The following is a 56,315-nucleotide window of genomic DNA, read 5'->3' on the forward strand; positions in this document are numbered from 1 at the left end:
CCCGGTACGCTTCCAAACGGACACCATTGGTTCAGGGTTACGCGCTGGTTGGAGGTGTGCCGCCAGGCGCGCCGCCAACTTCCCTGGCGGTAGTACCAGCCCTTCAATGATAACGATGCTGTCATATCAGTTGATAAGTGGCGACTTGGGAGAGATGCCCCCGAAAGGGTATAGAGTGAACATGTCTCGTTACACTGATCCGACGGGCCGGCGCATATACTTCGGCAAGATCGCGTCCGACCTGCGGGCGCCTTTTGGAGCCTCGTGACCACCGCAGCCGCCGCTGGCCCGGCCCCGTCCTCGCCGAGCGAGCGGGTCGGCCTCGACAAGCCGATCTACACCATCAGCGTGGCGTCGGAGATCCTCGAGACGCATCCGCGGACGCTGATGATGTACGAGCACCTCGGCATGGTCGTCCCCAAGCGGACCTCGACCAACCGCCGGCGCTTCTCTCAGCGCGACGTCATGAAGCTGCAGACGATCCAGAAGCTCACCCGGCACCATTCTGTAAACCTGGCCGGTGTGCGCTACATCATGAAGCTGCTCAAGCTGCTGCAAGAGCATCAGCTTCCGGCGCCCGTCGAACTGCGCGATATCGACGTTTCGCAGCTGGACGTCTGAAGCCGGGTCGCGTCTGATTGCCCCGACCTGTCGTTGGCTACCCCGCTGAGCCGCCTGACGTTCGTGCGCCTCGAGATGCGACGCAGTGCCATGTTATCGACAGTCCGCCGAGGATATTTTCTGACTGTCGCGGTGTTGACAAGCCGCGTCGTCGTTTCTATAATCCGAAATAGTTCTCTTGCCCCCCTCTTCGGGCCCTCCCTTCGGAGGGCCTTAACTTTTCTGGGGCCGGTCAGCCCCGGCCGTATGCCTCGCGAGGAGTCCGACGTATTGCTTCCCGTAAAGGTCGCGATTCGATGCACCAACTTCGTCTATACTGCTTCGCGCCAAGGGGAGTGTTATGGAAAGTAAGACGCGCCGCAGCGCTGGCGCGAGCCCGGCCAGCCAGGCGACTCAGGTCGACGAGGACCTGGTCGACGTTCTCCTCGTGGAAGACGATCCGTCCGTCCTCGAGATGTACCGGCTCAAGCTGGAACTCGACGGCTACCGCGTCAACACCGCCCTGGACGGCGAGGAGGGCCTCAAGAAAGCCGGCGATCTGAAGCCGGACATCATCTTTCTCGACATTCGCCTGCCGAAGATGGATGGGCTCGAGGTGTTGAGGAAATTGCGGGCGCAGGAGAAGACGCGCGAGATTCCGGTTATCATCCTCTCGAACTACGATGAAGAAGACCTGGTCGCCCGAGGGTTGCGGCTTGGGGCACACGAGTACCTCATCAAGGCGCGCACCACGCCGACCAGCCTCTCAGAGGGCATTGAGGATTGGCTAAAGGAGTAACGCGCCGCGCGCCGAGCGATACAAGCCTCTCTCTTGATAAACCCATCTATACGATCAGCGTCGCCTCGGAGATTCTGCAGACGCACCCCCGCACGCTGATGATGTACGAGCACCTCGGCCTGGTAGTTCCCAAGCGGACCTCCACCAACCGGCGGCGATTCTCGCAGCGGGATATCCGCAAGCTGCAAGCCATCCAGACGCTCACCCGCCAGCACGGTGTCAATCTGAACGGCGCCCGCTATGTGCTGCGGTTGCTTCGCATCCTGGTCGATAACGGGCTCTCTGCGCCGCCCGAGCTCCGCGACCTCGACGTCAAAGAACTGGACGTCTAACCGCGCCGTGGCGCCGTCCAGCCGCTCGGCGCACTCGCGCTTAAGAACGTGCGCTCGTGTGCTCGCACAAGCGGCATGCGGCGCCGGCGCTGATACGCGCGAAAGCGCGGGGCCCCGAGGGGCCCTATCCGTTACGGTAGAGCAACATCTTTGCGGCGAATCGATGGCCGAAATGTTGTCTTCGATCGGCGCCGATACGGTATGAGCACGCATGAGCTTCCGGCCAGACAGCCCGCTGAATCGACTCGTCCTTCTCTGGCCCGGCGTCCCGATTGCGGCCTGTGCCCTGGGCTTTGTCCTGGCCGTTGTCGAGATCTCGGAAACCCATAGTGGCTCGTTCGCGGCCCTCGCCATCGCGATGGGCTGCGGGTTCGCCTTCAGCCTCGGCCTGCTGTTCCACAGCTTCTTCATCGAGTGGACCGAGGTGATCGTGACTCGCGAGGGGATCGCACTTCGTCCGGTCGGCCACGCCTGGCTCAATCGCCGACCTCGCCTGGTCCCGTGGGATCGCGTGCAGGGGATGAACCAGGTCATCACCCGCAAGGGCGCTCACCTGGAGATCGCCGCCGACAGCCAGGTGCTCAAGCTGGATCGGGCGCTGTTCCGCGAAGACACGTTCCAGAACATGGTCGCCGCCCTCTCGCAGCGGACTCGGCAGTGGGGTCCGGCCGGTTACGACGACGAACTGGCCGCCGCCGCCTGATTCAGCGCCTCGTCAGCTGCGGTAGTAGATCTGCGCCGAGTGGACCGCCTGTCGGTACGCGCCGTAGCGCGCCTGCAGCGTGGTGCGGTCGCCGAACCACGGGTCATTGATGTAGAGGGTGTGGCCGCTGTGACCGGTGATCACGACGAAGTGCATGCCACCGTTCAGTCGCACCTCCGCCACGACCAGCCGGCCCGTGTCGAGCTGGGCTTCAACCAGTGACTGCGGCGGAAGGTCCTCGATGTCCTGGTCGTCGGTCCGCAACTGCGAAACCATCCCCGGGACATGGAGCCACTGCCACCGCACCGAGCCCTGGGTGGCGGCGCCGGCCTGCCGCCAGAGCAGCAGGTCATTCTCGATGTAGCCGCCGTGGGCGGTGAGCCAGCGGTTCAGCTGCTGCGGGTTTGTCGAGTAGCCATAGGCCGCGGTCACCATCGTCACCGCGGTCAGAGCGCAACCCGATGAGCCGATCGTGTCCACTGGGTCGCTGCCGAGCGCGTCGCGCGACCACTGGTGTGAGCGTTGGCTGAAGGTGGGGACGGACGGCGCGGCCGCGGCCGAGAGCCCGGCGGCCGACCATGTCGCAAATGCCAGCAAGCTTGCCCCCAGCGCGCGGCGCCACCCCCGCTTCACGGGGCCAATCTTAAGGTCGAGGCTGGGTCAAGTCCAGTGGTTGCGGTGTCGGCTTTGCCTTACCAGCGCGGATTGTTACCGCCTGGTGACAGCGCCGTCAGCGAAGCAGGCTGGCGAGGTCGCCCTCGTAGCGGGCGAGCGCCAGCCGGGCGTCGAGCACGTCATCCGTGGTGATCGGCGCTCCGAGCTCATCGACCGGCTCGTCGCGAACCTCGATCACCGGCGCGGCCGCCGTCTCGGCCGCGATCGCCACCGCGATCACCCGGACGTCCTGGCAGTGCGCGCAGGTGACCTTCACCAGGGACTGGTCGTCCTGATGCGTCACCATCTCGAGCTGGCAGTCGGCCAGGCTCTCCCCGCACTTGGGGCACTGAAACCGGCCCGCTTGCCGGCGAAGGATATCGAGCATGTCCACGGCATTTTCCTACCCGCGATTCCCGGGAAACAAACGAGCAAAGCTGATACCGCCAGGACAGTCTAAAGCACTAATGGCTGAGCCTCAGTTGCTGCCATGACGATCGTTTGCGGGGGGCGCTGACGCGGGACGATACTCGCCACCGGCATGCGCCTTCCCGTCTACCTGGGCGCGGGCGCCATCACCACCGGGATGCTGCTTCTCGGGGGCCTGGTCGCCACCGAACTGAACCCGGTGCCGGTCGTCAACGTGGATGCCATGGAGCTCGATGGGGCGTCCATCCTGTCGATGCCGCTGCCCGAGGTATCGCCGCGGCCTCGCCTCGTCGTCAGGGTGAGCCACCCGCTTCGGCCGGGTGACTGGCAGCTCTTCATGGACGGCCGGCCGGTCCTATTCGCCGCCGCGCCGACGGCGACCGAGCTGCGCGTCGCGCTTCCCGGTCCGCTTGCCCTGGGCAGCCGGCACACGGTCCAGCTGACGGCAGGGGCGATGCATGTGCGAGCGGGGTTCCAGGTCGTCCCACCATTGGCTGCCCAGTTGTCGATGCACCTCTATCACCTGAAGGCCGGCGCGCTCGCCAGTATCGCGGCGACCGTCCGATTCTCGCGGGCGGTGGCCGACCGCACCCAGGCGCAGAGCCACGTGCGGATGACGGGACATCCCACGATCACCTGGCGCGATGCGCAGACCGTCGACCTCGTCTCCCCTGGCTTCGGGTTGGGTGACCACGCCGTCCTTTCGGTTGACGCTGGTATCCAGGCGGCTGACGGGACCTGGAGCCGCAAGGACGAGAGCAGCGAACTCTCCGTCCCATCGACCTTGACGCGCGTGCTGCCCGGCCGGATGGTCCAGATGTACTACGTGAACACCGATGACGGCCGCGCTGCCTTCTTCGCCCACGTGCATCAGATCGACGTGCTGAGCCCCGGCTGGTACGACGCGAATGCCGACGGGAGCATCACGGGTTACGCGCGACGCGACATTATTGATGCTGCGCACGCCGCCGGCGTCGCGATCATTCCGCTGGTGGTCAACAAGGATGTTGATCCCGACGTCGGCCATGCGATCCTGGCGGATCCGACCCGGCGCGCCGCATTGGCCCGCAATCTGGTCAACGAGGCGAAGACCTACGGCTACGCCGGGTTCCAGCTGGACTTCGAGCAGATTCCCTGGACCGACCGCGGTCTCTTGACCGCGCTCGCGCAGGATTGCGCTGACGCCTTTCGTCCCGCCGGGCTCAACCTATCGGTCGCGGTCATTCCGCGGCTGCCGGGCGACGATGGCGCGGGCGGGGCGCTCCTCGATTATTTCCGCCAGTGGTCCGGCGCCTACGATTTCGCCGCGCTCGCAAAGGTCGCCGACTTCCTGTCCTTCATGACCTACGACGAGCACAACGGGGTGACGCCGCCGGGGGCGGTCTCCGGCACGCCCTGGATTCGTCAGGCGCTCGAGTTTTCCTTGCAGGGCGTCCCGCCCGAGAAGGCGACGCTCGGGCTACCGACTTACTACCACGATTGGACGGGCGTCGGGCGATTGACCTCGAGCTCCTACGCCGACGCGATGATCCTCGCCCAGGCGCACGGGGCGACGCCGGCATTCGATCCGACCGAGGAGGAGATGCATTTCGGCTACAGCGCCTGGGGTGTGCACCATGAGCTGTGGATCCAGAGCCCGGACACGTTGCGGCTCAAGCTGGCGCTGATGTACGAGTACGGGTTGAAAGGGATCAGTGTTTGGCGGCTGGGCTTCGAAGATCCTTCGTTCTGGAACCTGATCCCGCCGCGGCAATAGGCCCTAATTTCCCTCCCCGTCTGGGGGAGGGCGGGGTGGGGGCATGGTCGAGTGGAGGAAACAGCAGATCGTAGAGACGTTGCTGGCGGCGTCGCGCGCTCTCGTAGCGCGCATGCACGCTGGCGCGCGGCCGGAAGCTGCGGCCGCGTCCCGGCCGGGTCGACCACAATTTCGGTAGTTTGCCCAGGGCGTGGAGGACGAGCAGGGCGGCCCCGCGGCTCGAGGCTTCCGGCTCTGGCGAGGTCGTTACCAGGAGATTCAACGTGTCGGCGAGCATTTGGCTCCACGCCGGCGAATGGATCAACTGCCCGCCGGTGGCAATCACCGATTCCGGACGAGGCACGACCCTTCGCATCGCCGCGGCGACCGCGACCAATTGGTAGGTGATCGCCTCCATCGCCGCGCGCAACATCTGCGTTGGCTGGGTGCCGAGCGAGAGCCCGGCGATCACCGCTCGCGCATCGCCGCGCCAGTTCGGGCTCCGTTCACCAGCCCAGAAGGGAAGGACGGTCAGCCCATGGCTGTCGGGCGCGAGCGCGCCGGCCGCGCGCTCGAATTTTTTCTTGGGCTTGAGGCCGAGGGTCTCGGTGAACCAGCGGACCACGTTGCCACCCTCGCTCAGCGCGCCGCCGAGCACGTAGCGGTGGCGGTCGACCCGGTAGACGAAAACGCCCCAGGGGACGCTGACGCGCCTGCGATCGAGCAGCACGCGCAGGGCGCTCGAGGTCCCAATCGTGGCGCACGCCCAGCGAGGACTGACGCAGCCCGCGCCGATGTTCGCCAGCCCACCGTCGCCAAGCGGTAGATACCAGGGCACGTCACGCAGCTCGGGCCAGCGTTTGGTCAAGCTCGTTCGCAACGAGCAAGCCGGCTGATCCCAGTCGCTCAGCGGGGAGAGATGGTCCTTCGTGATCCCGGCCAGTCGCAGCGCGTTCTCGTCCCACTGGCAGCGGTTTACGTCGAGTAGTCCGGTGCCCGACGCGATCGAGTGGCTGACGCGGACGTCGCCGTGGAATTCCTGGTAGAGGTATTCGCCCAGCGACATCCAGCGTGCGGTGCGACCGACCGCGGCGCGGCGGGTGGCGCGTAGCCAGCGGAGCTTGGCGGGCCAGTAGCTGGCGTGAAAGAAGCACCCGGTCCGTGCGTGGTAGGCGCGCTCATCGAAGTGGGTGCGCATGCCCCGGGTTTCTTGCGCGCTGCGCGTATCGGCCCAGGTGAGGAGCTCGGTGGTCGGTCGACCTGCGCGATCGACACCCATCAAGCTGTGCCAGTAACAGGAGACACCAACGGCGAGGATGGCGACCTTGTCTTTGCACGCCGCCTTCAGCGCGCCGTCGATGCTCTGGGCGATGAGCTTGACCAGCGTGACCGGGTCAGAAGAAACCTCGCCCGCGTCGGTCGTCCGGACCTTGTACGGCAGGTCCGACATCGTCGCGTCGACCATCGAACCGCGGGCGTCGTAGACGACCGCACGGACGGAGGACGTGCCGAGGTCGAGTGCCAGAACGCCGTCGCCGGAATGGGTCTTGGGCATAGCTGAATTCTGAACGACCCTCTGCTAGACTGTCCCAGCCTAAGCCGACCGCTGGGGCGTGGCCAAGTGGTAAGGCGCCTGACTCTGGATCAGGTAAACCTAGGTTCGAATCCTAGCGCCCCAGCCATTTTCGCTATTTGCCGCTGTGACGAGGGCATCGAAGGGCTTTCGCAATTCAAATTCCAGCGTTCTGCCCTTGAGGACGCGGTTCGATGTCAGCAGACCCACGAGCTCTCGCCGTTGCTCCGGATCGGCCCGCTCGAATATTTGGGGAGCCTGCGCGATCAGTTCGATGAGCTTGCTGCCGACCTCCATGTAGGCGCCTTCAGCGTGCTGATGGCGGGCCAGGTCGCGGGTTAGCTCGCAGCGCTTCTCCTCAAGCACGTCGAACCGCTGACGGAAGAAGTCCTCTGAGATCAGCCGATGAAGGCGATCGTCGTAGAGGCGATCCATCAGAAGCTCTTGCTCTTTGATTTCGGTCCGGATTTCTTCGACGACCGTCTGGTGGTAGGCGCGCTGCTCCTCGCGGCTCTTGGCGATGCCCCGCAGCAGCCACGCCTTGACGTCCTCCGGGATGGCGATGCTGGCCAGCAGGGCACGGACTTGCTCGTCGAGCTGCTCCTCGCGGATGTAGGTCTTGCGGCAGGCTTCCTCGCCGGCACAGTGGTAGTAGACATAGCGCTTCTTCTTCAGCTCCGCGGTGAGGTGATGGCCGCAGGAGCCGCACGTCAGCAGGCCCTTGTATGCGAAGTCATGTTTCTGGTAGACGGGCTTCTCGTGGGCGCTGAAGGCCGCCTGGACCGCGTCCCATAGCTCGCGCAAGACCAACGGCGGATGGCTCCCGGCCCAGGTTCGTCCTTTCCAACGAAAGTCGCCGTAGTAGAAGGGATTCTTGAGCAGCCATTGCAGCTGGCTGAGGCTGATGAGCTTTGCTTGTTTGGTGGTGGCGAGGCCCTCATCCCGCAGCTTCTTCCGTAGCGTCTTGAGCGAGTAGGCGCGGGTCGCATATAGCTCATAGGCGCGACGGACCATCGGCCCTTTGACCGGATCCGGGACGATCACTTGGCGATCGCCTTCGCGGACGTTGCGGTAGCCGAGGGGCGCCTGGTGCGGAAAGCCGCCTTCCTGGACCTTTTCGGCCATGCCCTTCTTGACTTCGTCCGAGAGGTTGTCGATGTAATGCTTGGCCAGTAGCACCATCATTCCGAAGGAGAGCTTGCCTGCCGCATTGTCCGGAAAGTCCTGTTGCCAGAACAGGGTCTTCGCCGGTAGCTCGTCGATGGTCAAATAATCCCGAAGGTTGCGGCAGAGGCGATCGACCTTCTCGCAGATGATGGCGCCTATGGTCGCGTCGTGGCGCGCGGCTTCGACCATCCGCGAGAACTCCCGGCGTCCGGGCTCCTTGGCGGTCTCGACGTCAACGTACTCGGCGACGATGGTAAAGCCGTGGCGCTCCGCGTACTCGCGAACTCGCTTCAACTGGACCGGGATCGAGTAGCCTTCGCGCTCTTGCTCTTTGGACGAGACTCGCGCGTAGGCAAAGGCCGGAATGATTACGCCCTTGGTGCGCGTCGTTTCGATGTCTCGCTCGATCTGCTTCGCCTTCACGCGGCTTCGTCTCCGTCGGTCGTGGACAACTCGCGGGCCCCGAGTATAGAGCCACTGATGCTCGCGAGCAAGTCGATAAAGCGAAACAGATTGCCTTCAACCTCCGTCAGGTCCTCGTCGGAGAGCGGATGGCCATAGACCGCCTCCCAAACAACACGCGTCGTCGGTGCATCGCCCCACCCTTCGGCCGATTGCTCGACGTCGTGCTGAGGGGGGCTTGACTCTGGCCCTTTCCCCGCGCGTTTTTGGGTCAGGCCACCTCCCCGCCTCCAGGCCTGCGCTCCCACCAGCTGCCTCGACCGATGCAGTCGGCCATCGTCCGCTGTGAGGTCTCTCGTGCCGCCAGGTCTGTGAGGCGTCTGCGACGAAGGCATTTAAGGTCGACCGGCTTCGGCTCATCAAGTTCCTCGTCGTCATCCTTGCCCGAGTCGGATTCTCCGACCGCTGCCCAGAGCGGGCCCAACGGGCCGACATGGTCGATGCGCTCGACCGTGGTGGTCCAGAACCGGCAGCAATCAGGCCCGGCGGCAACGAGCTCGCGAGCCACGTGGTGGAGCAGCTCCTCGCGGCTGCTGCGATGCAGAACAAATAGCACATGCTCGCGGTCGGCCCCTTTTGTGTCGTTGTAGAAGCCAACGTAGGTCCGAAGCTTCGACCGTAGGCGGCTCACGGACTCTGTTCCACGATCCCATTCCAGGTCGAAAGCCACGACACGACCACGCGCGACGTAAAAGCCTTCGCCGTCGGGCGTGGCGATCGGTCGTCGATGTTGCTTCGCCCAGACGCGCCGGCTGATGCGGCAGCTCTCCTCGCCGATCCACAGCCACAATCCCTGGTCCACGTGCAATCGGCTGGCCAGGGCAAGATCCACGAAGAACCCATTGGCCTCGAGATCGTGGGTGACGTGCCAGCAGTGGTCCCGGGCATCCTCGGCGCGGCGGATGTAGGACCAGGGCGAGTGGCCCCGAAATTCGGCCAATAAGCGCCCCCCGCGGGGTGTCAGAAGCAGCAGTGAAGGCCGGCGGGTAAGGCCGGGGGGATCGATCATGTGCCATCGATAAATGAGGCCGTGATGGGAGAGGAACTGCAACCGCATTTGCGCGGAGCGGATGCCGTGAAAGAAGAGCTGCTGGATCTGCAGGGTGCTGAGGTAGCGGTAGTCGTGGAGAGCCTGGAGGATAGACAGGTCACGTTGGGTGAGCGAGCGTAAAAGCCGGGAGGTGGTTTCCTGGGTGAGGAGTGAACTGGCGTGTTTGCGGAGATCGCGAAGAATAGAGGGACGACCATGTATGGGTGTCCGTCCCGGGGTGGGAGCGAGCGTTTCCCGAATTCGCAGAGGCTTCGCGATGGGGTTCGTTCCCTGAACCGCAGGTGGAAGCGAAGGGGCAGGAGCGAAAGCGGTAGCGAGGTCCTCGCGTACGGCGCTCAGGTACGGGCCGGGGTCCCAATGGTCGTTGGCGAGGTCGCCTTCGCCCGGGTGACGCGCAGGCATCAAGCCGTCTGCGTCTTGGTCGTCGATCGTCATTCGCTCAACTCGAGAATCGTTGCGTTCGTTGTCCTCTTACTCTCTGAAGAGTGAGTCCGGCGTCGTTTTTTGGAAGCTCATCTTTTAAAGGACCTGGATTGGCGCTGGTTTTCGGACATCCATTCCCTGAACAGCCGGCGCGTCGCCTCTTTTCGGCGTCCTATCTCTAAAGAGCCGCTTTTTCATCTCGTTTTCATGCATCCGGTTTCACTCACTAAGGAGTGAGTCCGTTTTTCATCGCTCTCTAATCCTTAAAGGCCTGTCTTTCGGACCGTTCGGTTACATCGGGGTTCTCCGATCTCGACAGAGTGGGTACAGTTGCGGGATCTACGTGCCCACTGGTCTGCCCACTCACCGGAGCCATGCGCTAGGCAGCTGCTTTGATCTATCTTCGGAGCTGGGCTTCGAGAGGACTGAGAGGAGGTACGGCCGATGGAGCAGGGCGAATTCGACGAATTTGTCCGCCTAATGCGTCGCTACGGGAGCGAGGAACTAGATCAGTTCGATCTCTGGCGCTTCTCAACCCGCTACGGACCCGTTTATGTCGAAATCAAGCGCGAACTGATGCCCGGTGTTTCACCAGATGCGTATGTCGATCTCGACAAGGGCCGGCCTTCACGTTAAAGCTGATGTCGACCATCGCCTTCACGGCCGGCCTGTCAGCCTCCTCGGTGAGTGGAAACAGGCAAGCATCTCTTCTTGGTGTCGGGGCGCGATCACCTCAGTTCAGGACTCTGTTTTGGCGAGGTAGGATCGAAGCGCCTTAAATGGGGTCTGGATGATCCTCCTCTTCGTCGGTGAGCATTTCGGCGATATACGTGGCACTGGTGCGTTCGTCATGGCCATCTTCGAACACCACACGGTCATCGTCACCGATGGCGGTGAATTGGCTGACCGCCGCAATACGTCCATCGATGAGCCGTACAACGGTTCCGACGTTCGGCATAAAGTTCATACAGGGATTGTAGGTACGTTAGTGATGCTGCCCGCTAAAGAGGAGGCCTGCTTCGGCTCAGGGATAAGGAGCCGAGGCAGCCAGGAAGCAAATCGCCGCCCAGCTGGTCGAGCAGAGTTGCCAAACCTGACCAATTGACCCAGCCATCGCCTTCATGCGGCAGCGACGCGAGATTGACCAATTCGGTCGCCGCATCGTACTGTCGCTGCAGGTGGTGGACGAGTTCGCCGATTTACTGACAAACCATCGCCGCAGCGTCCAGGAGCGCGTGGCGGCCTTTGATGGTCTCGGCCCCGATCTTCACCCTGCCGTCTGGAAAGTCATTAGAGACGAAACCGACGATCTGACCGTCCGAGCGGCCGCGGTTCGTGCCGTAGGACGTTCACCCGGGGCCATCAATCAACTGACCCGTCGGTTCCACCCGCCTGCTCTCCGCAAGGTCGCTATCGCCGAGCTCGAACGGCTGGCGCAGCTCGGGCTTCCCCCGTACTTCGAGGAACGGCTGCGGGCGGATCTTCAGGAGTTGGAGCGAGATCCGGGAGGCTCTCCGCTCATCAACCTCGGCAACACGTTTGGCCGAGACCGGCGCGTCATCGAGGCCGCACGTCAAGCTACAAAAGACTCTCGACCAGACGTTCGCTCGGCTGCATTCACGGTCTTGGGACAGCTTGGTGAATTCGATGAGGTTCTAGACAGTGTCAGCGACTCCAGCTCACACGTTCGAGCGCACGCCGCACATCTCATCGGCCTCTTGTCACTGGCGCGCCACGAGGATATCGCCGCACTGGAGGGCCTCGCTGTCGACCCTGACCAAGAGGTCCGAACCGAAGCCCGAGTGGCACTGCGGCGCTTGGAGGCGTTGCCAATGCCGGTAAGCAAGCCGCGGCAGGCCCATTCCGGTGACCCCGAGTGGGTGGAACTTCTCAGCAAACTGGCCGCTAGGGTTATAGGCGATCGGGAAATGGCCGTGGAACTGCCGGATGAGGCTCTGGAAACAGGCTGGCTAGGTGCCCGAGGCGCAAGCCCGGCAGAGTTAGCGGACGTGGAGGCGCGGCTTGGCGTTACCCTGCCCCCTTCATATCGCGCTTTCCTGCAGACCTCCAATGGTTGGGGACGGCTGTCACATGCCGTTGAGCGCCTGCTTGCTGCCGGTGAAATCGTCAAATTTGTAGAGGCCGAGCCGGAATGGGTCGCGGCATACGAGCGAACCGAGGAATCATCCGGGCTCTCGACCGCCCTTCAGATCAGCACCGCCTATGACGGCGGCGTGTGCTTGCTGATTCCCTCACAAGCCGCGGAATGGGAGACCTGGTTCTTTGCCAACTGGCTCGCGGGGGCTTGGCGTCATGAAAGCTTCCTTGCATTCATGCGCTCGGAGATGGAGCGTCCCTGAGGGCGCGGACAGAGACAAGCTACGGTTCAGTCTCGCCGCGAACGCGTTCTCGACCTTCGCCAGCAGAGTTGCTAACCCTGACCAATCGACCCAGCCATCTGCCAGACCGACCGCTGCGTCGCGTTGTACCGCGGTGAGCGCCCTCGCCGACCTCGCACGCTTACGCAGTGACGGCAACGGGCTCTACGGGAGCGGCGACCGGCTGTTCAGCAACGCAATCTTCGGCCGCGACTCGGTGACGGCCGGCGAGACGCTGCTCCACCTGCGCCCCCACGTGGCGCGCGACATCATCCTGACGCTGGCTCGGCTGCAGGGTACGGTGGACGCCCCCGTCGGTCCCCACAGCAACGAAGAGGAGCGCGGCAAAATCCACCACGAGCACCGGACTCTGTACGTCGACGGCCGGCGGATCTCGCCGGCCTCCGAGCGGCTGCTGAGGGAGCAGGCCGAGCGGTGGGGTGGCGATGAGACGACCCTGACCTACTACGGCAGCGTTGATGCGACGCCACTCTTTGTCCGCCTGGTGGCCCGCTACTGCGCGACCCACGGCGAGTCGATCCTGGCGGATCGTGTCACTCGCCGCGACGGCGGCCAGGTCACGGTCCGCGAGAGCGTCCTCGCGGCGGTGAACTGGATCACCGGGAAAATGGACGCCTCCCCGCTCGGGCTGGTCGAGTTCCAGCGCCGAAACCCCCACGGCATCCCTTTCCAGGTTTGGAAGGATTCGAACACCTCGTACGTCCACCGCGACGGAACCCTGGCAAACTCGGACGCCGCGATCGCCGCCGTCGAGGTTCAGGGCTACGCCTACGATGCGCTACTCGGCGCCGCGCGCCTTTTCGAAACTCGCGCGGCTGAGTGGCGTGACCGAGCGCAATGGCTCCGCGAGTGCGTCATCGGCAATCTCTGGATGCCGGCTGAAAGCTATTTCGCGATGGGCCTCGATCGAGACGGCGGTGGCGGGGCCAGATGGATTGAGAGCATCGCGTCCAACGGCGCCCTGCTGCTGGACACCGCACTATTCGATGGGCTTCCCGCTGCCGATCTGTATGTGGCCGGGCTGGTGCGCCGGATCTGCAGCCCTGACTTCATGACCGAGGTCGGCATCCGCTGCCGCAGCGCGAGCGAAGGCGGCCTGGTGGACTTTCAGGACTACCACGGCGAGTGGACCGTCTGGATGAAGGAGACCTTCGACATTGCCAGGGGCCTTGCGCGGCAGGGACTGCCAGGGCTGGCCCGCCAGCTGGGCATCCGGCTCCTCAACGCGGTCAACGTCGCCGGCGCTCACGTCGAGTTCCTCTACGTCAGCCCCGACCAGCGAGTCATGTACGACTTCCGGGCTCGCGACCTTCGCACCGCCGAACCGGAGGTGATCGCCGGCACTAACCAGCCCGAGGCGCCCATCACTTGGACGGTGACAGCGGCACTCGCCCTTAAGTCGTGGCTGGGCGGGAACCGGAAGTTCCTCGGCACAACGGGTGCGCCGGACACGCATCCCTGGCGCCGGGCCCTGGAGGCCGAGGCGCTGGAGCAGGTTCCGGAACTGGCTGTTCATCGCAATTCGGAGGAACTTCGCAATGCTTATGCCCGCCGCGGGGACTTCGTCCTCGACCTGGAGGGCGGCGTGCAGCGGGACCGGCGCGCCCGAACGTGTGGGCGGGGTAGCGACAGGCTGGGTAAGATCGCCGCATAGATGTATTAGCCGCTTGGTAGTTGCGGCCGGGTTTAGCCTCAACCTGTTGACTGCTAACTAGAATCACCCTCGGCACGGGCCGAAGGATCGGGGAGCTAATAGGCGACCCAGCGCATCAGGGATTGCTTGGCTCAGGTCGACAAAGAGAGTTGCCAACCCTGACCAATTGACCCGGCCATCGCCTTCAAACCCGCGCTTCTCGTGCGTCTCGTTCACCGGGTGGTAGCATCGTTACTCCGATGCGTTTTGCGGCGTTACCGGTTGTGATGGTCGCAGAAAGCGGAAGGGAAAGATAAACCGTGCTCCGGGTTGCCGCGTTGGCGACGGCATTCAGTATTGTGCTAGCCGCCTGCGGTGGATCGCCGGCAGGCTCCAAGGGCTCACCGCCGGTCGGCAAGGCGGAAGCTTCCACGAAGACTTCAGGGACTATCGTGTTCGTGAACGATCAAGACGGGAACCCAAACAACCCAGACTACGACCAATCGATTTATGTCATCAATGCGGACGGGACCGGCCTGCGTCAGCTCCTACGCGGGGCTTGGCCCGATACCGGGAGTTGGTCGTCGCGCTGATGGCTGAGGGTCCGTGGAAGGGTTCTGCTACACGCAGCTCACAGATATCGAGCAGGAGCGCAATGGTCTCCTCGCCTTCAACCGCCGGGCGAAAACTGACGCCGCCATCGTCCTCCCCATCACCAAAACCGCGAAACGGCGCTAATACTTCCTAATCCTTCGACGGGTCGAGCGGAACCCGATTGACAAAGCGCAAGGCCGGTCATAGACTCGCTCACAGGGTCATGGGCGACCCCACGGGATGGCGACCGCGCCGGGCCGGTGTCCCGGTCATTGGGAGGAAGGAATCAATGGGAAGGTTAACCCGACTTCTGGCCGCGATGGCCATTGTGGTTCTCGGCGTCACCGCATGCGGTAGCAGCACGACGTCATCCGGGCAGATCGGCGGAACGGTCCACGTCCTCGGAACCTGGAGCGGGGCCGAGAAGGACTCGTTCGACGCGGTCATGAAACCGTTCACCGACCAGACGGGCGTCAAGATCTCGTTCGAGGCAACCCGAGATCTCGGTCCCATCCTCCAGACCAAGATCGCGGCCGGAAACCCGCCCGACATCACCGCGGCGCCCGGCATCGGGACGCTCATCCAGCTGGCAAGGGCGGGTAAAGTCGTCGCGCTCGACGACAAGCTCGACATGAGCCAGCTCAACGCCAACTACGGGGCCGACTGGATCAATCTCGGGAAGGTCGACGGCAAGCTGGTCACGCTGTATGCGTGGGCGGCGCTCAAAGGCCTTGTCTGGTACGACCCCAAGGCCTTCCAGGCCAAGGGGTACCAGGTGCCCAAGACCTGGGACGATCTGATGGCGCTCCAGACCAGGATAAAGTCCGATGGCGGCAAGCCGTGGTGCGTCGCCATGGAGAACCAGGCCGCCTCCGGCTGGCCGGGAACCGACTGGGTGAAGGAAATCGTCTTGAGCCAGTCGGGACCAACCGTGTACGACAAGTGGTGGCAGGGCAAGCAGAAATGGACCTCAAGCGAAATCAAGCAGGCCTGGACGACATGGGGCAGCATCCTCGGCCCCGGTGACAGCAATGTCTACGGCGGCTCGCAGTACATGATCGCGACGACTTTTGGTGACGGCGGCCAGGGGCTCTTCAGCAGCCCGCCGAAGTGCTACATGTTCAACCAGGGCTCGTTCATCACCTCCTTCTTCGACGGCTACACGCCCAAGCCTGTGGCTGGCACCGACTACGCCGTCTTTCCACTGCCCGATGTGAACAGCAGCAACGCGGGGGCGCACGTCCTCGCCGGTGATGCCTTCGTCATGACCAAGGACACTCCCCAGGCCCGCGCGATGCTCAAATACCTGGCCACGGCGCAGGCGCAGGACATCTGGGTCAAGCGCGGCGGCGGCAAGATCGCGATCAACAAGCAGGTCAGCCTGAGCGACTACCCCGATCCGATCTCCAAGTCCCTGGCCCAGGTGGTGGTCGATACCAAGATCGGACGCTACGATGCCGGTGACCTGATGCCGAGCGACATGCAGTCGGCCTACTGGTCGGCGGCCCTCAAGTTCGCCCAGAACCAGTCGCAGCTCGATTCCATCCTGGCGGACCTCGACAAGAAGCAAGTGACCGCCTATGCGTCGCCCTAACACGACAACGACTCGACTGACGACGTAGCGGCAATGGACGTGAGCACGCCGTTGACCGGGCTCCCAACGCTGCAGGTGGACTGGCAAACGCTGCTGACCGTCAACCTGCCGGCGCTGATGCTGGTGGTCATCGGCGTGCCGCTCGTTCTGGCGGCCTACATCGTGGGCGCTGACATCCTGGTCCGGCGCCTACCCAAGCGGAGCCAGGTGTCGGTCCGGCCATGGGTCTGGGTTGGGCCGGCGATCGTGATCGTCGGCGTGATCCTCGTCTACCCGATGTTCGGCACGATTTTTCGAAGTCTCTTCGACCGCCATGGGAGCACGTTTGTTGGTCTGGGAAACTTCACCAGGCTCCTGACCGACGGTGGCATCCTGATCGTCCTACGGAACAACCTTCTGTGGCTGCTTCTCTACCCGGGGCTTGTGCTCATCTTCGGCTTGCTCCTGGCGGTGCTGGCCGATCGAGTCCCGTACGAAAAGCCGGTCAAGTCCCTGATCTTCATGCCGCTGGCGATCTCGTTCGTGGCGATGGCGATCATTTGGCAGTTCATGTACTACTACCGCCCGCCTGACGTCGCCCAGACGGGCACCCTCAATGCCATCGTCGTCAATCTGTTCCACGGTCAGCCACAAACCTGGGTGCAGGACACGCGCTACAACAACTTCGCGCTGATCTTCATCGGCGTCTGGGGCGCGACTGGCTTCGCCATGGTGATCCTCTCGGCAGCGCTCAAGGGCATTCCCGGCGAGCTGCTGGAGGCGGCCCGGGTGGACGGGGCCAACGAGCTCACGGTTTTCCGGCGGATCATCCTGCCGCTGATGATGCCGACGATCGTCGTCGTTGGAACCACCATGGTGATCTTCGCGCTCAAAGCCTTTGATGTCGTCTACGTCATGACGGCGGGTAACTACAACACCGATATCCTGGCGAGGCGGATGTACGCGGAGCTCTACAGCGCCGGAAACAACGCCAACGCCAGCACGCTCGCCGTGATCCTATTGCTGGCCGTAGTCCCTGTATTGATCTTCAACCTCCGCCAGTTTCGAGCTGTGGAGTCCCGGCGATGAGCGTAGTGGTCACGACCCCGGTCCCGACTCCCACCACATCAGCCCCGGCGCGCCGACCAAAGGTGCGGACCGAGCGACTGTCGGCTCGTGCGTCGAACGCCGGCCTCCAGGTGGCGGTCATTGCCCTCACGCTGGCCTGGACTGTGCCCACGCTCGGGCTGTTGATAAACTCCTTCCGGTCCGGCGGCGCGTTCAACACCAGCGGCTGGTGGACGGCGCTGGCGCCGCCATTCAAATTCACCCTCGACAGCTATCGCCACGTGCTGGGCGCCTCCGACCTTGCTCCCAGTTTTTTCAACAGCTTCATGATCACGATCCCGGCCACCATCATTCCGACGGCCATCGCGGCCTTTGCCGCCTATGCGTTCTCCTGGATGAAATTCTGGGGGCGCGATTGGATTTTCCTCGCCTTGGTGGGACTACTCGCGGTGCCGCTGCAGCTGACCTTTATCCCGCTGCTCACCCTGGCGGTGCATTTCGGGTTGACCTCGGGCAACACGCTCCCGCTGGGCCTTAACGCCGGATTCCTGGCGATCTGGATCGCCCATACCGGCTACGGCCTGCCGTTCTCCATTTACCTGCTGGCAAACTTCTTCCGCGTGCTGCCCCAGGACCTCTTCGAATCGGCCGAGATCGACGGCGCCGGGCCGGTCACCGTCTTCTTCCGCCTGATCCTTCCGCTGTCGGTCCCCGCCATCGCGTCGCTGGTCATCTTCCAGTTTCTCTGGGTCTGGAACGACCTGCTGGTGGCGCTGATCTACATCGGCGGCACGCCCGAAGTGGCTCCCCTGACCGTCACCCTGACCAACCTGGTTGGATCCCTCGGGCAGAACATCCAGTATCTGACCGCAGCGGCCTTCGTCTCCATGATCGTGCCGCTCATCGTGTTCTTCGCGCTGCAGCGCTACTTCGTTCGCGGCATTTTGGCTGGTTCGGTCAAGGGCTGACCTTCAGCGCCGCGTAGCACCGTTAGCGAATGGCAGCATCTGAGCGCGTTGCCGTGGTGACCGGTGCCAGCTCGGGAATCGGCGAGGCGACGGCGCGGGGCCTCCACAAGGCCGGCTTCGCGGTCGTGCTCGGCGCCCGCCGCGAGGATCGGCTGATGGCGGTCGCCCGCGAGCTTGGCGGCCGGGGCCTGCCACTCGACGTGCGCGACCAGGCCAGCATCGCCGCGTTCGTCGACGCGATCGCGGCGGAATACGACCAGGTCGAGGTCCTGATCAACAACGCGGGGTTGGCGGCCGGCCTCCAGCCGCTCGCCGAGGGCAATGACGAAGACTGGGTGCAGATGATGGACACGAACGTGCTGGGCCTGCTGCGGGTGACCAAGGCGATGCTGCCCTTGCTCCGGCGGGCGCCCCGCGCGCATATCGTCAACCTGGGTTCGGTGGCGGGCTTCGAGATCTACGTCGGCGGTGTGGGGTATACGGCGAGCAAGCACGCGGTCCGCGCCATCACGAAAACGCTTCGGCTCGAGCTCATGGGAGAGCCCATCCGGGTGACCGAGATCGAGCCCGGCATGGTGGAGACCGAATTCAGCCTGGTGCGGTTCAAGGGGGACCAGGAACGGGCGTCGAACGTCTACAAGGGGATGCAGCCGCTCACCGGCGCGGACATCGCCGATTGCATCGTCTGGGTGGTGACCCGGCCGCCCCATGTGAACATCGACGAGATGGTCGTCAGGCCGATTGCCCAGGCCACCGTGCGCGACGTCGCCCGCCACAGCTGAGCTCGCTAACGGTCTGGCTTATTCACAGGCCTTCCACACAATTCACATCGGCAATTTCGCGTAGGGATGCCGCCTCAGGAGGCCTGATCGGGGCCTCCTCACCGAGCGGCCAGGACGCTTGCCCCTCGCAACAATTGACGGCGGCGTAGACAACTGTTATGATAGCCACGGTATCAATTAACTCATCAGGGTACCAGGGAGGTTAATTCATGGCAGTCGTTCACGAGCACGGCGACGGCGACGGCGGCTCCAACGCGGCGGTGGTGGCGATCTTCCTGATCGCCGTGATCGTCATCCTGGCCATTCTGTTCTACGGTTTTGCGGTCGGCCACTGGTTCGGCGTTGGCGGCGGCAGCACGACCATCATCAACAATCCGGCATCGAATGCACCCTCGATCGCAGCCTCGGTTTCTCCGTCCAAGTAATTCCAGGCCAGCCAAGAAAAGACCGGCCGGTGCCGGTCTTTTTTCATGCCCACGAGAGCGACCGACGCGCTAGTTGGTGAAGTCCTCCACCATGTAGACGCGCGACCCGCTGACGGCGACCCCGATGCCGATGTGACCGTAGTGCGTGTTGAGGATGTTGGCGCGGTGCTCTGGCGAGTTCATCCACCAGGTATTGAAGTGAGTGGCGACCGATGCCGCCGGCTGGCCGGACTCCCAGATGATGTTCTCGCCATACCAGGTGAAAGGCAGGCCGTTGGCCCGAAGCAGCTCGAGGACGGCCAGCGTGGTGTGCCCGGGCCGGTAGTGTCCGAAGTAGCCATTTACCACCATGTCCTGCGCCCGCGCGGTGGCGATGCGATCCAGCGCCCCGGACTCGACCAACGCTGGAAGGCCGGCGACCCTGCGGTCGGCGTTGACCAGGGCGATCTCCTGTGCGACGAGGCTGCCCGCCGGCGCGGTGGGGCCGGCCGTCACGGGCGTCGGCTTCGGCTGCGGCTGCGGCCTGTGAACAACCGGGATCTTTTTGGTGGTGCGCGTGGGCGTGTGTATGGCCACCCGCACGCAGTGGCGCACGTGGTGCCGAACGATGCAGCGCACGACCGTCTTGCCGGCGGCCTTTGGCGCGGCGGCCTCGACGGGTGTCGAGCTCAGGGTCAGCCCGGCCGTCACCAGTAAAGCGACGACGCCGGAACCCAGACGTGAGGCGATGAACGACATGCCGAATACCTCCCTCCGAAGATGCTGGACGTACAACCCGTCCCCTTCAGGCCGGGTTGCGCCGTCGAAAGGTTGCAGCCTGGATTGCGACATCGCCGTCGACCGGCCGCTCTGTGGCGGTAACGGCGAGACATCGCCGCATCGCGTATTCGACACGGTCCTGTAACAAATGACGAAAGGTCACTCCTTCACAATCCGGTTTATGCATTTCGGTGAACTCATTCGGCGTTTGACCGACAACGAGCAGGGCCAATCGATGATCGAGTACGCGCTCATCCTGGTCCTGATCGCGGTGGTCGTGGTCGTCGTGCTGATCATCCTGGGCAACCAGGTGCAGAACGTGTTCTGCAACATCAGCGGCGCTCTCGGGCAGTAGCCGTCGCGTAGGCTCTTGCCTATGGGCGGCGGCTGCAGTCTCGTGATCCTTGCCGGCGGCCTCAGCCGCCGCATGGGTCGCGACAAAGCGAGCCTGCCGGCGGGCCACGGGACGCTGATCGAGCACCTAGCTCGCCGGCTGGCACCGGTCGTCGATGAGACGATCGTCGCCGGCGGATCTGACCGGCCCACGCTTCCGGGCGTGCGGATGGTCGAGGACCGCTACCCTGGCCTCGGTCCGCTGGCCGGGATGCATGCCGGACTGGCGGCGGCCCGCTACCCGCACGTCTGGGTGGTCGGCTGTGATTTGCCGGACGCCGATCCGGCGCTGGCCCACCTGTTTTTAGGACTCGCAGCCGGCTACGACGCCGTCGTGCCGCGCCTCGACGCGGAGCCCCAGGGCGTCTGCGCCCTCTACGATCGGGCGCTGGTCTCCCGCATCGATGGCTTGCTGGCTTCCGGCGAGCGGAGCATCAAGAGCCTGCTGGCGGCCAGCAACGTCCGCTACCTGACGCCAGAGGAGCTGCGCGCCGTCGATCCGGAGTTGCGTTCATTCCGCAACATCAACACCCCCGCCGATTACGGGGCCTGGCTCGCGACGCAACCGGCTTCGCGGTGAACGCCTCAAGCTGACGCGCCAACTGCGCCGGGTCGGTCGTGGGCGCCTGGCAGACGAAGCCCTCGCAGAGATAGGCGGTCGCCTTGCCGTCGAGTGCGCGCCGGTCGGCCAGCAGCGGAATGGCCGACTCGCCCGGCGCGACGGCGACCAGTCGATTGGGAAGAAAGCGCTCGCGCATGACCTCCAGGAGTCGACGCGTCTGCGGGTCGGCGGGTTCGCCGATGACGGCCAGCTCCACGGTCCGGGCGAGGTGGAAATCGAGAGCCGCGAGGAGACGCCCGAACGCGAGCGGCGCCTTGGCGGCGGTCGGCGCCAGCCGCTCGAGTGTCGCCCGCGCGATGTCGACCCATGATGGCTCGCCCAGTAACATCCCGGCACGTAGCAGCACATCGACCGCGAGAGAGGTGCCCGACGGGATCGCGTTGTCGGTCACATCCTGGGGTCGCGCCACCAGTCGCTCCTGGTCCTGCGCGGTGTCAAAGAACGCCCCGCTCGCCGGATCCCAGAACGCGGTCACCATTTCGCTCACCAGGCCCCGCACTTCGTCGAGCCATCGGGGGTCGAAAGTCGCTTCGTAGAGGGCGAGCAGCCCGTCGGCGACGGCCGCCTGGTCCTCGAGGTAGCCGGCGAGCGGTGCGCGGCCGTCCTTGTAGCTCCGCCGCATCCGTCCGTCGTGGCGCATGTGCGAGAGCAGGAAGTCGGCGGTCGCCTGCGCGGCCGTCGTGAGGTCGGGCCGGTCGAGCACGCGCCCGGCGTCGGCAACCGCGCGCAGCATCAACCCGTTCCAGCCGGCGATCACCTTCTCGTCGCGATGCGGCCGCACGCGCTGCTCCCGAAATGCTATCAGCCGGTCGCTGGCCGCGTCCAGGATCTCGATCGCGCCGGGCGCCACCGGGTGCAGGATGTTGCGACCCTCGAAATTTCCCGTGCCCGTGACATCGAACGCCGCAGCGACAGAGCCGGCCTGATCGGCGCCGAGCGCCGCCTCCAGCTCCTGCGGTGTCCACAGATAGAAGCGCCCCTCTTCGCCCTGGCTGTCCGCGTCGAGGCTCGAGTAGAAGCCGCCCTCGGGCGAGGTCATCTCGCGCAGCACGAACGCCACGGTGTCTTCGGCGACACGTCGAAACGCGGGATCATGCGTCAGCTGCCAGGCATCGAGATAGGCGCGCAACAGCAGCGCGTTGTCGTAGAGCATCTTTTCGAAATGTGGCACGAGCCAGTGGTCGTCGATGCTGTAGCGGTGGAATCCACCGCCCAGCTGGTCATGGATGCCGCCGGCCGCCATCGCGCGTAACGTCTGCAGTGCCATCTCCAGCGCAGCGGCTTGCCCGGTTCGGACGTGGTGGCGCAGCAGCACCTCGACGAGCATGGGTTGCGGAAACTTGGGTGCGCCGCCGAAGCCGCCATGGACCGTGTCGAAATCGCGCGCAAGCCCCGCGGCTGCCTCGTCCAGCAATGCCAGTGTGAGCTCGCCCACCGCGAGCGGCACCGACGGGCGGTTAAGAAAATCACGGACCTGGGCAGCCGTCTCCTCGACGTCGGCCGGGCGTTTCGCAAAGGCGTCCGCGACCGCGGCCAGCACGCGTTGGAACGACGGCATCCCGAAACGATCGCTCGGCGGGAAGTAGGTGCCCGCAAAAAATGGCCTGCCGTCCGGCAGCACGAACACCGTCATCGGCCACCCGCCGGAACCGGTCATCGCCTGCACCGCACGCATGTAGACCTGGTCGAGGTCGGGCCGCTCTTCGCGGTCCACCTTGATGGCGACGAAGTCGCGGTTTATCGAGGCGGCGGTCTGCGGATCTTCGAACGACTCGCGGGCCATGACGTGGCACCAGTGGCAGGCACTGTAGCCGATGCTCAGCAGGATCGGCTTGTGTTCGGTCCGCGCGCGCGCCAGCGCCGCCTCGCCCCATGGATACCAGTCGACCGGGTTGTTGGCATGTTCGAGGAGGTAGGGACTGGTCTCCTGCGCGAGCCGATTTGCCATTGGATCATGCTAGCGGCCCTCCTCCGAATGGCTGCCGTAATGGGCCGAATGGACTACCGGGTCGAAACATCTGGTCCCTAGGATGCATGGCATGTCGGGAACGATTGGCGTCGCCGGCCATCGGGCGCTCTCGCTGGGCACCCTGGTGATTGCCGGCGCCGCGCTGGCGCTCTACCAGATGACATCGCTGGTGTTGGGTCCCGTCGGCAGTCGCCAGCTCCACCTCTCGCTCGCGGTTCCGGCCGTCGACACCCAGGAACGGACGGAATCGTGGACCTCCAGCGGGAAGCTCGCGCTCGGCACGCTCGTGGCTACGGCGCCCGCGACGCGGCTGTGGGCGCGGCCGGCCGTCGCGCATCGAGTCGCGAGCACACCCGCCGCATCCGTCGCGGCCGCGCCCGCGGCGCCGGTCGCATCGCCCGTACCGGTCGCATCACCACGGCCAGAGCCGCGCCCCTCTCAGCCGCCCGCGCCGATTGTTCGGGGCGGTCCCAGTCCGCAGCCTGGCGGCCACAAGCCCGACGACCGCGACTAACTATCATGACCCCGATGAGCGGGGCCCTGGACTGGCTCGCCGTGGGCGACGTGGCGGAAGAACGCGCGGCGGCGAGTGGCCCGGGAATCCTGGGCGGTGGGGCGGCCCGGCTCACAGCCCATGCCGCGGCGCTGCGCGCGCGGACCGCGCTCGTCGGCAAAGTGGGCGCCGACGAGGCGGGACGCCGGGTGCGCGATTCGCTCGAGCGGCTGCGGGTGGATCTTCGCTGGCTGCTCGAGGCGCCGGGGCTGCGGACGACCATCTGGCATCAGCCCGACGGTGAGCCCCAGCTGCGGCGGGTCGAGCGCGGCGCGGACGTTGCGCTGCGGCTCGACGAGCTGCCGCCGGCGTCGGTGACGGCCGCGCTCACGGTGATCTCCGGTTACAGCCTCTCGGTCGAGCCCGCCCGTTCGGCGGCGCTGGGCGCGATTAGCGGGGCTCGGGCGCGCGGCGGGCGGTCCGCGCTGCTCCTCGAAGCCGACCTGCTCTGGTGGACGAACGCGCGCATGACTCGCCGCGTGCTGGAGCCGGCGCTCGCCGCCGTGGACAGCGTGGCGCTGCAGGCGTCCGACGCGAGCGTGCTGTTCGGCGCGGCGGATGGCCGCGAGGCGCTGCGGCTGCTCGCCGGCATGGGACCTCGACTGGTTTACCTGGCGGAACAGGACGGCGGCGTCCTGCTGCGCGAGGGGGGCCGGGTCCACTGGTGTCCCGCCCAGGCGGGCGAGGATGCGCCTCGCGATCGATATGCCGGACCGGCCGCGTTCTGGGTCGCGCTGGCGCACCGCGTGGCGCCGCGCAAGGCCGCCGCCGACTCGGTCCGCTACGCGCAGTCGGTGCGCCGGGCGGGCGCGCCCCGCCAGCCGGCGCCCGCCTGAGATCGCGGCTCGACGCTACCGGCGGGCCATTCCCGCATATGTAACACCGGCATGGCGCGGCTGGAGCAGCCCGGCGACGGCGGGTTGGTGCCGCCTAGCCGGGCCGTTGCTCTTCCGTGGGGGCGTCATGGCGCCGCTGGCTGATCGCCGCCATCGCGTGCGCGGTGCTGCTGCCGTCCACGGCCGCGATTCCCGTAAGGCCGCATCCCGCGTTGAGCGTCTCCTTTTTCGTGGAGCCTGCCGCGGTCGACGCCCCGGCTACCCCTTCGCCAGCGCCGACAGGTGCGGCTGGATCCGCGACCACGCGATAGGGTGGCTCGGGATCCCCGCCTGGCTCAAGTAACGGTCGCGCAAGCCGCTTGCGTCCGGGTAGCCATGGACGTAGTAGATGGCGTGGATGCCGGCGCTGATCAGCAGTTTCGTGCACTCGATGCAGGGGAAGTTGGTGCAGAAGATGTCGGCGCCCGCCGTCGATGAGCCGCGGTAAGCGCTCTGCGCCAGCGCGTTGGCCTCGGCGTGCGCGCAGTACTTGAGCGAGAGGTCGGCGCCGCTGACGCCGCCGACGCAGGGACAGGGGCGGGGAAACTCCTCCGGGTGCCAGGTGCCCTTGGGGGTGCCGTTGTAGCCGGTCGCAATCACCTGGCCGTCGCGCACGATCACGCAACCAACTTTTCGGCTGAGGCAGGTGGAGCGCAGCGCGGCCGCGAAGGCGAGGATCATCGCGTAGGAGGCCTTGTCAGGTCGACCCTGCTCTTTGACGCTGTGCGATTCGACGGCGTCCGGGTTGGGAGCGGCCCGGCGGGCGCGCCGCGCCGCTGGCCGGGAGGGCCGGGAGGTCACTGGTCGATGTTACCGCGAGCCATTTCCCTTCCCTCAAGGGGAAGGGTCACGGAGCGGGCGCTTGCTAGCTCGCCTTGAGGATCCGCGTGATCGTGGTCCCGCAGTGGGCGCAGGTGCCGATCCGCGCCCAGTGTCCGGAGCGCAGCGCCGTCGTCGACGCGCCGAGGTCGACGGCACAGTGGCACTGGTAGCAGAAGGTCAGCTGGGCGGGGGTGCGGTACGCATGCGGAACCGCCGGTGAGCCGAAGCGGAGCGAGAGGATATTTCCTGACTCGTGCATCTCTCTAATCCTCGTAACGTCCAGTATTCATCGGCTTGTTCGCGGTTGGCGGCCACGATTCCGTAACGCTTTCTCACAAGAGATTCGACGGTTACGAAGAGCCTTTCGCTAATTGACGCCGAGCTGCGCATTGGCGCAGACCGGCACACGGCCGTAGGCCGCAGCCGGCCGCTAAGTCTCTGTGAACGGAGGGGTTAAGCGCGGGTCGGGGTTGCCGCTGCGCGCGGGACGCGCGTCTCTTGCGGACCGCCGGCCTTTTCCCAGATCTGGTCGACCTTGTCGATCAGGTCGAGGAACTTCTGGGCATCCGCCAGGTCGACCGAGCCCTTCACCTTCGAGCCCTGGGAGACAGCCGCCTTCAGGGCGTCCTTGAGCTCGGGGAACTTGGCATCGTGCTTCTCGGGCTTGTACCAATCACTCCAGAGGACGTCGATGTGGTGCTTGGCTAGCTCCGCGCGCTCCTCTTTGATGACGATCGCCCGCTGCCGGTAGACCTCGTCCTTCGAGTCGTTGTACTTCTTGATGATGTTGTAAACGGACTCTGCTTCGATGCGGGCCTGTTCGGGGTCGTAGATGCCGCACGGAAGATCGCAATGGGCCTCGACCGTCCTGCTCGGACGAATCCACTCCATCAAATTCATGGTGCCAACTCCTCCTATACGATGAACGACTGACTCTGAAGCCAGTCTACCCGCTGCGCGTAAATGGTGAGAGCATGGCACCGCGATTACCATCCGGGGCGCTGGTCGTTGCCCGCCCGATCGATGGCATGACGCCGCTCCGAGTCGGAGATGTGGTCGTAGCCCGGCGCCCGGACCGCCCGAGCGTCACGATGATCAAGCGGATCCAATCCCTGCAGGCGGACGGGGCAGCCTTCCTGGTGAGTGACAATCCCGCCACCCCTGGAGCCACGGACTCACGGATCTTTGGCGCCGTTCCCCGTGACCTGCTCTTGGCCCGCGTCCGCTGGCGCTACTGGCCGCTCCCACCGGCTCGGCTCTAGCGAGGCGCCGGCTAGGCGAGCGTACGTGCGGCGCGTTCCAGCCGGGCCACGACAGTGTCCTTGCTCAGGCGGCTGATCGACTCGATCAGCGGCGGTGTCACGGTGCGACCGGTGACCGCGACCCGCAACGCCATGAAGAAGTCGCGCGACGACCAACCCACGCGCTCCGCGAGTGCGCGCAGCGCGGCCTCGATCGATTCCGGGGTCCAATCGCTGAGCGCGCGCAAGGTGGTGGCCGCCTCGATGAGCGCGGTGGCCGCGGCGGCGCCGTCGCGCCCCTTGGGGACCAGCTGCTCCGGCCGGTAGGTGTCGGGTTCCTCGAAGAAAAAGCGCAGCATGTCGGGAGCCTCATTCAAGCTGCGCAGCCGCTCCTGCACCAATGGCATCAATGGCGTGAGCGCCGCCACCGGGACCGCGGGCATGAGCGGCGAAATCCGCGCGGCGAGCTGGTCGGGCGTCAAGCGGCGGATGAACTGGCCGTTGAGCCAGTCGAGCCGCTCGAGATTCGCGACCGCGGGGCTCGCCTGGATCTTGCTGAGGTCGAAGGCCTGGATCAGCTCGTCCATGGTGAAGATGTCCTGGTCGGTGCCCGGTGACCATCCGAGGAAGGCGATGAAGTTGTCGACCGCCTCGGGCAGGTAGCCGGCCTCGCGGTACTCGAGGACGTCCTTGGCGCCGTGGCGCTTGGCGAGCGGCTTCTTGTCCGATCCCAGCACGAGCGGAAGATGGGCGAATGCCGGCGGCAGCCAGTTGAACGCCTGGAAGAGCAAGAGGTGCTTGGGCGCTGACGGCAGCCAGCCGTCGCCACGGATGATGTGGCTGATCCGCATCGCGTGATCGTCGACGGCGAAGGCGAGGTGATAGGTGGGGAAGCCGTCCGACTTGAGGAGGACATGGTCGTCGAGCGTGTCATTGCGAAAGGTGACCGTGCCCATCACCAGGTCCTGCAGCGTAGTCGTTCCCTCGGCGGGCATCGCCTGGCGCACGACGAAGCGCTCGCCGGCGGCGGCTCGGCGCTCGGATTCATCTTTCGTGATCGAGCGGCAGCGGCGATCGTACCGCTCCGGCTCGTGGCGAGCGCGCTGCTCGGCCCGCATCTGCTCGAGGCGTTCCGGCGTGCAGAAGCAGCGATAGGCCGCGCCCGATTCGAGCAGGCCGGCAGCCGCCTCCTGGTAGATCGCCTTGCGCTCCGACTGGATGAGTGGCGTCTCATCCCATGTCATGCCGAGCCAGCGTAGCCCCTCTTCGATTTGCGCCTGGCTGCCGGGAACCAGGCGGGCCCGGTCGGTGTCCTCGATACGCAGCTGGAACTGCCCGCGTTTCTGCCGAGCGAACAGGTAGTTGAAGAGGGCCGTGCGGGCGCCGCCGAGGTGCAGCGCACCCGTCGGGCTGGGCGCGTAGCGGACACGGACCGGCTCGTTCACCTGGGCCATCCGACCATCGTACTCAGCGGAAAATCGCCGGCCATTCGTCACACCCTCGATGCCTCGGTACGCGCTCGGCTGCATCAAGGACCCCTACGACCATCGCGACTTCAACGTGGCGACCTTCCTGAAAGCGGCCCCGCTGGCCGAGCAGGTGGATCACTCGCCGGCGCTGCCGCCAGTTTTCGACCAGGGTCCGGCGGGCACGTGCGTCGCCTGCGCCACGGCCTACTACGACAAGTCCTTCCAGAAAGGACTCGAGCATCACTGGACGCTCGACGATCCGCAGCACCAATTCTCGCCCCTCTACATCTACAGCCAGCGGCGCAACCAGCCGGAGGATGACGGGATGACGATCCGTGAGGCGATGAAGATCATCCAGGAGCAGGGTGTCTGCAGTCTTGCCTGCATGCCCTATGCCGTGCAGCGCATCAACGTCCCGCCTACCGCGGAGCAGCGCCACGCGGCCGAGCCCTACCGGGCGAAAAGCTATGCGCGGCTCAACAGCATCGTCGAGATGGAGGCCTACCTGATGACGAACTGCTTCATCGCCGGGGTCATGGTGCACGAGCCCTTCATGGATGCGCCGGGCGGCATCGTCCCGATGCCGCAGCCCGGATCCGAATTCCTGGGTGGCCATGCGATCTGCATCGTCGGCTTCGACCGCAGAAACCGCATGTTCAAGTTCGCCAACAGCTGGGGAAGCCAGTGGGGCGACCACGGCTTCGGGCATATCGGTTACGCGACGCTGCAGGCCCTCATGATGGATGCCTGGGGCATGGTCAACGCGCCCGATGGCGGCTGACGCAGCGCGCGTTTAGGGGTCGTGATAGACGCCGACGATTCCGGCGCGGGTAACCATCACGTAGAGCATGTCGGTCGTTAGGTCGACCGCCAGGGTTGCAGCCTCAGGCCCAGTGCCCTTGAAACCGAGCGGCTTGAGGCTGATCGTATCGACGACCGCGCGAAATTGGGAGTACACAGCGGAGACCCTGGTCGCGCTCGCGTACGAACGCCTCAAAACGCCCTTTGGTGAGTAGGGCCTAGAGGTGGCTCAGGGTGTTCGCCACCCGCTCGCGGTCTGAATCTGAGACGCCGGGGTGGACCGGGATCGAAATCATGTCCATGGCAGCCTGTTCGGCGTTGGGGCATGGCGTGTCGCGGTAGGCGCGATAGGCGGGTTGACGATGTACCGGGACCGGGTAGTAGACGCCCGTCCCGATTCCGACCGCGGCCAGCGTCTCCCTCACGGCATCACGTGGGTGCTTGAGGGGGTCCGTCACCCGCAGGGTGTACTGGTGGTAGACATGTGTCCGGCCGCGGCCCGTCCGGGGCCTGAAAAATCCTTTTGGCGCGATTCGCTCGTCGTAGTACGAGGCGGTTTCGCGTCGACGCTGCGTGATGCCGGGTAGCCGCTGGATCTGGACCAGTCCGATGGCGGCCTGGATCTCGGTCATCCGAAAGTTGTAACCGACCGCATCATGCGTATAAGGCTCGTCCCCGTAGGCCTGGTGTCGGAGGCTGGCGCATGCCTTTGCGAGCCTCGCATCGTTCGTGGTGATCATGCCCCCCTCACCGGTCGTCAGGTTCTTCGTCGCGTAAAAGGAGTAGACGGCCGTCGCCAGCGTTCCAAGCGGTGTTGCTCCGATGGTTGCACCAACCGCCTGGCAGGCGTCCTGGATGAGGAGCAGGCCATGCTTGGCAGCCAAATCGAGCAAGGCAGGAACGTCGGCGGGATTGCCGTGGAGGTGCACCGGAATAATGGCCTTGGTCCGTGAGGTGATCGCTGCAGCAACTAACTCGGGATCGAGGTTGAGGGTGTCGTCGACATCAACGAAAATGGGGCGGGCGCCTGTCTGGGCGATTGCGTTGGCGGTCGCAATAAAGGTTAACGGACTCGTGATGACCTCGTCCCCCTGGCCGACTCCCGACGCTAGCAATGCGAGGTACAGGGCGGTGGTGCCGTTGGAGGTTGCGACTGCATAGTCGGCACCGGTCACGGCAGCGAAAGACTCCTCAAACGCCTTCACCCGCGGCCCCTGGGCGAAGGTTCCGGACCGCATCACCTCTAGGACTGCCGCCTCTTCCTCCGGGCCAAACTGTGGTCGCGCGATCGGGATCACGGTGTCACCCATTGGTCTTAGCCTCCGTAGCCGCCGCCGATCGATGCCCCGGCAGCGACGACAACGCCTTGCGCCCGCCAGTCCGCCCGCGTCTTGAGCGCACCGTCGGGCGTGATAGCCGGGGGGCGTTTGTCATTGAGGAGGCAGCTATGTGGGCCGGTGAACACCCCGTGGGCCACCGTCGCCTCTTCGAAGATGGAGGCGCGGTTTTCGAGCTTGACGCGATTGCCGATAGTCACCCCGATGTCGATGTACACGCCCCTTCGCCAGCACACAGTCAGCGCCGATCCGAGCGCCCTCGAACCTGGGCATCGTTCCAGATTCGCGTTCCGGCGACGACGCTGGCGCCCGCCGACACGTCCGCGCGCCGATGGATCTCCGGCGCGGGGTCGATGGCCGCTCTTTGAGCCAGCACCATGTACCCGGAGCCACCGGCGCGGAGGCCGGGTATGCCGCGATCGGCGAGGCGCTGTAGCTGCGCTTGCAGGGGATGGCCGATCGAGTCGGGCAGCTTGTGGCCCAGCAACGTGAAGGGTCCGAAGCCTTGCGTTCGCCACGAAAGCTTTGCAAGCCCGGCCTGGTAGAGCAGCGCGTCTAGCTCGCGGCGGCGGTGAAACTCTGCCCGAGCACCGTGGGGCGGCGTGCGGCGCAGCCCAGCGCGGCGAAGGACCGCCGAAATCGTCCGGCGGGCGGGTTCGAGCCAGGCGCCGCGCATTGGATCGATCAGGTAGACGAGTCCGCGGCGGTTGTCGCATGTGACAATCGCGTGGCCACCAGGTTTGAGCACCCGCGCCACCTCCGCGAGCGCTTGGCCCGGCGAATGCAGCCACGGCACGACCCCCAGAGCAAGTATCAGGTCGTAATGGTCGCGCTCCGCCTCGAGCGCATGAATATCGCCAGCGCGTACCTCGATGGCGTCGCCTTGTCCCGCCTCGTCCGCATTGCGACGAGCGAGCTCGACCATGGTGGCTACCGGGTCAATAGCATCCACGTGATAGCCACGACGGGCGAGGGCGATCGCCGCGTGGCCGGCGCCACATCCCGCATCGAGGATGCGAGCGTCACGCGGGAGGTTCAGGGCGTCGACCCAGGCGAGGGCTCGAGCCTGGCGCTCGCGAAAGAGCCAGGTCGCGACGTCGGCGCGGTCATAGAGTTCATCCCAAAATCGCGCAGCCGCCTCGAAGTGTCCCTCGATGACGCGGCGTTGCTCCGCTTGACGCTCCCCGACGGGATCTCGGTGCAGGCTGGCCGGACCCATGTGGGCCGTCATTTGACCGCCGCCGTCGACTCGATACGAGCCGCCGGTCGCTGAGCCGACGCCTGAGCCTGGCGCCGGCGTACCCGCTGCCAGCGACCTCGGACCGTTTCGCTCACCAAATGCCACATGCTGGCGATGAACGGAACGGGATCAACCAGCGAGAAGGTCGCTGTCTCCTGCACGCCGCGAAATGACCGCAGCCAGTCCCCCAGCCGAAGTTTGTCGGTGCGGCGGTACTGGACCAGGGATAAGAGCTCTGAATCTTCTCGCAGCCAGCGGCGGCCGTCCTGCGGAACGGTAACGGGCACGGGTTGATCGGTCAAGTCGAGGTAAAGCGCTCGCACGACGTCTAGGCCGTTCCGATCGACAAACAAACGGAATGCCCCACCCAGGCGTGGATTGACGTCCAGGATCTTGTACTGACCATCGCGGTGGTCGAACCGGTATCCTATGTCAACGATCCCACGATAGCCGACTGCCCCCAGAAACCGAAGCGTGGTCTTGATCACTGCGCGATTCTGTCGGCAGACCCCGAGTGAGCAATGGCCCATGTGCGCAGGCTGCTGACGGAGCTTCCTTCCGGTGAATGCCGCAAGGCAGCGCGAGTTCTCGTCGAAGTACCCGTTGAACATCCAGACGTCTTCGTCCCGTCCCGGAATGTATTCCTGCAGCATGACGTTGGGCGCCTCCGGAGCCTCCTCCATCCGCTCATAGGCGGCCAGGAGGCTGTCGGCGTTCCCTGCGACCGCCTTGAAGGTCACGTCGGGACGGCTGACGACCGGCTTCAGCATCACCGGGTAACGCAGCGTCGATGCCAGGGCCGCAGCCTCCTGCGCATTGGCCGGTTTTGCGATTCGCGGGGTGGGAACGTTGTGCTCGCCAGCGAGCTGGTAGAGGCCCTCCTTGGAGGCAAGCGAGGCCACCAGGTCAGCGCTCATGCGCGGGAAGCGAAACCGGGTTTGCAGCTGCTCCGCATGTTCGGCGACGAAGACGGCCCATTCATCCGTGCCGGCGAGGAGAATGGCGCCCGGTCCCAGTTGTTCGCCGGCAGCTAGCAAGCCGGCCACCAGCGTCGCCGGCTCGCCAGTCGGACGTCCTTCGTCGCCAATCGGAAACGTCCCAGCGCAGTACCGCGAGGCGTTGGGCACGAGCCGCCGCCTGTGGGCAAGGCCGTAAACTGGCACGCCGAGCTGTCCGAGGCTGCGCATGGTACCGAGGCCACCAATCCATGCAGGTGGAACCAGTACGAGCAGCGCTGGGCGGCGAGTCATGAGTTCCAGCCTCCTCGCGCCGCCGTATGAGCAGCGACCGTCGTCGCTTCCTGGCCCTCCATGACGACCACAAGGTCGAGGTCGTCAATATGGGACAGCACGTAACCGATGTCGTCCCCTTGGCCGGTGCTGCGCAGGTACTCTGCGCTTGGACCGTCGTTGATCAACGCAATATCCGCCGATGCCCACCGATCAATTTCCTGTCGTGTGGTGGGATTCTCCGGTTCAAAACCAAGCTGCGTCAGACGGAGGGCAAACCAAGCGCAGGCCAGCTGGTCTTCCGCCCTCGGCTCGCCCCGGGTCCCGGCTCCGATGACGGCAATGTGCTCGTGGCGCTGTGCAACGTAGTCCGCCGTGGCCGACAAGTTGCGGAAGCACGCGACGTAAACCGCGCGGGAACCCCGGGCGTTAGCTAGCAACTTGGTCCCTGCCGATGAGAGGAGCACCAGCGGGCGTCGGTCGGATCGGCTGGCCAGCCGATAGGGCGAGTTATTGATTTCGAAGGTCGCCGGTGTATCCCCGGCCACTTCGCCGGCCAGCAGGGGATTGGTTAGCCCGGCTGCCACCTCGGCAGCTTCCTCAACTGAGGCGACGGGAAAGACCCGACGTCCATGGGCCAGCGCGGTGACGATCGTCGTCGTCGCTCGAAAGGCGTCGACGGCGACCACGGCGTGCGTATTCAGGTAGCGGGCAGTACGCTCGGGGAGCGAATCGATAACCACCGTACCCTTCATCGGCGCCCCTCGGTTCCGGGGCGCGGCCTTGGCGCGAGTTCCCGATAAAAGGAGTCGGCGTGCAGGCCGCGACGGTAGATTTCGACGCGAAGAATCTCTTCCATGCGGACGTTGCTCAGGTTCACGTCGTTACCGAAATGCGTCAGCAGGTCGAACTGACTCCGCTTGGTCGGGGCTTCGAAGACAGTAGTCGCGATGCCCCAGGCCGAGACGAAGGTCTCGGCGAAATCGGTATTCAGCCGTCCGGTCTCGTCGAACAGCCCGATGCCCTGGGCGCTCTCCCGCCCTTCGACCACGATCTGTTTCGCGCCGGCCGTCAGCCAGCGATGGCCTCGTTCGACCAACCGCTCGGCGACCGTCCTGGTGAACGCCCCACCTTGCTTTTCGCCCAGCTCGACCTGCACCTCCAGGCCGAATTGCCGGGCGAGGCGGATGACATCTTCAGGCGCCATCGGCGCCGTAAAGCCTTCGCCCGCCTCGATCCGTTCGATGCCAAGGCTGGCGCAGAGCGCGAAGTACTCCTCGAGGCAGCCCCGTTCCTTGGCGATCTCGTAAGGTCCGCCTCCGGTGACCAGTGGCACATTCAGACGCTTGGCGGCCCCGATCTTGGCCCGCGTAGCAGACTCATCGGCGAGCAACCAGGTGGCCATCGACAGCTTTAACCGACTCAGCAGACGGCCGCTCTGTTCGAGATGACTAATGACGGTAGCCGGGTCATAGCCGGGGTCGAAGGCGCTCGTCCGCGCCGGCAGTTCCGGCACGCCAAGGGCGCCGAGGAACGCAGCGGTTTGCGCGCCGGCCGCCATCGGCTCAGGCTGCGCCATGTTCCACCCGTGTGCCAGATTGAGCGGTTTCCAGGACCACGCCGCCAACCTTGTAGTAGCGGTGAAGCACGCGCGCCATCAAGAGTTGCAGCTGGCGAACCCTCAGCAGATCCGCAGCCCACAGGCTGGCGATCAGCGTTCGACCGAGGGCGTCCATTGCCGTCGGCGCAGCTCGCCAGGCCGACGCCAACCGGCGGGTCACCCCCTGGTCGATCGGGCTGCCGATAAAGGTCTCGATTGGAAGGGAGTGTTTGCGTGCGAGGTGCACGATTGACTTGCCGCCGCTGAAGGCTTGCCGCCGCGCGGCACCATAGCTGACGTGATGCAGGTGATAGGAAAGGGCCCGCGGCTCGAAGACCACGGGGACACCGATGGCGGCGATGCGGATTCCGAAGTCTGTATCCTCGTTCCCGTACTGGCGAAAGCCCTCGTCGAATCCACGGACCCGCGCCCAGAGATCGCGGGTCAGCGAGATATTGGCGCTCCAGATCTCGGCAGACATGCGGTGCTGCCGGTCGAGCGGTGCGACAGAGCGCTCGAGCCAGTGCTGATAGATGAGGGATGCTCCGCGACGGTCGTAGCCTTTGGCGAGAGGATAAAAGCCTTGGACAAGGGCCGGTCCCTGTTGCTCCTGCACCTCGAGATGGACCGCGACCAGGTCAGGCGACGCGATCTGATCGTCGTCGAGGAAGATCAGTACCTCGTGGTGGGCCTCGCGGGCTGCGGAATTGGAGGCAGCGGCGCTGCCCGCGTTTCGCTGCGTGATCCATCGGAGTGGGTAAGTGGGCCTGAAGTGCTCGAGCGCTTCCACGGTGTCGTCGGTTGAGCCGTCGATGGCGACGATGACTTCAAAGGCACCGCTTTCGACGGACTGCGCCTGAAGGCTGTTGAGCGTCTGCATCAGGAAGGAGCGCCGGTTGTACGTGGGGATGAGCACCGATGCTCGTAGGTCATTCATTGCTTGCACCCTGTCCCATGAAGGCGTTGAGCCGCGTCATACGGCCGGCGCTGACTTGCCGGATGGTGTAGGCACCGATGACCACGAGCTGAACCCCTGCGCCTGCAGAAAAGGCCACGGCAGCTCCGAGCAGGCCGGCCCGCGGAACCAGCAACAAGCCGATGACGACGGTGGCGACGGTGCCCGCGCCGGTCGCTCCGGCATCGATGGCCGGCTTGCCAAGCCCTCGCCAACTTCCCGCTAGAACCAGGTAGACGCCGTAGCAGGCCATCCCGATCGCCAGCACCGCAAGCGGTGTGCTGACCTCGCTGTATCGGCTGCCGAAGATGAAGTCCGTGAGCGGCTTGCCGAAAATGACGAAGACCATCAGGAGCGGGGCGGTTACGATCGTCGCAAAAACCAGGACCCGCCCCAGGTAGCCACCGAGGGACAACTGTGGCATGCGTGCAATCCGACTCATCACCGCACCCGATACGGCCGAAGGCGCGAGATAGACGGCGTTCGCGAGGCTTTTCGCCGCCGCGTAGTTACCGGCCGCTTGCGAATCAAGCAGCCGCTGGACGAGGATCAGGTCGGCTCCGAACCAGATGGCAAAAAAGACCGTCTGGAGCACTAGCGGCTGGATATAGCGAGCGACCGCCATCATCCGCTGCCATTCCACCGCGTCGCGAATGAAACGGAGGGCCAGTGGCGCGACCGGCTGGACAATGGCTAGGGCGGCAACGCTCGACAACCCGTAGATCGCAAGGTAGAGGGCGGCATTTCTCCGGCCGAACGCAGCCAGTACCAGAATTGCGATGAGCTGAGCAACGTTAGCCAAGAAGTAGAAAATCGTCATCGCGGCGAATCGCTCCAGCCCGCGCTGCGCTTCTTTGTAGGTTTGCAGCACCGCGAGCCCGACCAGGTTTGCGATGACGGCGAGCAGCATCGGCGGACTCAGCCGGGCCACGGCGGCGATCGGGACCATCAACACGGTGCTGAGCGCCAGCAGCAGGGTGATGACCGCCAGCCAATTGCTGAAGTGCAGTTCTTGTTCGCGGGGATTTCCCTGGTAGCGAGCGACGAAGGTGGCCAAGCCTGCTGGTGCGCTGGAGATGAGAATCGAGGCGAAGCCAACGATGGCGAGGCCGTACGCCAGCAGGCCGTACTCGGCAGGCACGAGCAGGCGTGCCGCGGCGACCGAGAAGAGAAAGCCGATCGCGCGCGCCGCCGTACCGCCAAAGAAAAGGATGGCCGACGACCGAAGCAGTCCTCTCTTGGGTGCGACCCGCTGGACGAGCCTGCTGATCCGCGAGAACGAAGAAAGGGCGCCCGGGCCGCTCTGCGTAGCCCCCACCGGCGTCAGCCCGACGGGAGGTAAGGCCACGATCCCCGGTTCCAACGGTCCTTTCCTCCTGGCCGAATAGTTGCGCCCGCTGCGGACGCATGCAGCACTGTCAGAGAACGGGTGCGCTCCTGCTTCACAAATAGTACAGTCGATCCAGGGCCAGAGACAATGGGCCATTTGGCCCTGCCGCTGGCCTGGCCGCTAAAGCTGGAGAGGACTTCGCCCGCGGGTGTCAGCCGGTCGTGCGTGGCCAGAAAGAGGTTCTGGTCGGAGATGGAATGCATCAGCACAGCTAGCGCCCCGGACCCTATCGCTTGGTCGAGGAAATCGCGCACCGCGGTCGCTTCAATTCGCTGGTCATGGAGATGGTCGCCCTTTAACGAGGCACCCGCCTCACCCAGGATGAAGGGCTTATCCAGCCTACGCCTCAGCTCGCGCAGCGCCGGGTGGTCCTCATAGATATGCAGGTCGTAAAAGTCGAGGATGTCGTCGAAGCGGCTCAGGTCGGGGGCTGGCTGAACGTAGAGGTTGCCGTCGGAAACCGTGAGCCAGGAGTGCGGCGCAGCTGCCTTAGCGGCGGAGTAGAGGTCGTGCAGAAAGCCGTGCACGATGCTGTCCGGGAAGTTTGGACTGATGGGATCGCCTGCTGGGGGAGGAGGATGGCCGGCATCGGGTCCGAGGCTGCCATAAGCCTCGTTGAAGAGGTCCCAGGCGACGATCGCCGGCTCCGAGCCAAAGCGCGCCATGAACGCTTGTGTAGCCCTGAGGTAGCCGGCGCGCATTTCGGCGTGCTGACCGTCAAGGGCCTCGAAATGGAAGTTGCCCGGGCTCGATGTCTCCTCCTGGTCGTAGAGCACGGCAACCATTTGGAGGTCGCGCGCGGCAAATAGCGAGACCATCTGCTGGAAATTAGCGAGGCTTCCTTCGTGAAAGCCGATGAAGCCCGTTCCGTCGTTCCACTCCATGAGTTGATCAAGTCCGATAAACAGGCGGATAACCCGACCGAGATGGCGCTGTTGGACGAAGTCGAGGTCGGCGACGATTTGTGGGTAGGCGACGTTCCAGTTGTCTTTGACACCAGTCCCGGAGCGGAGCCAGGTTGTCCCAATCCACCGCCCGTCAAGGCCCAGGGGGATGCCATAGTTGAGCCCCTTGACTGACGCGAAGTGGGGCCCGGTCGAGCTCGGCGCGGGCTGACCCGATGGCGAACCGAAGGTGATGAGGCCAACCGCAACCAATGCCAGGCTAAGGGCGGAGATTGCGGCACGGAATCGATAGCCCACGAAGGTCCGGATCCGGGGCCGCCCGGACTAAAGCTCGGGGAAGGCGACTGCTGGATCGTCCGGGGCGGTCACGGACGAAACCGGGTGGACGGGTACGTCGCGGCTGTTAGCCAAAACGACCGGGTGTCCGTTGCCGTTCGACGGGATGGCGTGACCATTACCGTTCGATTGTACCGCGTGACCGTTGCCCGTCGGGGCGACGGGATGGTTCTCGGCCTGTTGCACGGGTTGCCTGCTGGCGACTCCGACTATCGTGGGAATGCGGACTGGCACCCGAAGCCCGCCATTCATGAGTGATTGGTTGGCTGCTTCCAGGACCGCCACCACCGCGAGACCCTGGTAACCGTCGCTCAGTGGGGTGGCACCCGTGCGGATAGACTCCACAAAATGCTCGCACTCCGTCCGCAGCGGCTCTTGCCACGCGACGTACGGAATGGTGATCTGCCCGTTTCGATAAGAGAGCTGAAATTCGCCGAAGCTGTCAGTGGGTGGCGGCTCCACGCCCTTGTCGTAAATGCGGATCTTTTCGGTCGTGGATACGTCGTTGTACACAGCCATCTTCCGGTCACCAACCACCGTAATCCGGCGAACTTTGGCGGGATCAAGCCAACTGACGTGGAGCTGCGCGCTGAGCCCGTTGTCGAATTGGATCTCGACGTACGCCACATCATGGACCGTTGAACGTACGCAGGAGCTTCCGCGCGCGCTCACGGCGACCGGGGTCGTCCCGAGCACGTACAGCAGGATTGAGACGTCGTGGGGGGCGAGGTCCCAGATGACGTTGACGTGGCGCTGGAAAAGGCCGAGGCTCAGCCGGGCGGCGTCGACGTAGAAGATGCGGCCAAGCTCACCCGACCTGACGAGGCGTCGAAGCTCGACCACCGCGGGGTTGTACAGAAACGTATGGCCTGACATCAGCGTCCTGTCCATGACCCGGGCCACCTCAATCAGGGAAGCCGCCTCGCCCACACTTAACGCTAGCGGCTTTTCTACCAGCGCATGCTTGCCGGCGCGGAGGGCTTCCCGGGTGATGCTGAAATGGGTTTCGATGGGCGTCGCGACCACGACCGCCTCGATGTCCGACGCGAGGAGCTCGCGGTAATCCGCGTAGACGGGTACCCCTGGATAGCGCTGCCGCACATATTGAAGTCGGTCCGGGCTGGTATCGGCGACCGCCGCCAGCTGCGCCTCGGGCATCTCGGAAAAATTTCGGATGAGCTGGGGGCCCCAATAGCCGCATCCGATCACGCCGACCCGCACTGGATCCTGGTGGGCGTGCTTGACCCCATTCCCTGGCTGGTGCCCGTTTTCCTTCACTAAAGGTGCTCCGCTTTTTTCCCTTCCGTGATTTCCCAGTCTAAAGCCTCTTTCGGTCGCTGGCAAGATCGTATACTCGTGTCCCCCACATAGGAAACGTTACAGTATGTGCGGCAAGAGTTCGGCAAAGTGATGCGGAGGATTGACAACTATTTACTCATTGATACAATGACTGTACCCTCTGTGCAGCCCCTCATTGGTCGCTGCGGCTAGGGCGAATTACATGGTCGGGGTCGTCCGCCGTCTGAGATCGTTCTGGCCCTGGGCGTATGCAACAACGGCTGAGACGACCCACCCTGCCGTCCTGCCAGTGCACCGCTGGAAACGAGCCATGGATCTCGGGATCGGCGTCCTGGTGCTGGTCGCGCTTGCTCCACTCATGGCTGCTATCGCCGCCCTCATCGTCCTGGACGGTGGCGGACCAGTCCTGTTTGGCCAGGAGCGCATCGGTCGCTACGGCAAACCATTCACGATGTGGAAGTTTCGCTCCATGTACCCTGGTTCCGACGACCGCGAGCACCGCAGCGCGGCCGAAGCCTGGTTCGCCGGAAGTCCCGCACCCCTTGGGTACAAGGCCTGGAAGGACCGCCGCGTCACTCGGGTCGGTCGGGTGCTTCGGCGCACGAGTCTTGACGAACTGCCACAGTTCGTTAATGTGGTGCGCGGCGAGATGAGCCTGGTTGGCCCGCGGCCGGCGATCCCGTATGAGCTTGCGCTCTACGAGAATTCCTACTTCGAGCGCCAGGCGGTGCGGCCGGGGATCACCGGGATGTGGCAGGTGCTCGGGCGCGATCGTCTGCCCGCAACCGCTATGATGGCCCTCGACCGGCGGTACGTTCGCGAATGCTCGCCCGCGCTCGACTTCAAAATCCTTGCTTATACGATTCCGTCGCTACTTGGACGCCGCCCGAGGAACCTTTAGGATGGAGCGGGGGAGTCAGTTGAAAACGGTTTCGGGCGCTCTCCGACACCGGCTGCCGATCGTCCTGGCGGTCGTTGGCCTCTGCCTGCTTGCCGGCGTCGCCGCCGTCATCTTGTTGCCTAGGACCTACAAAGCCGAGTCACTCCTTCTGGTCGACGCTCAGTGGGAGGGCGCGTCCGATCCTGCCTCCGCCCTGAGCGCGAGCGATACGCTTACCCGGCTGTACATCGCCGAGGCGACCAGTGGGCCGCTGCTGCAGCAGGTGGTTGATCAGGCTAAGCTCGGCGTGTCTCCCGATCGCCTGGCAAAGCAGATAAATGCCAGCACGGTCCGGGGGACCACGCTACTGGCGATCGATGCCACCGACAACTCGCCCGATCGGGCGGCGCGTATCGCCAATGCGGTCGCACAGAGCCTTGTGGATCGAAACCGCGCCGATGTGCTGGCTCGATTCGAGCCACGGCGGACCTACCTCGAGTCCGAACTTGCCAGGCTGGACGCCGCGATCCAGACCGTACAAAGCGAGAAGCCCGGCACCAATGCGGCTGCAATCGGCGATCACGCGGCCCGGCTGAGCCTGCTTCAGGGCCAGTACAGCGGCGTGTACACGCAGCTGCAGAACATCCTGTTAGCGCAATCGCACGGCATCTCCACCCTGACGGTCAATGCGCTCGCAGGACCTCCAACTGGACCGATTAGCCCGGACCCTCTCCGCTACGTCCTGGCTGCGCTGGCGATCGGGCTGGCCCTCGGAGTTTTGGCCGCCTTGCTGGTTGAACGGTTCGACGATCGCCTCTACAGCGCCGAAAGCCTGGCCGAAGCCACCGGTTCGCCGCTGGTCCTCGCCGGGTTTCGCGGCGTCGCCGCGAACGGGAGGGCGGATGCGGCGTCTCGCAACGCCTATGCCTTGGCGCTGGCAAGCGTACGCGCCAAGTACCCCGAGGCGAAGATGTTGATGGTGGTGGCCGCCGCCCCGCGTGATCGCGCCGATGGTGTGGCGACCGGGATTGGTAAGGCCGCCGCCTATGGCGGAGAGCGGGTCGTGTTGGTGCGCGCCGACCCGGTGAACGGCATCCCCCACCCGGTAAGCCCGAACGGTTCGGGTCTGACGATAGTCCCGCTGCCCTCCACGCACGATCCGCGGCAGGCGTTGAGCGCACTCGCGAACGGCAAAACGCCCTACGACTTCACCGTCCTGTCCCTGCCTTCGCCGCAGACAGATCCGGTCGCCATGTCGCTCGCGGGAACAGCCAGGCTCGCCATCCTGGTGGCAACTGCGAAGCAGACCCGCTTCGGGGAGGCGCGCGATGCCGCGGAGGCGCTTCGCCAGGCCGGGTTCGCCGTCGCTGGTAGCGTGTTGGTCGCTCGCGGGGTATCGGGATCACACGAGGGCTCGACCGCAAAGTCGTGACGCGCGGCCCATTGGTCGCATTCGCTTGGTCGCCATTTCAAGCGCGCACCGAGGGCCTCGCGAAGGAGCTGGGTGGCGAGGCGCGGTTCGTCGCCGGGCGCCGCCTACGCCGTGCCCGGTGGCAACTGCCGCTCCGATACGTGCGAGACGGCATTGACGCCTGGAGGCAGCTGCGCCGGCTCGATCCCCGGGTCGTCATCGTCATCACACCCCCGGTGTTTGCTCCACTGGTGGCGTGGCTCTGGTGTCGCGTCCACCGCCGCCCGCTGGTCATCGACTGCCACACGCTCGCGTTGCATTCTCGGAAGTGGGCCTGGGCGCTTCCGCTCCATCGTTTCCTCATGCGTCGATCGCGGGCCGTCCTCGTTCACACGCAGGAGGCCCTCGCGGAAGTGCGGGGTTGGGGCGTCCACGTCATGGTCCTCCCGGACGAGCTGCCCGATCCAGCCCTGGCTCGAGAGCCCAAGCACGGAGGCGCTCCGCGCGTGCTGATCGCCGGGAGCCTGGACTGGGACGAGCCGGTCGCCGCTGTAGTCGAGGCGGCTCGGCAAGTGCCGGCGATGGAGTTACGCCTTACCGGTGACCCAGCGCGAGTGTCAGCGGGCGTACGCGCCGCAGCGCCACCGAATGCCGTCTTTACCGGGTGGCTCGACTATCCCACCTTCCTCGGAGAGGTACGAGCGGCTGACGTGGTCGCGGCATTCACCGGGCTGCCGGGTGTTATGAACCGGGCCGCGTTCGAAGCGGTCGCACTGGGTAAGCCTCTCGTGCTCACCGACCTTCCCGAGATGCGCGAACGCTTCGGTCAAGCCGCCCTCTTCACGACCAACGATCCAACCGACATGGCCCGGACCGTTAGCCGCGCCTACGAGGAGCGCGAGGCGCTCGCCGCGCGTAGCCTGCGCCTCCAGACGGATCTGCGTGCGGCCCGACTCGAGGGACTGACACGACTTCGGACGCTGCTGACCGAGCCGCCTCGACGCGCCCGACGTATGTTGCTGGTCAGCCAACACGCGTACCCTGACGCGCCGCTGCTGCGACGAAATGTTGAGCACCTCGCAGCGCAGGGCATGCAGATCGACCTTATCTGCATGGAGCCAGCTAACCCGCTTCCACCAAGCTCATTCCTTCCCGGGATGCGCATATTCGCGCTACCCGTGCAGCATCGGCGGGAGCATCGGTTCAATTACGTGGTCGAGTTCGCTGCCTTTTTTCTCCTTTCCTTTCCGATCGTGACCGCGCTCGGACTACGGCGTCGCTACGATGCCATCCAGGTCGACAACCTCCCGGACTTCCTTCCCTTTGTGGCGATCGTTCCGAGGCTGCGGGGCGCGCGTGTCGTCTTCTACATGTACGACATGTTCCCCGAGCTCGCCATGACGCGCCTCGGCCTGGATTCCGGCCACCCGATTATCAAGCTTGCACGCCAGATCGAACGATGGGCGCTGCGCTGGGTGGATCATGCGGTCGTTGTGACCGATCTATTCCGGCGCACTCTCGTCAGCCGGGGCGTCGATGCCGCAAAGATCTCGGTCGTGTACAACACTCAGCCCCTGACGGTGGCCATGCGCAAGCCATCAAACGGTAGTCCTCGCCTCGTGACCCACGCCAGCCTGGTCGAGCGTTACGGTGTCCAGGTCGCAATTCGCGCTCTTCCGATTCTCCGCGACGCGTGGCCGGATCTCACCTACGATGTGCTGGGGCGCGGCGAATACCAGCCAGCCCTGGAGCGCCTGGCCACTGAGCTCCGCGTCCGCGATGCGGTCACCTTCGGCGGCTTCCTTCCGTGGCCGGAGGCGATGGAACGAATCAGCTCCGCCACCCTTGGCATTGTGCCGGTTATCGCTGACGGCTTTGGGGAGTTCATCCTTCCGATGAAGTTGCTCGAGTACGTCGGCATGGGCATCCCGGTAGTTTGCGCGCGGCTACCCGGGATCGAAGAACACTTCGACCCCGAGTCAGTCGCCTTTTTCACGCCAGGCGACTGCGAGGGTCTGGCGCGTCAGGTCGACCGCCTCCTCAATGACCCAGTGGCAGCCGAGCGGCAGGCAGCCCGTGCCAGCCAGGCGCTTGAGAGTCTTCGCTGGGAAACGGTGGCGCCTCGTTACCTGGCGGCGCTGCACCCGATGGCATGATCGCCACCTTCGCCCGTCCGAAGGGGGCCTACGAAGAACCGGGCCAGCTCTGGCTCGCCGCCGGTGTCTCCGTCGCCGCTGTTCTGGCAGTGGCGCTAGCCGCTCGGGGTGGCGCCGCCGGCGCGATCGTGCTCGTGGCGTTGGGCGGCGGCGCCCTGGTCGCCCTGACGATTTGGCGGCCGGCCATTGGCTGCGCCGTATTGGTTCTTTCGGTGCCGCTGACCGGCGGGCTCGGACGCGATACCGTCATCCCGCTCTTTCGGACCAGCGAGGTTATCGCAGCGTTGGTGGGGCTCGCCCTGCTGGTCCGCTACGTGCCAAAGAAGAGCAGGATCCCGTTCACCGGCCTCGACCTCGCGGTGGGGGGCTACTGCCTCAGCGGACTGATCATTCCGGCGCTCGTCCTGTTCGTCGGGCACGATGGAGGCGGTTTCACGGTGTGGCGGGTGGTCTTCGCGCCTGCCCAGTATCTGTTGATCTATCTCATCTTTTCGAGAACGGAACTTCGCGAACGGAGCCTGTACGCCATCTTGAACCTGGCCATGGCCGCCAGCGTCGTCATCGCGCTCATCGGTTTGGCGCAGCTGGCAGACGTGCCGGGTGTCCGAACGTTCATCAACAGCTACTTTCCGATGGACGGCAGCGGCGAGGCGATCTGCCAGTTTGGGGTATGCCGTCCAGACTCGCTTCTCGAACATTGGAGCGCTTTCGGCGGCTTTGCGCTCCTCAATTTCATCCTGGCTCTGGCGCTTGCCGCCTGGGCGCACCCGGCCTTTTCCAAGCGGTGGCTCACGCTTGTCATGGCGGCAAATGCCGTTGCGGTGCTGGCGAGCCAGACTCAGGCGGTCATTATCGCGCTGGTCATCGTGATCCTGGTCGTCATCTGGCACGCTCGCCGGGCCCCGCGACAGCTCCTGGTCGTCGCCGCGGCGATTCTCGTCGGGCTCGCTGTTTTCTGGCCCCAGGTTTCGGCGCGCGCGACGCAGCAGTTCTCTTCGGTCGCTAGCGGCAGCTCCGGTCCCGTAAGCCTCGAGACCCGATTCCGCTATTGGAATGCCTACTTTCTGCCTGTCATCGGCGATCACCTCTTGACCGGCACTGGCACTGTGATTCCGGGCGCGGTCCCGACGCAACTCGCGTCGTTCGTCGACAACGAATACCTACGCCTTGCTTTCCGGGCCGGGGTTGTTGGCGTGGGTGCGCTGCTACTGATGCTGGCGACGGTCGGTGCGGTCGGCTGGCGTAATCGGATGGCCCCCGACCCCACCGTCCGGGCTATCGGCGCGACTGCCGTGGCCTATGTCATCGGCTTTGCGATTATGGGGGCGACCGGCGAATATCTCACCTACGCTGGCCTTAGCCAGCTGTTCTGGATGGTGATCGGCGTGCTTGGCGCTCTGCAGTTGGCGCGACTGAAACCTTTGGCTGAACCGGCCAGAATCATCGAACTTAGTCCGGCGCCGCAGTGGGGTGGGCCGATCAGGATCGCGCTGTCGTCGGCCGCCCGCTCCGCGATGCGGCTCGCACCGGAAATGCCATTTCTTCGGTCGTCCGCCATCGTCTTTTCGGGCAATACGGCGGCAAGGTTCCTCGGCCTCTTGTTTTCGGTTGTCGCGGCGCGCCTGCTCCTGCCGGCTGGCTACGGCATCTTTGCTTATGCCCTGGCGCTGGCTACCATTGCCGGAATGCTGGTCGGGAATGCGCAGCAGGGCCTTTCTCGTGCGCTCGCTCGCAGCGAAGGCGCGCCTGCCGAACAGAACGCGCACTTCACCAACTGGGTGGTCGTCGTAGCGATCGTGTTGGGCCTGAGCCTTGCGATTGCGCTACCCCTCTCTTACATCGCCGGGCTTCGGGGATGGCTCGTGGTTGGTGTCATGGCCAACCTGGTTGGGCTCGCCGTCTTACAGCTGTATCGTGAAGCTCAGCGGGGCCTCGAACGATACGGCGCCATGGTCGGCGTCTACCTGCTGGCTAACGTCATCCAGCTACTTGCCATCATCGGTCTGGCTGTCGGCGGTCAACGAAGCCCCGCCGCCTACCTCATCGTCTACGGGTTGTCGAGCGTGGTCGGGCTCATGCCGATGCAGGCGATGGCGCCACTCACGCTTCATTTCGTGCGTGATGCCGTTTCGCGGGTCCGGATACAAGAGATCCGCAAATTCATCAGTCCACTCTTCTTGCAGACGGCGTTCTTCTCGATTTGGATTGGCGCTGACCTCATCCTCGTCACGCGCCTGATGTCCTCGTCATCTGCTGGGGCCTATGCCGCCGCCAAGACGGTCGTGAACGGCCTGATGCTGATTGCCACCGCCATCACGGTCCCGTTGGTGCCGCGTGTCGCCAACCTCCCCGCCCGAGCCGTCGCGGAGTACGTGCTCCGCGCTCTGCGGATCGTCGCCGTCCTGACGGTTCCGCTGGTGGCATTCCTCGTACTCTTCAGCCGGCCTCTCGTGTCCATCCTCTTCGCCTCGGGTTACGCGCAGGCGGCCGCTCCCCTGGCCATTCTCGCGATCGGGATGGGTCTGTACGCGCTGTACACCGTACTCGAGTGGGCCTGGATCGCGCGCGGACGCCCGGCCGTCGATGCGACGGCGACGGGCGCGGGCATGCTCACCACCGTTGTGGCTGGTCTCATGCTTGTACCGCGCGCCGGGCTGGTGGGGGCTGCCATTGCGTTTGCGGCGGGCGCCGCCATCCAACTGGTCGTCATCGGCGGGATCAGTGCGTGGTGGCTCCAAGGGATTCGCCGGGTGCCCGATGACAGCGCGGAGCGATCAGCATGACAATGCCACTGAAGGCCTCGGTCTGCATACCCACATACAACCGGCGGGAGAGGGTCCTTGCCGCCCTGAGAGCACTGGATCGCCAGACGATTGACCCTGACCGATTCGAGGTGATTGTCCTCATCGACGGGGCAACGGATGGAACGGAAGCGGCGCTGGCGGGCCTTAAGCCCGGGTATGCCTTGCGGTGGAGTGCCCAGCCGAATGCCGGCAGTTCGGCGGCGCGGAATGCTGCGGCGCGCCTCGCCAGGCACGAGGTCATCATCTTCCTCGACGACGACCATGTCCCGGTTCCCGAGCTTGTCGCTGCGCATCTCGAAGAACACGAGCGAAATGACGACGTTATTGTTCAGGGGTGCTATCCGCTTGCGCCCGGCTATGACCGCATGGGCGCCGCGCTCGCCTATGAGCTGGCGAGAACCCGGACCCTGCCAGCGAGCCATCGTCCAAACGGTTCGAGCTGGATGCTGTGGGCCGGCAATTTCTCCGTCCGGAAGCAGACCTTCAGACGGGTCGGCGGCTTCGATGAAGATTTCCGCGCATGGGGCAGTGAAGATACGGACTTCGGCCTGCGGTTGGCTGCACTATCTATTCCACTCGTCGTAAGCGAAGCGGCAGTCAGCCAGCATCGGATGCGCGTCGGCTACGGGGCGTTTCGACGGCAGTCCTACAGCGCCGGGCGTGCCGTCGTGCGCCTATCGCGCAAGCACGGGCGCCCGCTCAACGAGCTATCACCCAATGAGACGACCGGATGGCTGAGCTCCGTCCTCGCCCGTTCCTGGAGCGTGAGTCCGGCGGCAACGGACGCCGCCGGAAGGATGTTCAGCGCATGTCTGTGGCTGGCCGATCGCGCCCGTGCCCGTCCGCTCCAACTGGCCTTTGCCCGCGTGGTGCGCCGCATCTACAAGGTTGGCGGCATTACGGAGGAAGTCGCCGTGCGGATCGGCGAAGCCTAATAGGGAAGCGTCAAGCAGAAGGGCGCCGCTCCGAAGGCCGCTCGCTCGCCGGCGATGGCGGTCGCGGACGTCGTCAACGAGTAGATGCCCTCGCTAAACCAGACCACCGCCTTGACCTGTGGGAACAACCGTCGGAAGTCCACCGCGGCTTGCTGGACCCAGGCTGCCTTGTCTCCTCCCTGCTCGACGCTGCCGAATTCGGCGAGGATGATCGGCTTGCTGGCGCTCAGCGCGGTCAGCCGGTTGTAGGAAAGCTGAAGCCGGGCACTCATTGGCTGCCACGTCCCGTATTGCTGCGTGGTGCCGACGTTATAGATGTCGCTTCCCAGCCAGTCGACGTAGGCGTCGCCCGGATAGAAAAGGCCGAGCGGCGGGAAACCGCCATTGGGGTCGCCGTCGGCCCCAAATACCCATTGCACCTTGCTCGCGCCTGCCCTGACGAAGCGGTCATGGATGTGTCGGTAGGCGGCGATGAAGTCGGCCGGCGTATTGCCGTTGATGTTCGCCCCCCATGGGAGCCAGTTGCCCTGCATCTCCGGCCCCCAGCGCAGCATTATGGGATGCGCGTAGGCGGCCAGACCCGTCGCCCAACTATCGATATAGGTGTCGAACTGACCGGCCGCGATCCCTTTCAGCGGGAAGGGGTTGTTTGTGGCGGGCGGCCCAACCCAGGGCTCCCAGCTGATCAGCGGGAGCGAGCCGTGCTGGCGAACGCCGTTCAGCAGGTTCAGCGTCGACGGATTGAAGACGCCGCTCTGGTTTCCCCACTGCGCGTACCAGTGAACGATGGCGCTGTGCCGATTGATCTGCGCCTCGACCGCATTGTACTGGCCCCATGACCACGGAGCGCCCGTCTGGTACATCCCAAAAGCGATTGAGCACGGAACCGGCGGAGGGGGCGGGGGTGTTGGTCGCGGTGTCGGGCGAGGGGTGCTGACCGGACCAGGCGCCTGGGTTGGCGCGGCCGTCTGCGGCGGTGCTGTGGTGGCCGCCGGCCGTGACGCCTGGGCCCCCGTGCTGGCAGGCGATGCGGTTGCGGTTGGACTCAGCGTCGCCCTGGCCGGCGCCGAGGGGGTTGCGGTTGCTAGAGCCTGGGGGCCGAAGATGCCGGCAATATGGATAGCGGGTCCGAGTGTCAGCCAGCTCCCCCAAATCAGGACGCAAACAAGGACGAAGCCCCAAATTTTCCCCATGTCAGAGCAACGGCCGCGTCCCCGGGGCCCCAGCGGCCGCGCCTTGACAGGGCAGAAACGGGACCGTCTCTAGGGTGCGCGCGGGATCATTCCTACGTCAGGACTTGACGTTTTCGTGACAATGGGACCATAATGAACTGAGTTCAACCGGGGCGTTCCCGGTCGACGAAAAATTCCATATGGGTTGCACTCAGGAGGAAACATGAGGAACAAGGCTCGAAGAGGACTATTCCGAGGAGCGCTGGCTGCCGGCATCGTCGCCGCGCTGTTTATCGGAACCGCCGCGGTGGCGGCCGCCCACTCCCCGGGACCTGCCGGAACAACCCAGAACGGCTGGGTATTTGTCAATCTTGTCGGATATAAGTCCCCGCCGGCCAATTACTCGGTGGGAGATGCCTTTACGTTCAGTGTTGACACTTTCAACGAGACCGACACATCGCGCGATGGTTGCTTCCGCCTGGAGATCTACCACCTGGCGGCACTGAACGCGAACACCCCCTACACGGAAGCGCAACTTGAGAACATGGTGAACACCACCAATACCCAGGAGATGTTGGTGTTCAGCACCGAGTTCACCAAGACGTTCACCGCGCACCAGAAACAAGTCCTCTCGAGCGGCTTTACTGTCACAGTCGCGGGTTACTACCAGTTCGACATGGGCGAGTGCGGCACGGGGCCATTTGCTCCGCGGCCTGGATATAACGGTCCTCCCGTAAGCGGCCTCGTTCGCTACCTTCCGGCCGCCGGTACGAGCGGTAGCGGAGTTTCGGGTTCGACCACAACAACCACAACCACAACCTCGACATCGGCTGCCGTCTTGGCCGGCACCGGCGGCGGAGCAACAGCTCCGATTGGCGCGGGCTTGCTCCTACTGGCTGGCCTGTCGCTCATCGCCGCTGGTCTATCGACTCGTCGCCGAGCCATTCGCTAAACGCGACTATTCGGAAGGCAAGAGCTGGGCACCGAGCCCGGCTCTTTCATTTGATTCTTCGCTACCATGATTCCGCGTCATGCCCCCATCGTCTAGCGGCTAGGACACGGCCCTTTCAAGGCCGGAACGGCGGTTCGATTCCGCCTGGGGGTACTCGCTGCCCGCAGAGAAACGAATGCCGGGCATAGGCAAAGCAGGACATCCAGCGGTCCCGCCGCACGATTTGAAGGTGACGGCTGAGGACAGGTTCGATCGGGCTTCCGCTATTTCCCGCTCGATCGACGTCCAGACTGTTGTTCCCGAGTACGAACACCTTTCCCTGCGGCTCGAGGAGGGCGACCAACTCCGGAAGCAACTGGTCGAGGATAGGCTCGGGGATGTGTTGGAGGACTTCGATCATGAGGATGCAATGCACTTTGCCCATGATTTCGCTCTGGCCCACCAGGTCGCGATCTGAGACGATCGTGACGGCTCCGGATCGCAGGTACTCGGTCGGCAAATAGCTCCTCGCGTGGTCTCGCATCGTTGCGGACCGATCCACGGCGAGGACCCGAACATCGAACCTCTCGCAGAGTGCGCGGGTGATCCGGCCGATGCCGCAGCCATAGTCGACCACGGTGTCCCCGTCGCGCACGAGGCTGAGCTGGTCCATGATGTCGAGGGTTGCGCCGGTTGCCTGCTGCCAATCGTCACGCCACAAGATCACGGCTTTTGCCTTCCGAAGGCTCCGTTGCTCGAAGTTCACGCGGTAATCGGTGCGGCCCCGGCGCCGCACCCTGAAACGCGCCGCGCTCACCCGCTGTTCGGCCCACGCCAACGGCTCAAGCAGAAACCGCGGCAGCGTACGTTTGGCTAGAGTTCTGATTGTTGTGCCGAAGCTCATGAAGTCATCAAGCTAGTACGAATTCTCCACCGGTAAGGCTTCGGCGAGTTTAGGCGTGCGGTAAGCAAGCATTCCCGTGAGAAGCGGCCTGACAAACACTATGCGGGCCTATAATATGGTCGCATATCAAACCGCCCAGGAGGATCTCAAGATGTGGACCTATGAACATTCGATCGAGACCGGCGCGAGCCCCGAGTCCATCTGGCCCCTCTATGCCGACGTCCCCGCTTGGCCGCGCTGGGATCAGGGATTGGAGTGGGTGACGCTGAACGGTCCGTTTGCCGGCGGGAGCACGGGCAACCTGAAGGTTCCCGGTCAGGATCCGTTGCCCTTCAAGGTCCTCGAAGTTCGACCGCTGCAGAGTTTCTCGGACGAGACCTACATCCCCGGTCTCGCGATCCGGTTCGACCACTTCTTGGAACCGACGAACACGGGGAAGACGCGCATCACCCACCGGGTGATCATCACCGGCCCGGCGGCAGACGAGGCGGGGCCGAACCTCGGTCCGCAGATTACGGCCGACGTTCCCGAGGCGATGGAGTCGTTGGCGCGGCTCGCCCTGCAATCAGTCACGCCCAGCCTGCGCAAGGCCTAGTGGCCACCCGGCGGCGCGCAATTGCCGCGCAAGGAAAAGGACGGCGACTCGTGTCCTCGCGCTTCCGCTCTGCCTGGGATAGCCCGGGATTCCTCCTGTGGCATGCCTCCCTACGCTGGCAGCGACAGATGGCTGCTGCCCTGCGGCCGATGGGGTTGACGCACGTCCAGTTCGTGCTGCTGGCTAGCACCTGGTGGCTCATCGCGCACGGCGGCCAACCGAGCCAGCGTGAGCTGGCCGATCACGCCGGGACCGACGTGATGATGACCTCTCAAGTCGTACGGGCCTTGCAAGCCAAGGGCCTGATCACGCGGGAGCCCGATGCGCGTGACCCGCGTGCCCTTCGCCTTGGCCTGACAAAGCAAGGGGAGAAAGCCGCTCAACTGGCCCTTGCCGCTGTGGAGTCCGCGGACGAAGACTATTTCCAGGCCGTCGAGGATAGACCGCGGTTGATCGGTGCGCTCCGGGCAATGGCAGGCCATCCACGAAGCGAGAGGACCGCTTAACGACACTCCGACCGCTCGATATTGTTATGTGATCGACATGACAGACCTCGAACTCGCCTTCACGCCGGCCGTCGACCTGGCGCGCATGATCGCCGCGCGCACCGTCTCGCCGGTCGAAGTGGTTTCCAATGCCCTGTCCCGCATCGAGGACGTCAACCCGAAACTGAACTGCTTCTGCTTCGTCTGGCATGACGACGCCCAGGAAGCCGCGCAGACCGCCGCCGAAGCAGTGGCTCGTGGCGAGACATTAGGCCCGCTGCATGGCGTGCCCATGGCGCTGAAAGACACGACGCCGACCGCCGGTCACCGGACAACGCTCGGCTCCTACACGCATGAGAACTGGATCCCGGATCGCGACGCCTACATCGTTGGGGCGCTGCGGCGAGCCGGCGCGATCATCGTCGGCAAGACCACCACTCCGGAGTTCGCGCACACACTGGTGACCGACAGCCCGCTCTGGGGCATCACGAGAAACCCCTGGAACCTCGAGCGTACGCCGGGTGGCTCATCTGGAGGGAGCGCCGCGGCGGTCGCGGCCGGGTGCGTACCGCTGGCCGAAGGCACCGACATGGGAGGGTCGGTGCGGATCCCGGCCGCCTGGTGCGGAATCGTCGGGCTGAAGCCCGGACTGGGTCGCATTCCGATGGACACACTTCCTGGCCTCTTCGACCTGATGTCACACCATGGTCCCCTGGCTCACACGGTCGACGACGTGCGCGTGTTCTTGCGAGCCACCCAGGGACCGGATGATGCCGACATCCTTTCCGTTCCCTGCCCGCTCGACCTCGAGTCGCCGGTCCCGGCGTCGGTCAACGGTCTCCGCCTCGCGTTGTCGATCGACCTAGGACTCTGGGCCGTCGACCCGGCCATTGAGGCCTCGGTGCGCGCGGCGGCCATCGCCTTGCGTGCGGCGGGGGCGGTTGTCGACGAAGTCGAGGTCAGTGTGACGCGGAAGGACGAAGACGTCTGGGTAGATCTGTGGAGCGTGTTTATGGCCAGCTACTACGGCCACCTGGTTGAGCAATACGCACCGAAGATGGATCCGGATGTCCTGAGGCTGATCGAGCGTGGCAACGCGCTGAGCGCAGTGCAGCTCAAACGGCTCGAGTTGGCGCGGACCGATCTCTGGCGTCGGCTCGCACCTGTCTTCGCTTCCTACGACGCCCTGCTTTGCCCCACTATGGCCACTGGGCCCAGCCCTGCCGGCAAGGCTGACCGACCAAAGGATCCTCCGGCGGATGGTCGCTATCACGCCGCCGACATGACGGGTGTCTTCAACCTGGTCGCGCCGTGCCCGGCGCTATCGGTCCCCTGCGGCTGGGACGCTGAAGGCCTGCCGATCGGGTTGCAGGTCGTCGGCCGGCGGTGGCGCGAGGATACGGTGCTTCGGATCGGGCGGGCAGTCGAGGTGGCCATACCCGACTCCTTTCGCCGGCCGCTGATCTAGGGATGCACCGATCTTGGGACAGGATCGATGGTTTAGGCGTCGGCCCAAGCTGGTACACTTGTTCGTGACCTCCCAATTCTGAGGTCGCCCGCTCTCGGTTCTCCTCCCCGTTGCTAAACGGTGTCCTGAAGATCGGCCAACACAAAGATAGGTAGAGGGGACCGAGGAGTACCCTCTTGACAACGACGTTTGCCGACCTGGGCGTAAATGCCCACCTCCTGACCGCCCTCGCGAAAAACTCGATCGACAGCCCGGTGACTGTCCAGGTCGAAGCCATCCCGCCCCTGCTACGGGGACGCGATGTCGTCATCCAGGCCCCAACCGGCTCCGGGAAGACGCTGGCCTTCATCCTGCCGATCGTCGAACGGCTGATCGCCGTCAAAGGACCCGGGCCGCGGGCGCTGGTCGTCACACCCACCCGTGAACTCGCCATCCAGGTCGACCGGGTCTTCCAATCCCTGGCCACCGGCCTCAAATCGGCCCTGGTCTACGGCGGCGTCGGCTACGCCACCCAGGAACGCGATCTCAAAGCCGGCGTCGATCTCGTGGTCGGGACACCCGGTCGCATCCTCGACATGGTTTCGCGGCGACGCCTGTCGTTGAACCGAGTTCAGTTCCTCGTGCTCGACGAAGGCGACGAGATGCTCGACGCCGGCTTCGCGCCGGATGTGGAGCGCATCATCGAGTTGACCTACCAGCCCCAGATGGCCCTGGCGTCCGCGACGATGCCCGATTGGGTCAGCCGCATGATCGAGCGTCACCTCGACGACCCGGTCCGCATCGTGGTCGCCGCGCCGGCCGAGGATGCTCTCGAGCACGGCCTCCTTCGGGTCAGCCGTCCGGAGAAGCTGCGCACGCTCAGCAAGCTGCTGCAGCGTCACCGCGGCTCCGCCATCGTCTTCGGCCGCACCAAGCACGGGGTTCGCAAGCTCAGCCGCGACCTGCGCAATCTCGGCCACGACAGTGCCGACCTCCAGGGCAACCTCTCGCAGAACGTCCGCGACCGCACCATGGATTCCTTCCGGGGACTCCGGACCAACGTCCTGGTGGCCACCAACGTGGCCGCCCGCGGTCTCGATATCAGCCACGTCGATCTCGTGATCAACTACGACCTCCCGGATTCGCCACAGTGGCTCACCCATCGCGTCGGCCGCACGGCCCGCATGGGGGTCAAGGGTCGCGCCCTGACCTTCGTCACGCCGGAAGATGAGGTCGCCTGGCGCACCCTGCGCCGCCAGGGCGCGCCCGCTCTGCCCGAGCTAGATGTTCGGAGCCTGCTGGCCGAGGGGGATTGGCGCTACGTCGCCGCCTCGCTCGTCGAGCCGGAACCGAGGGTGCGCACCGCGCGCGTCACGCCCGGGCCGTCCGGTGCCGCCCGTCCTGCCCAATCGTGGAATCGGCGGCGTCGCCGTCCTCGAGGGCGCGGGCCGTATCGATCCGACCAGCGGCCGGCCTCGGCTGGCGCTTAATCTAAGCACGAGGGGCGTCAAAAACAACAGCGGGGTGAGCTGATGGCAAAGAGCTCGGTGAGCGAGGTCCACACGACCCAGGGCCTGGATTTCATCCGGGAGCTCGGGCAGCAGTTGCGAGTCGACAGCATCCGGGCCAGCACCGCCGCTGCTTCCGGCCACCCCACCTCATCGATGTCGGCGGCCGACCTGATGGCCGTGCTCATCACCCGCTATTTCCGCTACGACTGGAACGACCCCAAGCAACCCAACAACGACCACCTGATCTTCTCCAAGGGGCACGCCTCGCCCTTGCTCTACGCCATCTACAAAGCGGTCGGCGTGGTCAGCGATGATGAGCTGCTCACCTTCCGCAAGTTCGGATCGCGGCTCGAGGGGCATCCCACCCCGATCCTGCCCTGGGTCGACGTTGCCACCGGGTCGCTCGGCCAGGGCCTGCCGATCGCCGTCGGCGTCGCGCTCGCGGGTCGCAAGCTCGACCAGCTGCCCTACCACGTCTGGACGCTCACCGGCGATAGCGAGCTGGCTGAGGGATCGATCTGGGAGGGGCTCGATAAGGCGAGCTATTACGGACTCTCGAACTTCACCGCCATGTTCGACATCAATCGCCTCGGCCAGCGCGGCCCCACCGAATACGAGTGGCAAACCGATGTCTACCGCGACCGGGTCCAGGCCTTCGGTGGTCGCGCCATCGTGATCGACGGTCACGACCTGGAACAGATCGATCAGGCCCTGCAGCAGGCTCGCGAGGCCACCACCAAGCCGACGGTCGTGATCGCGCGCACCGTCAAGGGCAAAGGCTTCAGCGAAATCGAAAACAAAGATGGCTGGCACGGCAAGGCCTTGCCCGCCGATATGGCGGAGCGTGCCATCACCGAGCTGGGCGGCGTGCGCCACCTCCGCGTCGACGGCCTGAAGCCCGAGCCCGGTGAACCCGCCATCAAGGATGCGAAGGTCGAGATCACGCTCCCCACCTATAAAAAGGGAGACAAGGTCGCGACGCGCAAGGCGTACGGGGATACGCTCAAGGCGCTGGGGGCCCGCCCGACGGTGGTCGCGATGGACGGCGAGGTGAGCAACTCCACCTTTGCCGACGAGTTCGCCAAGGCCTACCCGGATCGCTACTTCGAGATCTTCATCGCCGAGCAGCAGCTCGTCGCCACGGCCATCGGGATGAGCGTGCGCCACTACATCCCGTTCGCTTCAACCTTCGCCGCCTTCTTCAGCCGCGCCTACGACTTCATCCGCATGGGGGCGATCTCACAGGCGAACATCCGGCTCTCCGGGTCGCATGCCGGCGTCGAGATCGGGGAGGATGGGCCGTCGCAAATGGCGCTCGAGGACCTGGCGATGATGCGGGCGATCCACGGCTCGACCGTCCTTTATCCGTCGGATGCCACCTCGACCGCCCACCTGGTCAGTGCGATGGCCGACCAACCGGGGATCAGCTATCTCCGCACCACCCGGGGCGCGTATCCCGTGCTCTATGACCAGGGGACGAAGTTTCCCATCGGCGGCTCGAAGCTGGTCCGCAGCGATCCGAACGACCGAGTGACGCTGGTCGGGGCGGGTGTGACCCTGCACAACTGCCTGGCGGCGGCCGACGAGCTCGAACGCGAGGGCATCAAGACGCGCGTCATCGACCTGTACAGTGTCAAGCCGGTCGACAAGGTCACGCTGCAGGAGGCGGCGGCTCAGACGCGGGGCCGCCTGGTGGTCGTCGAGGACCACTACCCCGAGGGCGGCCTCGGCGCCGCCGTGATGGAGGCCCTGGCCTCCGACATGGCTCCGCCGCGGATCGTGCACCTCGCGGTGCGCGGGCTGCCGGGTTCAGGAAAGCCGGTGGAGCTGATGGACAAAGCGGAGATCTCGGCGCGGCATATCGTGGCGGCCGCGAAGCGACTCTACGGAATATAGGAGGGAGCAATGGCCGTTCTGAA

Annotated in this window: 57 protein-coding genes and 2 tRNA genes (1 of these 59 running past the window's edge); 36 read left to right on the top strand and 23 right to left on the bottom strand. The window is 64.9% G+C overall.

Features of this window, described 5'->3' with window-relative positions; translation table 11 throughout:
- Positions 1-264 precede the first annotated feature (264 nt).
- The 4 genes from VHK65_05240 (at position 265) to VHK65_05255 (ending at position 2,434) form a co-directional block, all read left to right on the top strand.
- Positions 265-621, top strand: coding sequence for a MerR family transcriptional regulator (locus tag VHK65_05240; protein HVS05555.1), 357 nt, complete (start codon positions 265-267; stop codon positions 619-621).
- Between the two features lie 340 nt (positions 622-961).
- Positions 962-1,399, top strand: coding sequence for a response regulator (locus VHK65_05245; GenBank protein ID HVS05556.1), 438 nt, complete (start codon positions 962-964; stop codon positions 1,397-1,399).
- On the top strand, positions 1,384-1,731 hold the full coding sequence (locus VHK65_05250; GenBank protein HVS05557.1) for a MerR family transcriptional regulator: 348 nt from the start codon (positions 1,384-1,386) through the stop codon (positions 1,729-1,731). The genes VHK65_05245 and VHK65_05250 overlap by 16 nt, the downstream gene beginning before the upstream one ends.
- A 211-nt stretch (positions 1,732-1,942) precedes the next feature.
- Complete coding sequence (locus tag VHK65_05255; protein HVS05558.1) at positions 1,943-2,434, top strand: hypothetical protein; 492 nt, start codon at positions 1,943-1,945, stop codon at positions 2,432-2,434.
- 12 nt (positions 2,435-2,446) lie between these two features.
- Here the strand turns inward: VHK65_05255 and VHK65_05260 are convergent, their stop codons facing one another.
- Together VHK65_05260 and VHK65_05265 are read right to left on the bottom strand one after the other, a co-directional pair.
- Complete coding sequence (locus tag VHK65_05260; GenBank protein HVS05559.1) at positions 2,447-3,067, bottom strand: C39 family peptidase; 621 nt, start codon at positions 3,065-3,067, stop codon at positions 2,447-2,449.
- A 97-nt stretch (positions 3,068-3,164) separates the two neighbouring features.
- The gene (locus VHK65_05265) at positions 3,165-3,482 is read right to left on the bottom strand and encodes a hypothetical protein (protein HVS05560.1); all 318 of its coding nucleotides are present in this window, start codon (positions 3,480-3,482) and stop codon (positions 3,165-3,167) included.
- Positions 3,483-3,629: 147 nt separating this feature from the next.
- On the opposite strand from VHK65_05265, the gene VHK65_05270 reads away from it, so the two are divergent.
- Complete coding sequence (locus VHK65_05270) at positions 3,630-5,273, top strand: glycosyl hydrolase family 18 protein (protein HVS05561.1); 1,644 nt, start codon at positions 3,630-3,632, stop codon at positions 5,271-5,273.
- Here the strand turns inward: VHK65_05270 and VHK65_05275 are convergent.
- Positions 5,209-6,807 carry a gluconokinase gene (locus tag VHK65_05275; GenBank protein ID HVS05562.1) on the bottom strand — a complete coding sequence of 533 codons (1,599 nt, stop codon included), beginning with the start codon at positions 6,805-6,807 and terminating at the stop codon, positions 5,209-5,211. The genes VHK65_05270 and VHK65_05275 overlap by 65 nt on opposite strands.
- Before the next feature lie 52 nt (positions 6,808-6,859).
- On the opposite strand from VHK65_05275, the gene VHK65_05280 reads away from it, so the two are divergent.
- Positions 6,860-6,934: transfer RNA gene (locus VHK65_05280), tRNA-Gln, on the top strand.
- Here VHK65_05280 and VHK65_05285 read toward each other — a convergent pair.
- Positions 6,907-8,415: a recombinase family protein gene (locus tag VHK65_05285; GenBank protein ID HVS05563.1), complete on the bottom strand. Its 1,509-nt coding sequence runs from the start codon at positions 8,413-8,415 to the stop codon at positions 6,907-6,909. The genes VHK65_05280 and VHK65_05285 overlap by 28 nt on opposite strands.
- Positions 8,416-8,665: 250 nt before the next feature.
- Positions 8,666-9,940, bottom strand: a complete 1,275-nt coding sequence (locus tag VHK65_05290) for a replication-relaxation family protein (GenBank protein HVS05564.1) — start codon at positions 9,938-9,940, stop codon at positions 8,666-8,668.
- A 432-nt stretch (positions 9,941-10,372) separates the two neighbouring features.
- Between VHK65_05290 and VHK65_05295 the strand changes: the two genes are divergently transcribed.
- The 10 genes from VHK65_05295 to VHK65_05340 all read left to right on the top strand — a co-directional run bounded on the left by VHK65_05295 (position 10,373) and on the right by VHK65_05340 (position 19,370).
- Entirely contained in the window at positions 10,373-10,564 is a 192-nt protein-coding gene (locus VHK65_05295) for a hypothetical protein (protein HVS05565.1), read from the top strand.
- A gap of 154 nt (positions 10,565-10,718) precedes the next feature.
- On the top strand, positions 10,719-11,033 hold the full coding sequence (locus VHK65_05300; GenBank protein HVS05566.1) for a hypothetical protein: 315 nt from the start codon (positions 10,719-10,721) through the stop codon (positions 11,031-11,033).
- Between the two features lie 16 nt (positions 11,034-11,049).
- A complete protein-coding gene (locus tag VHK65_05305; GenBank protein ID HVS05567.1) occupies positions 11,050-12,288 on the top strand; it encodes a HEAT repeat domain-containing protein in 1,239 nt (412 codons plus the stop codon).
- A 133-nt stretch (positions 12,289-12,421) separates the two neighbouring features.
- A complete protein-coding gene (locus VHK65_05310) occupies positions 12,422-13,981 on the top strand; it encodes a hypothetical protein (GenBank protein ID HVS05568.1) in 1,560 nt (519 codons plus the stop codon).
- A gap of 585 nt (positions 13,982-14,566) precedes the next feature.
- Complete coding sequence (locus VHK65_05315) at positions 14,567-14,698, top strand: hypothetical protein (GenBank protein HVS05569.1); 132 nt, start codon at positions 14,567-14,569, stop codon at positions 14,696-14,698.
- 145 nt (positions 14,699-14,843) lie between these two features.
- Positions 14,844-16,148, top strand: a complete 1,305-nt coding sequence (locus VHK65_05320) for an ABC transporter substrate-binding protein (protein HVS05570.1) — start codon at positions 14,844-14,846, stop codon at positions 16,146-16,148.
- 39 nt (positions 16,149-16,187) lie between these two features.
- Entirely contained in the window at positions 16,188-17,216 is a 1,029-nt protein-coding gene (locus VHK65_05325) for a sugar ABC transporter permease (GenBank protein HVS05571.1), read from the top strand.
- Positions 17,213-18,163, top strand: a complete 951-nt coding sequence (locus VHK65_05330; GenBank protein HVS05572.1) for a carbohydrate ABC transporter permease — start codon at positions 17,213-17,215, stop codon at positions 18,161-18,163. The genes VHK65_05325 and VHK65_05330 overlap by 4 nt, the downstream gene beginning before the upstream one ends.
- Before the next feature lie 29 nt (positions 18,164-18,192).
- On the top strand, positions 18,193-18,945 hold the full coding sequence (locus VHK65_05335; GenBank protein HVS05573.1) for an SDR family NAD(P)-dependent oxidoreductase: 753 nt from the start codon (positions 18,193-18,195) through the stop codon (positions 18,943-18,945).
- A gap of 209 nt (positions 18,946-19,154) precedes the next feature.
- On the top strand, positions 19,155-19,370 hold the full coding sequence (locus VHK65_05340; protein ID HVS05574.1) for a hypothetical protein: 216 nt from the start codon (positions 19,155-19,157) through the stop codon (positions 19,368-19,370).
- Between the two features lie 69 nt (positions 19,371-19,439).
- Here the strand turns inward: VHK65_05340 and VHK65_05345 are convergent, their stop codons facing one another.
- Positions 19,440-20,108, bottom strand: a complete 669-nt coding sequence (locus VHK65_05345; GenBank protein ID HVS05575.1) for a CAP domain-containing protein — start codon at positions 20,106-20,108, stop codon at positions 19,440-19,442.
- 169 nt (positions 20,109-20,277) lie between these two features.
- Between VHK65_05345 and VHK65_05350 the strand changes: the two genes are divergently transcribed.
- Both VHK65_05350 and VHK65_05355 read left to right on the top strand, forming a co-directional pair.
- Positions 20,278-20,484, top strand: coding sequence for a Flp family type IVb pilin (locus VHK65_05350; GenBank protein HVS05576.1), 207 nt, complete (start codon positions 20,278-20,280; stop codon positions 20,482-20,484).
- Between the two features lie 21 nt (positions 20,485-20,505).
- Positions 20,506-21,102 carry a molybdenum cofactor guanylyltransferase gene (locus VHK65_05355; GenBank protein ID HVS05577.1) on the top strand — a complete coding sequence of 199 codons (597 nt, stop codon included), beginning with the start codon at positions 20,506-20,508 and terminating at the stop codon, positions 21,100-21,102.
- Here VHK65_05355 and VHK65_05360 read toward each other — a convergent pair.
- Positions 21,047-23,092 (bottom strand): thioredoxin domain-containing protein, encoded by a 2,046-nt coding sequence (locus VHK65_05360; protein ID HVS05578.1) that lies wholly within the window; start codon positions 23,090-23,092, stop codon positions 21,047-21,049. The genes VHK65_05355 and VHK65_05360 overlap by 56 nt on opposite strands.
- Positions 23,093-23,183: 91 nt before the next feature.
- On the opposite strand from VHK65_05360, the gene VHK65_05365 reads away from it, so the two are divergent.
- The gene (locus VHK65_05365) at positions 23,184-23,627 is read left to right on the top strand and encodes a hypothetical protein (GenBank protein HVS05579.1); all 444 of its coding nucleotides are present in this window, start codon (positions 23,184-23,186) and stop codon (positions 23,625-23,627) included.
- Between the two features lie 14 nt (positions 23,628-23,641).
- Complete coding sequence (locus VHK65_05370; protein HVS05580.1) at positions 23,642-24,502, top strand: PfkB family carbohydrate kinase; 861 nt, start codon at positions 23,642-23,644, stop codon at positions 24,500-24,502.
- 258 nt (positions 24,503-24,760) lie between these two features.
- Here the strand turns inward: VHK65_05370 and VHK65_05375 are convergent, their stop codons facing one another.
- The 3 genes from VHK65_05375 to sodN form a co-directional block, all read right to left on the bottom strand.
- On the bottom strand, positions 24,761-25,342 hold the full coding sequence (locus tag VHK65_05375) for a dCMP deaminase family protein (GenBank protein ID HVS05581.1): 582 nt from the start codon (positions 25,340-25,342) through the stop codon (positions 24,761-24,763).
- A 64-nt stretch (positions 25,343-25,406) separates the two neighbouring features.
- A complete protein-coding gene (locus VHK65_05380; protein ID HVS05582.1) occupies positions 25,407-25,622 on the bottom strand; it encodes a hypothetical protein in 216 nt (71 codons plus the stop codon).
- Positions 25,623-25,816: 194 nt separating this feature from the next.
- Positions 25,817-26,254, bottom strand: a complete 438-nt coding sequence (sodN, locus tag VHK65_05385) for a superoxide dismutase, Ni (GenBank protein ID HVS05583.1) — start codon at positions 26,252-26,254, stop codon at positions 25,817-25,819.
- Positions 26,255-26,298: 44 nt separating this feature from the next.
- On the opposite strand from sodN, the gene sodX reads away from it, so the two are divergent.
- Positions 26,299-26,625, top strand: a complete 327-nt coding sequence (gene sodX, locus VHK65_05390; GenBank protein HVS05584.1) for a nickel-type superoxide dismutase maturation protease — start codon at positions 26,299-26,301, stop codon at positions 26,623-26,625.
- Positions 26,626-26,636: 11 nt separating this feature from the next.
- Here sodX and gltX read toward each other — a convergent pair whose 3' ends face one another.
- On the bottom strand, positions 26,637-28,058 hold the full coding sequence (gene gltX / locus VHK65_05395; protein HVS05585.1) for a glutamate--tRNA ligase: 1,422 nt from the start codon (positions 28,056-28,058) through the stop codon (positions 26,637-26,639).
- Between the two features lie 49 nt (positions 28,059-28,107).
- Here gltX and VHK65_05400 point away from each other — a divergent pair, with 49 nt between their 5' ends.
- Complete coding sequence (locus tag VHK65_05400; protein ID HVS05586.1) at positions 28,108-28,854, top strand: C1 family peptidase; 747 nt, start codon at positions 28,108-28,110, stop codon at positions 28,852-28,854.
- A 12-nt stretch (positions 28,855-28,866) separates the two neighbouring features.
- Here VHK65_05400 and VHK65_05405 read toward each other — a convergent pair whose 3' ends face one another.
- The 11 genes from VHK65_05405 to VHK65_05455 all read right to left on the bottom strand — a co-directional run bounded on the left by VHK65_05405 (position 28,867) and on the right by VHK65_05455 (position 39,144).
- Entirely contained in the window at positions 28,867-29,031 is a 165-nt protein-coding gene (locus VHK65_05405) for a hypothetical protein (GenBank protein ID HVS05587.1), read from the bottom strand.
- A gap of 61 nt (positions 29,032-29,092) precedes the next feature.
- Positions 29,093-30,184: a DegT/DnrJ/EryC1/StrS family aminotransferase gene (locus VHK65_05410; protein ID HVS05588.1), complete on the bottom strand. Its 1,092-nt coding sequence runs from the start codon at positions 30,182-30,184 to the stop codon at positions 29,093-29,095.
- Positions 30,185-30,189: 5 nt separating this feature from the next.
- Entirely contained in the window at positions 30,190-30,447 is a 258-nt protein-coding gene (locus tag VHK65_05415) for a hypothetical protein (protein HVS05589.1), read from the bottom strand.
- Between the two features lie 2 nt (positions 30,448-30,449).
- Positions 30,450-31,442, bottom strand: coding sequence for a class I SAM-dependent methyltransferase (locus VHK65_05420; GenBank protein HVS05590.1), 993 nt, complete (start codon positions 31,440-31,442; stop codon positions 30,450-30,452).
- Positions 31,439-32,701, bottom strand: a complete 1,263-nt coding sequence (locus tag VHK65_05425; GenBank protein ID HVS05591.1) for an ATP-grasp domain-containing protein — start codon at positions 32,699-32,701, stop codon at positions 31,439-31,441. Before VHK65_05425 ends, VHK65_05420 begins: the two co-directional genes overlap by 4 nt.
- On the bottom strand, positions 32,698-33,435 hold the full coding sequence (locus tag VHK65_05430) for a 2-phosphosulfolactate phosphatase (protein ID HVS05592.1): 738 nt from the start codon (positions 33,433-33,435) through the stop codon (positions 32,698-32,700). The genes VHK65_05425 and VHK65_05430 overlap by 4 nt, the downstream gene beginning before the upstream one ends.
- Positions 33,432-34,259, bottom strand: a complete 828-nt coding sequence (locus tag VHK65_05435) for a phosphosulfolactate synthase (protein HVS05593.1) — start codon at positions 34,257-34,259, stop codon at positions 33,432-33,434. Before VHK65_05435 ends, VHK65_05430 begins: the two co-directional genes overlap by 4 nt.
- Positions 34,246-35,217: a glycosyltransferase gene (locus VHK65_05440; protein HVS05594.1), complete on the bottom strand. Its 972-nt coding sequence runs from the start codon at positions 35,215-35,217 to the stop codon at positions 34,246-34,248. Before VHK65_05440 ends, VHK65_05435 begins: the two co-directional genes overlap by 14 nt.
- Positions 35,210-36,583, bottom strand: a complete 1,374-nt coding sequence (locus VHK65_05445) for an oligosaccharide flippase family protein (protein HVS05595.1) — start codon at positions 36,581-36,583, stop codon at positions 35,210-35,212. The genes VHK65_05440 and VHK65_05445 overlap by 8 nt, the downstream gene beginning before the upstream one ends.
- Positions 36,559-37,827: a hypothetical protein gene (locus VHK65_05450; protein ID HVS05596.1), complete on the bottom strand. Its 1,269-nt coding sequence runs from the start codon at positions 37,825-37,827 to the stop codon at positions 36,559-36,561. The genes VHK65_05445 and VHK65_05450 overlap by 25 nt, the downstream gene beginning before the upstream one ends.
- 27 nt (positions 37,828-37,854) lie before the next feature.
- On the bottom strand, positions 37,855-39,144 hold the full coding sequence (locus VHK65_05455) for a Gfo/Idh/MocA family oxidoreductase (protein HVS05597.1): 1,290 nt from the start codon (positions 39,142-39,144) through the stop codon (positions 37,855-37,857).
- 331 nt (positions 39,145-39,475) lie between these two features.
- Here VHK65_05455 and VHK65_05460 point away from each other — a divergent pair, with 331 nt between their 5' ends.
- Genes VHK65_05460 through VHK65_05480 form a run of 5 tightly spaced genes read left to right on the top strand, consistent with a single transcriptional unit; the run spans position 39,476 to position 47,351 of the window.
- The gene (locus VHK65_05460) at positions 39,476-40,066 is read left to right on the top strand and encodes a sugar transferase (protein HVS05598.1); all 591 of its coding nucleotides are present in this window, start codon (positions 39,476-39,478) and stop codon (positions 40,064-40,066) included.
- Between the two features lies 1 nt (position 40,067).
- Positions 40,068-41,477 carry a hypothetical protein gene (locus tag VHK65_05465; protein HVS05599.1) on the top strand — a complete coding sequence of 470 codons (1,410 nt, stop codon included), beginning with the start codon at positions 40,068-40,070 and terminating at the stop codon, positions 41,475-41,477.
- Between the two features lie 11 nt (positions 41,478-41,488).
- Positions 41,489-43,612, top strand: a complete 2,124-nt coding sequence (locus VHK65_05470; protein ID HVS05600.1) for a glycosyltransferase — start codon at positions 41,489-41,491, stop codon at positions 43,610-43,612.
- Positions 43,609-46,395, top strand: a complete 2,787-nt coding sequence (locus VHK65_05475; GenBank protein ID HVS05601.1) for an oligosaccharide flippase family protein — start codon at positions 43,609-43,611, stop codon at positions 46,393-46,395. Before VHK65_05470 ends, VHK65_05475 begins: the two co-directional genes overlap by 4 nt.
- A complete protein-coding gene (locus VHK65_05480) occupies positions 46,392-47,351 on the top strand; it encodes a glycosyltransferase (protein ID HVS05602.1) in 960 nt (319 codons plus the stop codon). Before VHK65_05475 ends, VHK65_05480 begins: the two co-directional genes overlap by 4 nt.
- On the opposite strand, the gene VHK65_05485 is transcribed toward VHK65_05480, so the two are convergent.
- Positions 47,348-48,214 (bottom strand): glycosyl hydrolase, encoded by an 867-nt coding sequence (locus VHK65_05485; protein HVS05603.1) that lies wholly within the window; start codon positions 48,212-48,214, stop codon positions 47,348-47,350. The genes VHK65_05480 and VHK65_05485 overlap by 4 nt on opposite strands.
- A gap of 532 nt (positions 48,215-48,746) precedes the next feature.
- Here VHK65_05485 and VHK65_05490 point away from each other — a divergent pair.
- The 9 genes from VHK65_05490 to VHK65_05530 form a co-directional block, all read left to right on the top strand.
- A complete protein-coding gene (locus VHK65_05490) occupies positions 48,747-49,475 on the top strand; it encodes a hypothetical protein (protein HVS05604.1) in 729 nt (242 codons plus the stop codon).
- A gap of 81 nt (positions 49,476-49,556) precedes the next feature.
- Positions 49,557-49,628, top strand: a tRNA-Glu gene (locus VHK65_05495).
- Positions 49,629-49,650: 22 nt separating this feature from the next.
- Positions 49,651-49,932: a hypothetical protein gene (locus VHK65_05500; GenBank protein ID HVS05605.1), complete on the top strand. Its 282-nt coding sequence runs from the start codon at positions 49,651-49,653 to the stop codon at positions 49,930-49,932.
- Positions 49,933-50,473: 541 nt separating this feature from the next.
- Positions 50,474-50,953 (top strand): SRPBCC family protein, encoded by a 480-nt coding sequence (locus VHK65_05505; protein HVS05606.1) that lies wholly within the window; start codon positions 50,474-50,476, stop codon positions 50,951-50,953.
- Positions 50,954-51,081: 128 nt separating this feature from the next.
- On the top strand, positions 51,082-51,459 hold the full coding sequence (locus VHK65_05510) for a MarR family transcriptional regulator (GenBank protein ID HVS05607.1): 378 nt from the start codon (positions 51,082-51,084) through the stop codon (positions 51,457-51,459).
- A gap of 37 nt (positions 51,460-51,496) precedes the next feature.
- Positions 51,497-52,906 carry an amidase gene (locus VHK65_05515; protein ID HVS05608.1) on the top strand — a complete coding sequence of 470 codons (1,410 nt, stop codon included), beginning with the start codon at positions 51,497-51,499 and terminating at the stop codon, positions 52,904-52,906.
- Positions 52,907-53,082: 176 nt separating this feature from the next.
- On the top strand, positions 53,083-54,375 hold the full coding sequence (locus VHK65_05520) for a DEAD/DEAH box helicase (GenBank protein HVS05609.1): 1,293 nt from the start codon (positions 53,083-53,085) through the stop codon (positions 54,373-54,375).
- A gap of 42 nt (positions 54,376-54,417) precedes the next feature.
- Positions 54,418-56,292: a transketolase gene (locus VHK65_05525; GenBank protein HVS05610.1), complete on the top strand. Its 1,875-nt coding sequence runs from the start codon at positions 54,418-54,420 to the stop codon at positions 56,290-56,292.
- Positions 56,293-56,301: 9 nt separating this feature from the next.
- A protein-coding gene (locus VHK65_05530) for a dodecin family protein (GenBank protein HVS05611.1) crosses the window boundary here: on the top strand, positions 56,302-56,315 show its start. It continues 220 nt past the right edge of the window; 14 of the gene's 234 nt are visible here — the first part of the coding sequence; it begins with the start codon at positions 56,302-56,304; its stop codon lies off the right edge, out of view.

The organism is Candidatus Dormiibacterota bacterium (assembly GCA_035544955.1).
Classification (GTDB): domain Bacteria; phylum Chloroflexota; class Dormibacteria; order CF-121; family CF-121; genus CF-13.

What these genes read in the sequence shown, in the direction of transcription:
- VHK65_05480 (HVS05602.1), top strand. Translation starts at nt 46,392, where the DNA reads ATGACAATGCCACTGAAGGCCTCGGTCTGCATACCCACATACAACCGG.
- VHK65_05365 (HVS05579.1), top strand. Translation starts at nt 23,184, where the DNA reads ATGTCGGGAACGATTGGCGTCGCCGGCCATCGGGCGCTCTCGCTGGGC.
- VHK65_05430 (HVS05592.1), bottom strand. Translation starts at nt 33,435, where the DNA reads ATGAAGGGTACGGTGGTTATCGATTCGCTCCCCGAGCGTACTGCCCGC.
- VHK65_05345 (HVS05575.1), bottom strand. Translation starts at nt 20,108, where the DNA reads ATGTCGTTCATCGCCTCACGTCTGGGTTCCGGCGTCGTCGCTTTACTG.
- VHK65_05380 (HVS05582.1), bottom strand. Translation starts at nt 25,622, where the DNA reads ATGCACGAGTCAGGAAATATCCTCTCGCTCCGCTTCGGCTCACCGGCG.
- VHK65_05245 (HVS05556.1), top strand. Translation starts at nt 962, where the DNA reads ATGGAAAGTAAGACGCGCCGCAGCGCTGGCGCGAGCCCGGCCAGCCAG.
- VHK65_05525 (HVS05610.1), top strand. Translation starts at nt 54,418, where the DNA reads ATGGCAAAGAGCTCGGTGAGCGAGGTCCACACGACCCAGGGCCTGGAT.
- VHK65_05400 (HVS05586.1), top strand. Translation starts at nt 28,108, where the DNA reads ATGCCTCGGTACGCGCTCGGCTGCATCAAGGACCCCTACGACCATCGC.
- VHK65_05305 (HVS05567.1), top strand. Translation starts at nt 11,050, where the DNA reads ATGCGGCAGCGACGCGAGATTGACCAATTCGGTCGCCGCATCGTACTG.
- VHK65_05370 (HVS05580.1), top strand. Translation starts at nt 23,642, where the DNA reads ATGAGCGGGGCCCTGGACTGGCTCGCCGTGGGCGACGTGGCGGAAGAA.
- VHK65_05490 (HVS05604.1), top strand. Translation starts at nt 48,747, where the DNA reads ATGAGGAACAAGGCTCGAAGAGGACTATTCCGAGGAGCGCTGGCTGCC.
- VHK65_05340 (HVS05574.1), top strand. Translation starts at nt 19,155, where the DNA reads ATGGCAGTCGTTCACGAGCACGGCGACGGCGACGGCGGCTCCAACGCG.
- VHK65_05510 (HVS05607.1), top strand. Translation starts at nt 51,082, where the DNA reads ATGGCTGCTGCCCTGCGGCCGATGGGGTTGACGCACGTCCAGTTCGTG.
- VHK65_05500 (HVS05605.1), top strand. Translation starts at nt 49,651, where the DNA reads ATGCCGGGCATAGGCAAAGCAGGACATCCAGCGGTCCCGCCGCACGAT.
- gltX (HVS05585.1), bottom strand. Translation starts at nt 28,058, where the DNA reads ATGGCCCAGGTGAACGAGCCGGTCCGTGTCCGCTACGCGCCCAGCCCG.
- VHK65_05275 (HVS05562.1), bottom strand. Translation starts at nt 6,807, where the DNA reads ATGCCCAAGACCCATTCCGGCGACGGCGTTCTGGCACTCGACCTCGGC.
- VHK65_05505 (HVS05606.1), top strand. Translation starts at nt 50,474, where the DNA reads ATGGTCGCATATCAAACCGCCCAGGAGGATCTCAAGATGTGGACCTAT.
- VHK65_05420 (HVS05590.1), bottom strand. Translation starts at nt 31,442, where the DNA reads ATGACGGCCCACATGGGTCCGGCCAGCCTGCACCGAGATCCCGTCGGG.
- VHK65_05355 (HVS05577.1), top strand. Translation starts at nt 20,506, where the DNA reads ATGGGCGGCGGCTGCAGTCTCGTGATCCTTGCCGGCGGCCTCAGCCGC.
- VHK65_05360 (HVS05578.1), bottom strand. Translation starts at nt 23,092, where the DNA reads ATGGCAAATCGGCTCGCGCAGGAGACCAGTCCCTACCTCCTCGAACAT.
- VHK65_05485 (HVS05603.1), bottom strand. Translation starts at nt 48,214, where the DNA reads ATGTACCAGACGGGCGCTCCGTGGTCATGGGGCCAGTACAATGCGGTC.
- VHK65_05440 (HVS05594.1), bottom strand. Translation starts at nt 35,217, where the DNA reads ATGAATGACCTACGAGCATCGGTGCTCATCCCCACGTACAACCGGCGC.
- VHK65_05295 (HVS05565.1), top strand. Translation starts at nt 10,373, where the DNA reads ATGGAGCAGGGCGAATTCGACGAATTTGTCCGCCTAATGCGTCGCTAC.
- VHK65_05435 (HVS05593.1), bottom strand. Translation starts at nt 34,259, where the DNA reads ATGGCGCAGCCTGAGCCGATGGCGGCCGGCGCGCAAACCGCTGCGTTC.
- VHK65_05350 (HVS05576.1), top strand. Translation starts at nt 20,278, where the DNA reads ATGACGAAAGGTCACTCCTTCACAATCCGGTTTATGCATTTCGGTGAA.
- VHK65_05465 (HVS05599.1), top strand. Translation starts at nt 40,068, where the DNA reads ATGGAGCGGGGGAGTCAGTTGAAAACGGTTTCGGGCGCTCTCCGACAC.
- VHK65_05475 (HVS05601.1), top strand. Translation starts at nt 43,609, where the DNA reads ATGATCGCCACCTTCGCCCGTCCGAAGGGGGCCTACGAAGAACCGGGC.
- VHK65_05270 (HVS05561.1), top strand. Translation starts at nt 3,630, where the DNA reads ATGCGCCTTCCCGTCTACCTGGGCGCGGGCGCCATCACCACCGGGATG.
- VHK65_05320 (HVS05570.1), top strand. Translation starts at nt 14,844, where the DNA reads ATGGGAAGGTTAACCCGACTTCTGGCCGCGATGGCCATTGTGGTTCTC.
- VHK65_05330 (HVS05572.1), top strand. Translation starts at nt 17,213, where the DNA reads ATGAGCGTAGTGGTCACGACCCCGGTCCCGACTCCCACCACATCAGCC.
- VHK65_05410 (HVS05588.1), bottom strand. Translation starts at nt 30,184, where the DNA reads ATGGGTGACACCGTGATCCCGATCGCGCGACCACAGTTTGGCCCGGAG.
- VHK65_05335 (HVS05573.1), top strand. Translation starts at nt 18,193, where the DNA reads ATGGCAGCATCTGAGCGCGTTGCCGTGGTGACCGGTGCCAGCTCGGGA.
- VHK65_05290 (HVS05564.1), bottom strand. Translation starts at nt 9,940, where the DNA reads ATGACGATCGACGACCAAGACGCAGACGGCTTGATGCCTGCGCGTCAC.
- VHK65_05515 (HVS05608.1), top strand. Translation starts at nt 51,497, where the DNA reads ATGACAGACCTCGAACTCGCCTTCACGCCGGCCGTCGACCTGGCGCGC.
- VHK65_05255 (HVS05558.1), top strand. Translation starts at nt 1,943, where the DNA reads ATGAGCTTCCGGCCAGACAGCCCGCTGAATCGACTCGTCCTTCTCTGG.
- VHK65_05460 (HVS05598.1), top strand. Translation starts at nt 39,476, where the DNA reads ATGGATCTCGGGATCGGCGTCCTGGTGCTGGTCGCGCTTGCTCCACTC.
- sodN (HVS05583.1), bottom strand. Translation starts at nt 26,254, where the DNA reads ATGGAGTGGATTCGTCCGAGCAGGACGGTCGAGGCCCATTGCGATCTT.
- VHK65_05300 (HVS05566.1), top strand. Translation starts at nt 10,719, where the DNA reads ATGATCCTCCTCTTCGTCGGTGAGCATTTCGGCGATATACGTGGCACT.
- VHK65_05425 (HVS05591.1), bottom strand. Translation starts at nt 32,701, where the DNA reads ATGACTCGCCGCCCAGCGCTGCTCGTACTGGTTCCACCTGCATGGATT.